The 57,671-nt window shown below is 70.7% G+C and carries 48 protein-coding genes, 2 pseudogenes and 1 riboswitch (1 of these 51 cut by a window edge); of the genes and pseudogenes, 30 read left to right on the top strand and 20 right to left on the bottom strand.

Annotated features, from left to right (window positions below; all coding sequences use genetic code 11):
- The first annotated feature begins 212 nt into the window (after positions 1-212).
- From OG948_RS54680 to secD, 3 genes are all read left to right on the top strand, one after another.
- Complete coding sequence (locus tag OG948_RS54680) at positions 213-2,528, top strand: Orn/Lys/Arg decarboxylase N-terminal domain-containing protein (RefSeq protein ID WP_331772550.1); 2,316 nt, start codon at positions 213-215, stop codon at positions 2,526-2,528.
- Between the two features lie 173 nt (positions 2,529-2,701).
- Positions 2,702-3,202, top strand: coding sequence for a hypothetical protein (locus OG948_RS54675; RefSeq protein WP_331772549.1), 501 nt, complete (start codon positions 2,702-2,704; stop codon positions 3,200-3,202).
- Positions 3,203-3,255: 53 nt separating this feature from the next.
- The gene (gene secD / locus OG948_RS54670) at positions 3,256-5,589 is read left to right on the top strand and encodes a protein translocase subunit SecD (RefSeq protein WP_331772548.1); all 2,334 of its coding nucleotides are present in this window, start codon (positions 3,256-3,258) and stop codon (positions 5,587-5,589) included.
- A 395-nt stretch (positions 5,590-5,984) separates the two neighbouring features.
- On the opposite strand, the gene OG948_RS54665 is transcribed toward secD, so the two are convergent.
- Positions 5,985-6,161 (bottom strand): hypothetical protein, encoded by a 177-nt coding sequence (locus OG948_RS54665; RefSeq protein ID WP_331772547.1) that lies wholly within the window; start codon positions 6,159-6,161, stop codon positions 5,985-5,987.
- Positions 6,162-7,221: 1,060 nt separating this feature from the next.
- Between OG948_RS54665 and OG948_RS54660 the strand changes: the two genes are divergently transcribed.
- Together OG948_RS54660 and OG948_RS54655 are read left to right on the top strand one after the other, a co-directional pair.
- Entirely contained in the window at positions 7,222-9,420 is a 2,199-nt protein-coding gene (locus OG948_RS54660; RefSeq protein ID WP_406300765.1) for a hypothetical protein, read from the top strand.
- 324 nt (positions 9,421-9,744) lie between these two features.
- Positions 9,745-11,124 (top strand): hypothetical protein, encoded by a 1,380-nt coding sequence (locus OG948_RS54655; RefSeq protein WP_331772545.1) that lies wholly within the window; start codon positions 9,745-9,747, stop codon positions 11,122-11,124.
- A 307-nt stretch (positions 11,125-11,431) separates the two neighbouring features.
- Here OG948_RS54655 and OG948_RS54650 read toward each other — a convergent pair whose 3' ends face one another.
- The 3 genes from OG948_RS54650 to OG948_RS54640 form a co-directional block, all read right to left on the bottom strand.
- Positions 11,432-12,043, bottom strand: a complete 612-nt coding sequence (locus tag OG948_RS54650) for a hypothetical protein (protein WP_406300764.1) — start codon at positions 12,041-12,043, stop codon at positions 11,432-11,434.
- A gap of 394 nt (positions 12,044-12,437) precedes the next feature.
- Positions 12,438-13,193 (bottom strand): DUF4389 domain-containing protein, encoded by a 756-nt coding sequence (locus OG948_RS54645; RefSeq protein ID WP_331772543.1) that lies wholly within the window; start codon positions 13,191-13,193, stop codon positions 12,438-12,440.
- Positions 13,194-13,562: 369 nt separating this feature from the next.
- On the bottom strand, positions 13,563-14,294 hold the full coding sequence (locus tag OG948_RS54640; RefSeq protein ID WP_331772542.1) for a hypothetical protein: 732 nt from the start codon (positions 14,292-14,294) through the stop codon (positions 13,563-13,565).
- Between the two features lie 306 nt (positions 14,295-14,600).
- Here OG948_RS54640 and OG948_RS54635 point away from each other — a divergent pair, with 306 nt between their 5' ends.
- The 3 genes from OG948_RS54635 to rox all read left to right on the top strand — a co-directional run bounded on the left by OG948_RS54635 (position 14,601) and on the right by rox (position 17,150).
- On the top strand, positions 14,601-14,762 hold the full coding sequence (locus OG948_RS54635) for a hypothetical protein (protein ID WP_331772541.1): 162 nt from the start codon (positions 14,601-14,603) through the stop codon (positions 14,760-14,762).
- Between the two features lie 84 nt (positions 14,763-14,846).
- Positions 14,847-15,149, top strand: a complete 303-nt coding sequence (locus OG948_RS54630; RefSeq protein ID WP_331772540.1) for a hypothetical protein — start codon at positions 14,847-14,849, stop codon at positions 15,147-15,149.
- A gap of 456 nt (positions 15,150-15,605) precedes the next feature.
- On the top strand, positions 15,606-17,150 hold the full coding sequence (gene rox / locus OG948_RS54625; RefSeq protein WP_331772539.1) for a rifampin monooxygenase: 1,545 nt from the start codon (positions 15,606-15,608) through the stop codon (positions 17,148-17,150).
- 554 nt (positions 17,151-17,704) lie between these two features.
- Here the strand turns inward: rox and OG948_RS54620 are convergent.
- Together OG948_RS54620 and OG948_RS54615 are read right to left on the bottom strand one after the other, a co-directional pair.
- The gene (locus OG948_RS54620; protein ID WP_331772538.1) at positions 17,705-18,955 is read right to left on the bottom strand and encodes a glycosyltransferase; all 1,251 of its coding nucleotides are present in this window, start codon (positions 18,953-18,955) and stop codon (positions 17,705-17,707) included.
- A 217-nt stretch (positions 18,956-19,172) separates the two neighbouring features.
- Positions 19,173-20,723 carry a penicillin-binding transpeptidase domain-containing protein gene (locus OG948_RS54615; RefSeq protein ID WP_331772537.1) on the bottom strand — a complete coding sequence of 517 codons (1,551 nt, stop codon included), beginning with the start codon at positions 20,721-20,723 and terminating at the stop codon, positions 19,173-19,175.
- Positions 20,724-21,209: 486 nt separating this feature from the next.
- On the opposite strand from OG948_RS54615, the gene OG948_RS54610 reads away from it, so the two are divergent.
- From OG948_RS54610 to OG948_RS54600, 3 genes are read left to right on the top strand one after another with little or no spacing between them, the layout of a single operon-like run.
- Entirely contained in the window at positions 21,210-21,851 is a 642-nt protein-coding gene (locus OG948_RS54610; protein ID WP_331772536.1) for a PAS domain-containing protein, read from the top strand.
- Positions 21,852-21,856: 5 nt separating this feature from the next.
- On the top strand, positions 21,857-22,990 hold the full coding sequence (locus OG948_RS54605) for an aminotransferase class I/II-fold pyridoxal phosphate-dependent enzyme (protein ID WP_331772535.1): 1,134 nt from the start codon (positions 21,857-21,859) through the stop codon (positions 22,988-22,990).
- The gene (locus tag OG948_RS54600; RefSeq protein WP_331772534.1) at positions 22,987-23,934 is read left to right on the top strand and encodes an ornithine cyclodeaminase family protein; all 948 of its coding nucleotides are present in this window, start codon (positions 22,987-22,989) and stop codon (positions 23,932-23,934) included. Before OG948_RS54605 ends, OG948_RS54600 begins: the two co-directional genes overlap by 4 nt.
- Positions 23,935-24,278: 344 nt before the next feature.
- Here the strand turns inward: OG948_RS54600 and OG948_RS54595 are convergent, their stop codons facing one another.
- A complete protein-coding gene (locus tag OG948_RS54595; RefSeq protein ID WP_331772533.1) occupies positions 24,279-24,941 on the bottom strand; it encodes a helix-turn-helix domain-containing protein in 663 nt (220 codons plus the stop codon).
- Between the two features lie 77 nt (positions 24,942-25,018).
- Here OG948_RS54595 and OG948_RS54590 point away from each other — a divergent pair, with 77 nt between their 5' ends.
- Entirely contained in the window at positions 25,019-25,645 is a 627-nt protein-coding gene (locus tag OG948_RS54590) for a methyltransferase domain-containing protein (protein ID WP_331772532.1), read from the top strand.
- Positions 25,646-25,968: 323 nt separating this feature from the next.
- Here OG948_RS54590 and OG948_RS54585 read toward each other — a convergent pair whose 3' ends face one another.
- Both OG948_RS54585 and OG948_RS54580 read right to left on the bottom strand, forming a co-directional pair.
- Positions 25,969-26,133, bottom strand: coding sequence for a hypothetical protein (locus tag OG948_RS54585; RefSeq protein ID WP_331772531.1), 165 nt, complete (start codon positions 26,131-26,133; stop codon positions 25,969-25,971).
- A gap of 75 nt (positions 26,134-26,208) precedes the next feature.
- The gene (locus tag OG948_RS54580; RefSeq protein WP_331773612.1) at positions 26,209-26,637 is read right to left on the bottom strand and encodes a pyridoxamine 5'-phosphate oxidase family protein; all 429 of its coding nucleotides are present in this window, start codon (positions 26,635-26,637) and stop codon (positions 26,209-26,211) included.
- Between the two features lie 1,245 nt (positions 26,638-27,882).
- Here OG948_RS54580 and OG948_RS54575 point away from each other — a divergent pair.
- Positions 27,883-28,530: a hypothetical protein gene (locus tag OG948_RS54575; RefSeq protein WP_331772530.1), complete on the top strand. Its 648-nt coding sequence runs from the start codon at positions 27,883-27,885 to the stop codon at positions 28,528-28,530.
- Positions 28,531-28,855: 325 nt separating this feature from the next.
- A complete protein-coding gene (locus OG948_RS54570; RefSeq protein WP_331772529.1) occupies positions 28,856-29,074 on the top strand; it encodes a hypothetical protein in 219 nt (72 codons plus the stop codon).
- 55 nt (positions 29,075-29,129) lie between these two features.
- Here OG948_RS54570 and OG948_RS54565 read toward each other — a convergent pair whose 3' ends face one another.
- Together OG948_RS54565 and OG948_RS54560 are read right to left on the bottom strand one after the other, a co-directional pair.
- On the bottom strand, positions 29,130-29,750 hold the full coding sequence (locus OG948_RS54565; protein ID WP_406300763.1) for a hypothetical protein: 621 nt from the start codon (positions 29,748-29,750) through the stop codon (positions 29,130-29,132).
- Between the two features lie 169 nt (positions 29,751-29,919).
- On the bottom strand, positions 29,920-30,666 hold the full coding sequence (locus OG948_RS54560; protein ID WP_331772527.1) for a carbon-nitrogen hydrolase family protein: 747 nt from the start codon (positions 30,664-30,666) through the stop codon (positions 29,920-29,922).
- 361 nt (positions 30,667-31,027) lie between these two features.
- Here OG948_RS54560 and OG948_RS54555 point away from each other — a divergent pair, with 361 nt between their 5' ends.
- From OG948_RS54555 to OG948_RS54545, 3 genes and pseudogenes are all read left to right on the top strand, one after another.
- The gene (locus tag OG948_RS54555; RefSeq protein WP_331772526.1) at positions 31,028-31,588 is read left to right on the top strand and encodes an EF-hand domain-containing protein; all 561 of its coding nucleotides are present in this window, start codon (positions 31,028-31,030) and stop codon (positions 31,586-31,588) included.
- A gap of 354 nt (positions 31,589-31,942) precedes the next feature.
- Positions 31,943-32,632: a class I SAM-dependent methyltransferase gene (locus OG948_RS54550; RefSeq protein ID WP_331772525.1), complete on the top strand. Its 690-nt coding sequence runs from the start codon at positions 31,943-31,945 to the stop codon at positions 32,630-32,632.
- Positions 32,633-33,097: 465 nt separating this feature from the next.
- Positions 33,098-33,263, bottom strand: a riboswitch (TPP riboswitch).
- Positions 33,264-33,869: 606 nt separating this feature from the next.
- A pseudogene (locus tag OG948_RS54545) lies at positions 33,870-34,061 on the top strand (chaplin family protein); the annotation flags it as partial.
- A gap of 145 nt (positions 34,062-34,206) precedes the next feature.
- Here the strand turns inward: OG948_RS54545 and OG948_RS54540 are convergent.
- Positions 34,207-34,542, bottom strand: a complete 336-nt coding sequence (locus OG948_RS54540) for a hypothetical protein (RefSeq protein ID WP_406300954.1) — start codon at positions 34,540-34,542, stop codon at positions 34,207-34,209.
- Between the two features lie 85 nt (positions 34,543-34,627).
- Between OG948_RS54540 and OG948_RS54535 the strand changes: the two genes are divergently transcribed.
- Both OG948_RS54535 and OG948_RS54530 read left to right on the top strand, forming a co-directional pair.
- On the top strand, positions 34,628-36,523 hold the full coding sequence (locus OG948_RS54535) for a hypothetical protein (protein WP_331772524.1): 1,896 nt from the start codon (positions 34,628-34,630) through the stop codon (positions 36,521-36,523).
- Positions 36,524-36,560: 37 nt separating this feature from the next.
- Positions 36,561-37,091: an RICIN domain-containing protein gene (locus OG948_RS54530; protein ID WP_331772523.1), complete on the top strand. Its 531-nt coding sequence runs from the start codon at positions 36,561-36,563 to the stop codon at positions 37,089-37,091.
- A 43-nt stretch (positions 37,092-37,134) separates the two neighbouring features.
- On the opposite strand, the gene speB is transcribed toward OG948_RS54530, so the two are convergent.
- The 3 genes from speB to OG948_RS54515 form a co-directional block, all read right to left on the bottom strand.
- Positions 37,135-38,388: an agmatinase gene (speB, locus tag OG948_RS54525; RefSeq protein WP_331772522.1), complete on the bottom strand. Its 1,254-nt coding sequence runs from the start codon at positions 38,386-38,388 to the stop codon at positions 37,135-37,137.
- Between the two features lie 383 nt (positions 38,389-38,771).
- Entirely contained in the window at positions 38,772-39,380 is a 609-nt protein-coding gene (locus OG948_RS54520) for a hypothetical protein (RefSeq protein ID WP_331772521.1), read from the bottom strand.
- Between the two features lie 707 nt (positions 39,381-40,087).
- Positions 40,088-40,804 carry a FadR/GntR family transcriptional regulator gene (locus OG948_RS54515; RefSeq protein ID WP_331772520.1) on the bottom strand — a complete coding sequence of 239 codons (717 nt, stop codon included), beginning with the start codon at positions 40,802-40,804 and terminating at the stop codon, positions 40,088-40,090.
- 250 nt (positions 40,805-41,054) lie between these two features.
- Here OG948_RS54515 and OG948_RS54510 point away from each other — a divergent pair, with 250 nt between their 5' ends.
- From OG948_RS54510 to OG948_RS54480, 7 genes are all read left to right on the top strand, one after another.
- Complete coding sequence (locus OG948_RS54510; RefSeq protein ID WP_331772519.1) at positions 41,055-42,668, top strand: ABC transporter substrate-binding protein; 1,614 nt, start codon at positions 41,055-41,057, stop codon at positions 42,666-42,668.
- 100 nt (positions 42,669-42,768) lie between these two features.
- Positions 42,769-43,722, top strand: a complete 954-nt coding sequence (locus tag OG948_RS54505; RefSeq protein WP_331772518.1) for an ABC transporter permease — start codon at positions 42,769-42,771, stop codon at positions 43,720-43,722.
- Entirely contained in the window at positions 43,722-45,677 is a 1,956-nt protein-coding gene (locus OG948_RS54500) for a dipeptide/oligopeptide/nickel ABC transporter permease/ATP-binding protein (RefSeq protein WP_331772517.1), read from the top strand. The genes OG948_RS54505 and OG948_RS54500 overlap by 1 nt, the downstream gene beginning before the upstream one ends.
- Positions 45,674-46,684, top strand: a complete 1,011-nt coding sequence (locus OG948_RS54495; RefSeq protein ID WP_406300762.1) for an oligopeptide/dipeptide ABC transporter ATP-binding protein — start codon at positions 45,674-45,676, stop codon at positions 46,682-46,684. Before OG948_RS54500 ends, OG948_RS54495 begins: the two co-directional genes overlap by 4 nt.
- Positions 46,685-46,903: 219 nt before the next feature.
- Complete coding sequence (locus tag OG948_RS54490) at positions 46,904-47,839, top strand: dihydrodipicolinate synthase family protein (RefSeq protein WP_331772516.1); 936 nt, start codon at positions 46,904-46,906, stop codon at positions 47,837-47,839.
- Positions 47,836-48,783 (top strand): ROK family protein, encoded by a 948-nt coding sequence (locus OG948_RS54485; RefSeq protein WP_331772515.1) that lies wholly within the window; start codon positions 47,836-47,838, stop codon positions 48,781-48,783. Before OG948_RS54490 ends, OG948_RS54485 begins: the two co-directional genes overlap by 4 nt.
- A gap of 2 nt (positions 48,784-48,785) precedes the next feature.
- Complete coding sequence (locus tag OG948_RS54480) at positions 48,786-49,472, top strand: putative N-acetylmannosamine-6-phosphate 2-epimerase (protein ID WP_331773610.1); 687 nt, start codon at positions 48,786-48,788, stop codon at positions 49,470-49,472.
- A 226-nt stretch (positions 49,473-49,698) separates the two neighbouring features.
- Here the strand turns inward: OG948_RS54480 and OG948_RS54475 are convergent.
- Positions 49,699-49,878: pseudogene (locus OG948_RS54475) on the bottom strand (deaminase); the annotation flags it as partial.
- A gap of 185 nt (positions 49,879-50,063) precedes the next feature.
- On the opposite strand from OG948_RS54475, the gene OG948_RS54470 reads away from it, so the two are divergent.
- Positions 50,064-50,846 (top strand): hypothetical protein, encoded by a 783-nt coding sequence (locus tag OG948_RS54470; RefSeq protein WP_406300761.1) that lies wholly within the window; start codon positions 50,064-50,066, stop codon positions 50,844-50,846.
- A 233-nt stretch (positions 50,847-51,079) separates the two neighbouring features.
- Here the strand turns inward: OG948_RS54470 and mihF are convergent, their stop codons facing one another.
- Positions 51,080-51,394, bottom strand: coding sequence for an integration host factor, actinobacterial type (gene mihF / locus OG948_RS54465; protein WP_331772513.1), 315 nt, complete (start codon positions 51,392-51,394; stop codon positions 51,080-51,082).
- A 690-nt stretch (positions 51,395-52,084) separates the two neighbouring features.
- Between mihF and OG948_RS54460 the strand changes: the two genes are divergently transcribed.
- Positions 52,085-52,936 (top strand): DUF4344 domain-containing metallopeptidase, encoded by an 852-nt coding sequence (locus OG948_RS54460; RefSeq protein ID WP_331772512.1) that lies wholly within the window; start codon positions 52,085-52,087, stop codon positions 52,934-52,936.
- A 205-nt stretch (positions 52,937-53,141) separates the two neighbouring features.
- Positions 53,142-53,351, top strand: coding sequence for a hypothetical protein (locus OG948_RS54455; RefSeq protein ID WP_331772511.1), 210 nt, complete (start codon positions 53,142-53,144; stop codon positions 53,349-53,351).
- Here OG948_RS54455 and OG948_RS54450 read toward each other — a convergent pair.
- Both OG948_RS54450 and OG948_RS54445 read right to left on the bottom strand, forming a co-directional pair.
- Entirely contained in the window at positions 53,320-54,069 is a 750-nt protein-coding gene (locus tag OG948_RS54450) for a methyltransferase domain-containing protein (RefSeq protein WP_331772510.1), read from the bottom strand. The genes OG948_RS54455 and OG948_RS54450 overlap by 32 nt on opposite strands.
- A 603-nt stretch (positions 54,070-54,672) precedes the next feature.
- Positions 54,673-55,266, bottom strand: coding sequence for a TetR/AcrR family transcriptional regulator (locus OG948_RS54445; protein WP_331772509.1), 594 nt, complete (start codon positions 55,264-55,266; stop codon positions 54,673-54,675).
- A 110-nt stretch (positions 55,267-55,376) separates the two neighbouring features.
- Here OG948_RS54445 and OG948_RS54440 point away from each other — a divergent pair, with 110 nt between their 5' ends.
- Positions 55,377-56,387, top strand: coding sequence for an NADP-dependent oxidoreductase (locus tag OG948_RS54440; RefSeq protein ID WP_331772508.1), 1,011 nt, complete (start codon positions 55,377-55,379; stop codon positions 56,385-56,387).
- 233 nt (positions 56,388-56,620) lie between these two features.
- Here OG948_RS54440 and OG948_RS54435 read toward each other — a convergent pair whose 3' ends face one another.
- Positions 56,621-57,671, bottom strand: partial view of a phospholipid carrier-dependent glycosyltransferase gene (locus OG948_RS54435; protein ID WP_331772507.1) — the 3' portion only. It continues 674 nt past the right edge of the window; only the last 1,051 of its 1,725 coding nucleotides appear in the window; its start codon lies beyond the right edge, outside the window — the gene reads right to left on this strand; its stop codon occupies positions 56,621-56,623.

Raw genomic sequence — 57,671 nt, 5'->3', positions numbered from 1 at the left:
TTCCCACTGTGCACGCCAGGGGGTCGTTCCTGGACCGGGGTCCGTGTCGCAGACACACCGACTCGGCCCGAAATCCGCGCCGGATCCTCCGCGCACCCACCCGTTTAGGCCATCCGGGTTGTCATCGGCAAACAACCACTTCTTCGGCAATCGGGCGTCCGATCGTGGAGGAGGACGGCCGACGGGTCGTCCGGGGGCGGGAAGGAGTACGAATGTCTCCTGGAACGGTTGTGTTCGCGATATCCGAGGCGGTCGACGGCGACGGTGTCCAAGCCGAGCAACTACGCCGCATCCGAGCCGTACTTCAGGCCGATGGCTTCGATGTGCGGTGGACGACCCGGGCGCGGGACGCGGCGGGCGTCCTGCGGTCCGACCCCCGTGTGGTGGCGGCCGTGATCGATTGGGAACTCGAAGCGGCGGACGCCCATTCGGACGCGGCCGCCGTATTGCGCGCGGTCGCCGAGCGTTTTCGGAACCTGCCGACGTTTCTGGTTCTCGACCACCACGATCCGGCGGAACTGCCGTTGTTCGTCGCGGAGACCGTGGTCGGCTACGTGTGGTTGTCGGAGGACACGCCCGGCTTCGTCGCGGGCCGGATCGCCCACGCCGCCCGCACGTATCGGGACGCGCTGCTCCCGCCGTTCTTCGCGGCGTTGCGTCGGTTCGACGACTCGTTCGAGTACTCGTGGCACACCCCGGCCCACGCGGGCGGGGTGGCGTTTCTGAAGTCCCCGATCGGCAGCGTGTTCCACGAATACTTCGGCGAGCAGCTCTTTCGCAGTGATCTGTCCGTGTCGGTCGCCGAGTTGGGATCGCTGTTCGAGCACACCGGGCCGATCGGCGCGGCGGAGCGCAACGCGGCGCGGGTGTTCGGCGCGGATCGCACCTACTTCGTGCTCGGTGGCGACTCGGCCGCCGACCGCCTCGTGGGTCATGCCTCGATCGGGCTCGACGAGATCGCGTTGATCGATCGCAACTGCCACAAGTCGGTCCTGCACGGCCTGGTGATGTCCGGGGCGCGGCCGGTGTATCTGGTCCCGCCCCGCAACGGCTACGGACTCGCCGGCCCGGTCCCACCGAGCGCGCTGACCCCACAGGCGCTGCGGGCCCGGATCGCGGATCACCCGTTGACGACGGACGCCGTCTCGCCCGTGCCGGTGTACTCCGTGTTGACCAACTCGACCTACGACGGCCTGTGTTACGACGCGGTACGAGCGGCCGGCGCACTCGGGCAGAGCGTCGCGCGGGTGCACTTCGACGAGGCGTGGTTCGCGTACGCGCGCTTTCACCCGCTGTACGCGCATCGCTTCGGGATGGCGGTGGGCCCGGAGACATTGCCCGGGCCGGAGCGGCCGACGGTCTTCTCGACCCAGTCCACGCACAAACTGCTGGCCGCGCTGTCGCTGAGCGCGATGGTGCATGTGCGGGACACCCCTCGGGCGCCGGTGGCCCACGACCGGTTCAACGAGGCGTACATGATGCACGGTTCGACCTCGCCGCTCTACCCGATGATCGCCTCGCTCGACGTGGCCACCGCGATGATGGACGGCCCACAGGGTCGCTGCCTGATCGACGAGGCGGTGACCGAGGCGGTGCGCTTTCGCCGGGCGATGGTGCACCTGGGCCGCAGAATCGCCACTGCCGGGGACCGCCCCGCCTGGTTCTTCGGAGTGTGGCAGCCCGAGGAGGTGGTCGACCCGGCCACCGGCGAGGCCGTGCCGTTCGCGGACGCCCCACCGGACCTGCTGCGCACCGATCCCTCCTGCTGGCAACTCGCCCCCGGTGCCGCGTGGCACGGCTTCCCGGACCTGGACGAGGGCTGGTGCCTGCTGGATCCGGTGAAGGTGACCATCACCTGCCCGGGCACCACGGCCGGCGGCACGATGACCGACTGGGGCATCCCCGCTCGAGTCCTGACCGCCTACCTGGAGACCCGGCGCGTCATGGTCGAGAAGACCGACACCTACAGCACGCTGATCCTGTTCTCCCTGGGCATCACCAAGGGCAAGTGGGGCACGCTGCTCGACGCGCTCACCGACTTCAAGGCCCGATACGACGAAGGCGCGTCCCTGGCGGAGGTGCTGCCCGAGATCGTGGCCGCACATCCGCACCGCTACCGGGACCTGACGCTGCGCGACCTGTGCACGTCGATGCACGAACACCTGCGTGACGCGGGCCTGGTCGGGCTTCTCGACGACGCCTTCCGCATCCTGCCCCGGGCCGCCGCTCCGCCACAGGCGTCCTTCCGCCGGCTCATGCGGGGCGACACCGAACGCGTCCCGCTCACCGCCGCTGCCGAGCGCGTCGCCGCGGCGATGGTGTGCGTCACCCCGCCCGGCATCCCGGTTCTGCTGCCGGGCGAGGAAATCGGCGCGGCCGACGGCCCGTTGTTGCGCTACCTGCGCGCCCTGGAAGCCTTCGACCGAAGCTTCCCCGCCTTCGGCAGCGAAACCCACGGCGTGACCATCGACCACGACGGCGGCTACCTGATCGAGGTCGCGGGCCGCACCCAACCCTCGAAGCAATGAACACCCGCCCGGTTGCCGGCCTGGGCGTCGCCCAGGCCACGGTCTCACCGTAGGCGTCCCTCCGGCGGTGGGAATCGCATGCCGGGAACCCCGGACGGCCGGCCGGGCGTTGCGTCTGTGAACCGGATCGTGCCCACATCGGCGTGGGAACGGCGCAGACCCAGGAGGGCGCGATGACCCGGCGACACGTCGCCGTCAGTCGTCGCCTCGTCGGCTCCGGGGCCACGCGCCGCCGCCGCGCGGCTCCCCGCACTCGCCGGGGTTTCCGGCGCGGCGGATGGATCCGGGTGCTGGTCGCGGTCGTCCTCGCGTTGCTCGGCGCGGTGGCCTCCCCCGCGTCCGCGCGCGCGGTCGCACCACCCGATCTCGACCACGTCTCGGTCTCCGCGCACACCACCGCCGATCCCGGGCACGTGCGCGACATCGCCGACGAGGCGACCCGCGACGTGCGACGCGGCCCGCCGGCACCGTTCGCCGCCCGCGAGTTGCCCAACGAGCGGCACCACCTCCACCACTCCCACGACGCGGCGCTCGTGGGAGACGTTCTCGCGCTCCTGTCCCCCGCAGGGCGTCGAACCGGCGCGCCGGCCGCCGACGCCGACCCTTCGCCGCGCCGTTTCGCGCTCCCGACGGGTCGCGCTCCACCGTCTCCCCGGGCTCCAGACCGTCCCTGAGTCCGATCGCCGCGCGCCGACCACCGGCCGCGGTGTGTCCGTGGAGACCATCCTTGTCACGTGCCACCAAGGTGCGGGCGTTCTTCGCCCTCGCCATCCTCGTCGTGTCCACCTACATCGCCGCGACCGTGCCGCCGCGCCTCGGCCTCGACCTGCGCGGCGGCACCCAGATCGTCCTGGAGACCCGGGACTCGCCCACCGCGAAGGCCGACCGCGACGCCACCGATCGAGCCCTGGAGGTGCTGCGTCGTCGAGTCGACGCGCTCGGCGTCTCCGAACCAAACCTGGTCCGCTCGGGCGACCGACGGATCATCGTCGAACTACCCGGTGTGCAGGAGCCGCGCCGGGCCGCCGAGGTGCTCGGCCGAACCGCGCAACTCACCTTTCATCCCGTTCTCGAGGTCGCCGACGCGACGGAAGCCACGACCTCACCCGACGCCGGCGGGCGACGGATACTGCCGGACGAGTCCGGCCGGATGCTGAGGCTGGACGCCGCACGGATGACCGGAGCCGACGTCGACAGGGCCGAGGCCGTCCTGGAGCCGGCCGGCGGCGGCTGGCACGTCACGCTCGACCTGCGCGGCCGGGGCGAACGGGCCTGGGCCGAGCTGACCGGGGACGCCGCGTGCGCGCCTGCGGGCACACCCGCGCGGCGCGTGGCGATCGCCCTGGACGGCAAGGTCGTCTCGTCGCCCCAGGTCGACCCGTCGGTGGACTGCGACACCGGAATCCTCGGCGGATCCACCCGCATCACCGGCGACTTCGACAAACGCGAGGCCCGCGAGTTGGCGCTGCTGATCAACGGCGGCGCGCTGCCGGTGCCGGTCGAGACGGTCGAACACCGCACCGTGGGACCCACGCTGGGCGAACAGGCCATCGAGGCCGGCATGTGGGCCGCGATCATCGGCGCCGCGCTGACCGCGCTGTTCATCGCGTGCGTGTACCGCCTGCTGGGCATACTCGCCGCAGTGGCCCTGGCCGGCTACGGGCTGATCGCGTACGCCGCCCTGGTCGGCCTGGGCGCCACCCTCACATTGCCCGGACTCGCCGGATTCGTCCTGGCCGTCGGCATGGCGGTCGACGCCAACGTGCTGGTGTTCGAACGGGCCCGCGAGGAGTACCTCGCGCGAACCGCACCGGCCCTGCGTCCATCACTCACCCGAGGCTTTCGCAACGCGTTCGGTGCCGTCGCCGACTCGAACGTCACCACCCTGATCGCGGCCGGTCTGCTGTTCTTCCTGGCCACCGGGCCGGTGCGCGGATTCGGGGTGACGCTGGGCATCGGCGTGCTCGCGTCGATGGTCAGCGCGCTGGTGGTCACCCGGGTCCTGGCCGAGTTCGCCGTGAGCCGGGCGGCGGTACGACGCCGGCCGCGGATCAGCGGCATCGCGCACGCGGGCCCGGTGCGCGCGTGGCCGGCCCGACGCGATCCGCACCTCATGCGGCACCGCCGGCGCATGCTCGCCGTCTCCGGCGTGCTGGCGCTGGGCCTGGCGGTGTCCGGCGTGGCGGTACGCGGCGTCGACTTCGGCGTGGAGTTCACCGGCGGCCGGCTCGTGGAGTACTCGACCACCGAGTCGGTCGATCCGGACCGGGCCCGGTCCGCACTCGCCGACGCCGGGTTCCCCAAGGCCGTCGTGCAGGCCTCGGGCGATCGCGAACTCACCGTACGCACGGGAAAGCCGACCGATGCCGAGGAGGCGCGGATCACCGCGACGGTCGGCGAACTCGGCCGCGGAGCGGAGAAGGTGCGCGACGAGTTCATCGGTCCGAGCCTGGGCAAGGAATTGCGGCTCAAGGCCGTGATCGCCCTCGGAGTCGCGCTCGCCGCCCAACTGGCATACCTCGCGGTGCGGTTCCGCTGGACCTTCGGGGTGGCCGCGGTCGTCTCCATGGCGCACGACGTGCTGATCCTGGTGGGCGCCTTCGCGTGGCTGGGGCGCACCGTCGACGCGGTGTTCCTGGCCGCGCTGCTCACCGTGATCGGCTACTCGGTCAACGACTCCGTCGTCGTCTTCGACCGAATCCGCGAACTGCGCCGCACCCCCGCGCACGGCAAGCACTCGCTCGCCCGGATCACCGACACGGCGGTGTTCCAGACCCTGCCACGCACCGTCAACACCGGTTCCGGCGCGTTGTTCGTCCTGGTCGCGCTGGCGGTGTTGGGCGGCGACGCACTGGCCGACTTCGCGCTGGCGTTGCTGATCGGCGTATTGGCCGGCACCGGCTCCACGGTGAGCGTCGCCGCGCCTCTGGCCGTCGTGTTGGAGTCGCGCGCGACCCCTTCGCCGCCACGCGCGGCCCGATCCCGAATCACGCCCGACCACCACGGCCACGGCGCCCGCCGTCCCGGCCGCGCGCCCCGCGACAACGGCGCACGCGTCTGATCCCACCCACCGACGCACCGACGGATCCCGTGAACAGGCCCGGACCTTCCCGCCGGACCGGTTCGTTCGCCGACGAGAACCTCGGCCGCTTCACCCCCGACAACAGTCCGCCCGCCCCGCTCCACCACGGGCACCGCCATCGTGCACGGGCCGAGAGCAACGGTAGAGCTCTCGGCCGACGCGCGGAGCACAGCCGCGAGACCGGCGCGGCACCACGGCACCGACCCATCGACACCGCTCAGCCGTCGACGACTACCCGGATGTGAAGAGGCTTCGAGACTGCCCTCTACTGCACCGGACCTTCCCACAACCCGACCGCCCCGACGTCGCGACAAGGCCACTTCAACGAGTACGCCCGGCCCGAGCGTGCCGTCGAACATCGAGTGGGCCGCCACTCACCGGGGCAGCCCCAGGCGGCGCGCGCAATCCGGACAGCGTCTCTTCGCGCTCAGCGCGGTGTTGCCCGCCGTGGCTTGCGCCGACTGCTGTTCGCCCAGACGGTCCCACTGCCCCGGGGCCGGGTCGGGGATCCATCCCCACCCCGCGTCCTCGGGGGATGCCACGTAGTGCACGCAGGCACCGGGAACATGGGCGTACCCCCGGGGCGAGATCAGGATCCTTTCCGGGGTGGAGTTCCCCGACGCGCGTGGAACGGGAAGCGTCTCCTCGGCCCTTGGTGCGTCGCCTCCTCCTGGAGGGCAGTCACACCCTTGTACGACGATCGGTTCGCATCTGTCGCAATGCCTCGCAGCCATGGCGCCCATGATGGTCCTCGCCCGATGGCACGTGTTCGGCTTCCGACGCGAGTTCACCCGGTCGTGTCGCGGCCTGCCCTGCCCTCGGGGCGGATGGGCGCCGCCCGCGGCAGGGCCGGGGGGAGGCGACTTGCGAGGGCGCCGGTTTCGTCGCCGCCGGCATCGCGTCGGCCGGCCCGGCGCACGCCCCGGGCGGGCGACGTCGTTTAACCGCGGGTGTCCTCCGGTACTGGTACTTCCGCCACCGCCGCCGACTCCGGACCGGATTGCGGCGTATTCCATTTCCCGATCCGAGCGGAGATGCGCCGCGTGGAGGCGGACATGCCTACCTGTGCCATTTCCTCCGAATTCGGGATTCGGAATTCGAGATTCCGGTTGACTCGAACCTCAGATGTTGCTCAAGTGCGATTCACAGGCCGCATTCGTCGCCGGTAGCTTCGCTGCTGAGCCGCAGGGCTGATCATCGGGATGTCCTGTGGGTGTCTACCCGCGATCCCCACTGATCGTTTCCCTGCACAAATGGCGCACCGGCGGTCGAAGTACAGGAATTCCGACAGCAGCCGAGTCCATGGGCAAACGACCGGGTGGTCCCGACCTCGTTGTCGAAAGGACACCAATTATGGCAGCCGGCATATCTGGCAAAAATCCGAAGCGCCGATCCGTCAAAGGGACCCGGATCGCAGCCGGCCTCGTCCTGGCCGTGGCCGGGGTCCAGGTGTTGGAGGCGGCCACCGCAGTGCGGGCCCACGCCGACGAACCGAACCTGCCGGAACCCGGTAACAACCGAGGGCCCAGTTTGTCCTGGCGTGTCATGGACGCGCTTCAGCGAAATGTTCCCATTACGCCGGACATGGTGCCACGCGACACCAAGTTCTTCATGTCGAAGCTCTTTGTGGCTTCGATCATCCAGACGACCATCACCGAAGCCCGGCTCGGCGGTCCCTTCGTCAACCCGCATCTGCACAGTTGGCTTGTTACGGCCAAGGACATCGCCGCCGGCGTCAACTTGTTCATGGCAGAGCGCGCAAAGACGATTCAGGGGGCCGAGAATGAGGCCCGAACGATTCTCCAGGAGCGGAGCGCGGCGGTAGCGGACTACGTCACCGAGCTGCGAAACGGACCGGTCAAGAACCCCGATGTTCTGCGGAATCTCGCCCTGACGGAGGCCGCCTACCAGGGGCTCGACGACAAGTACAAGCATGTGGAGATCAACGAATTCGCCAAAAACATCGTCGACGAGCGGGAGCGGGTGAAACTCAGCCCGATCCGCGACGTACGAAGCGACCCGGTGCTCCGCAGCCTCGCCGAGGAGACTTTCGCGAGGTCCAGGGTGGCCCCTGCGTTGACCGACGCGTTGGAGTACGAAGCCATCAAGGCCGTCGAAGCCACGGACCCGAACAAGTCGGTGAAGGAGTTGCGGGGCCGGAGCTTCCTGGACTACCAGCTCTCGAAGTACAGCGAGCAGCTTCCCAAGCCCGGCACCACCTCCGGCTACCCGGACGGACCCGAGAAGCCCGGCGGCGACCCGGCGGGCAAGGGAACGAACAACCCCAAACCGGTGACGAACGGGCCCTCGGGCGGAGCGGCCGAACTGCCGCGCGGGGAGGCGCCGGAAACGGGCAAGCCCTCGACCGGCCATGGCAATGGCACACCTGAAACGGGTCGTGGAGGCGCGACCGAATCATCCGGGCGCGGCGGCACCACGGAGGGTACGACGACCCGCCCCGGGGCGGGGAAGCCGGCGGCAGGCGAAGGCAAGTCGGCCGCGGGCGAGCCGGCGCGCGGGCCGGGCGGCAGGCAGACCGAACCCCTCCGCGCCCCCGGAGGAACCACCGCCGGCGAGCCCGAGGGCAGGCCCGCACCCGCGAACGAGCCCGAGGCCAAACCCGCACCCGCGGCGGAGCCCGAGGCCAAGCCCGGGACCTGGGACGAGACGAAGCCGACCGTGCCGCGGGAGGCCCCCGTCGAACCCGCGGCGAAGCCCCGCACTGCCACGGCCGAGAAGCCGACGGCACCGGAGTACACGCCGAAGACCGCCAGATCGGCCACCGAGGACGCCTTCACCCGCAACGTCAACATCGCCGTGAAGCAGAACGCCGCGTTCGAGGTGGCGGCGTTCGCGCTCGAGCAGGTTCAGAGCCGGCTGACGTCGGACTACCTCAACTGGATGGTGCGCCGGGCACAGCAGGACCCGCAGTTCGTGGACCGGTACCTGACCCAATACGGGAACTGGCAAAGCATGAGCTGGACCGAACGGCGCCGGTACGAGGTCGACCACTTCTTCGGCGACGGCCTCGACTTCGTCAACTCGGTGGCCTTCTTTCCGGAGATGGCGAAGTACATGCAGGCGATGCAGAACTTCTACCGACCGGCTTCGCCGGGTGACCCGGGCATGACCTCGACCGAGGTGACCGTCGAGCCGTACACCGGCGGCAGGCAGACCACGGACGCGGCCAACCGCATAACCCTGGGCCCGGACGGCCAATGGCACGACCGGTCGCGCATCTACATGCTCACCGACCGCGACAAGGCCGCGCCGCCGCCGGCCCGGACACCCGCCGAAAAGCAGGCCCCACCGCAGACGCAGAGCCGGCCTCCGGCCAAGGCGCCTGCCAAGTCGGGTTCGCAAGCCCCCAAGTCGGGTTCGCAAGCCCCCAAGTCGGGCGCCCAGCAGAGCGTCGACGCGAAGATGCGCGAGAAGAGCAACGGCGCACCGAGCAAGTCGGGCTCCAGTAGCAACAGCGTCAACCCCGACCACTCCAACGGCAGTTCGTCCGACTCCCACAACAACCGGCTCGGCGAGGGCGGTGGCCACAAGCCCTCCGGCGGCGGCGCGCCCGGACCGTCCGGCGGCGGCTCCTCCGGGCCCTCCAACGGCGGGTCGGGCACGAGTCCCGGAACCGGTGGCAGCAGCGGCGGCAGCGGTGGCTACGGCGACACCGGCGGTGCCGGCAGCGGTAACGGCGGCGGTGGCGGACAGTCCAGCGACCCCGGCCCCGACTCCGGGAACAAGGGCCCCGGCTTCGGCGGCAATTCCTCGGGAGGCGGCGGCGCGGACGCGTCCAAGCGCGCGTGACCGGCGGTCCGCCGTCCGGCTCCGGCAGGCCGGACCGGACGGCGGACCGTGACCGCCGAACGTACGAGAACGGGCGCCTCACCGGCACCTGCGACGGCCGGCGACGCCCCACCGCCACCGACCGGCCGCCCGGGCGAACCACCCCCTGCCTGCGGTGCGTTCGCGGACGTGGAGACCCGGACCCGGCTGCCTCTCCAAACCTTGGGGAGCCGGGGTCGGGCGTTTCCGCCATCGGCAGGCGCGGACCGGATGCCGCGGTCCTCCGGTGGTCTTCCGGCGACCTTCCGGTTCGTCCGACCTTCGAGGCTTTACGGGGAGCGCGGTATGTGGGCACCAGGGACGGTCTTCGGCGACCGATACACCTTGGCCGAACAATTGATCGACGGCAGCGCTGCGGAGGTGTGGTCGGCGGACGACGCCGTGCTCGGGCAGCGAGTCGTGATGAAGATCCTGCATCCGGAACTCGGCGCGCACGCCGTGGCCGTGGAACGGTTCCGCGGCGAGGCACGACTCGCGGCAACGCTGAGTCCTCCCGGGATCGTCGGCGTCCACCGCAGGGACGGGACCGAAGGCATCCCGGAAATCCCTTACGTCGTAGTGCAGTTCGTGGACCGCAGTGCGCTGAGCGGGAGAGCCGCCGCGAACGGCTCGATTGCGTACGACCAAATCCCCGACGTCGTGGCGCAGACGCTGGAGGCGTTGCACGCGCGGCACCGCCACGCGATCGTGCGCCGCGACGTCGAGCAACCCGCTCCCACGCCCCGAACGCTCGACCCGGCCACCCGCCGACCCGCCCGCAGGCGTAGCCGAAAACACCGCACGGCAGTCGCCGCGCTGCCGGCCGCCGCCGTCATTGCCGCGGTCGCCACCGCTCTGTTCGTGCTGCACTCGCCCGCGGACACCACCCCCGAGGCACGAAACGGCGGGCCGACGAACACGCAGACGCCGGTTGCCCCGGGCACCGCATCACCGGAGGCGACACCACAGGCCGACACCGGAGCACCGACGGCACCCGGCACTGCACCGGCCGGCGCGTCCGAGGATCCGACGACCGCGCCGGCGACGGGCCCGCTCTCCGCCCCGGACGGGCCTGCTGTGACCGGGAGTTCGGCCCCGGTCCCGCCGCCCGCGGCGGATCCCGTCAGGCCGACGCCGACCGGAGCGACGAAGCGCACCGCGGCCGGGAGTACCGGCTCCACGCAGGCCGGCGGCACATCCGCGAACAGCGGCGCGCGGCAGCCGAACCGCCCTGTCGCCAAGCCCGCCGCCGCGGCTCCGGCAGCCGCGCCCGCGGTGCCCGCCGGATGCGGCGGCTCGGGTTGGGCAGCCATCACCAATGTCGGCGACGGCACGAGAATCGGCATCGACACCGCGAGCCCCGGCGTCGGCAGCAGGCTGGTCATGGGGGGACACACCGAATACGGCTGGGTCACCGCGCAGGTCGGCCCCTGGAAGAACATCCGGGCCTGCAACACGAGCGGCCTGACGATCGTCCCGACGTCCGGCGGCGGCGGGTCCCCGTCACTCGGCACCGCCGTCTTCACCGACGGACTGCTGAACATCAGCGCTGCGCCCACGTCGGGCGCTTCCCTGATCACCGGTTTCACGGGCACGCAGTGCCTGACCGACAACGGCCCGGGCCGCCAACTGACCTTCGCCTACTGCGTTCCGGGAAACAAGGCCCAGCAGTGGTACATCCGGTAGTCGGCGTGCCGACGTGGATTCGAACCCGGTGCCTCCGCGACCTGGTTGCGCGTCCAGGGCTCGGCCGAACACGACGTGGACGACGCGTTCTCGACCGGCGCGGCGTTGCCGTTCGTCCTCCCGCCGCGTCGGATCGCCGGCCGGCCTTCCCGGGACGGCGGCCTCGGTATCGACGTGCCGTTGCGCCCATGACTTGCGCGACGCGCTGAACGAAGTGGACCCGGCACTCGCCGATGCGCGAAATCCCCGCGACCCGACGGACGTCGAAGCCGACGACCCGCGCACGCGGTGGCCGGCCGCCTCGGCGCTACATCCCCTGGTCGCGGGAGGCGGCGGATCGCCTCGCGTTTTGTGTTCCGAGGTTGTGCACCGGAGTCCCGGCTGTCGGCACCATGTAGTCGGCGCCGGCCGCGGGCCCGAACGCGGTGAACGAAAGGCTCGCCGGCGACTTTGCCACGGTCATCTTCCCCCCGATGATCCCGGGGTGGCGGGTGGGGGCGGCCTTGGCGGTACGGGACCTCTGGGGGGCGGGAGCCGCGCGGATGATCTTGGCTGCCGCCTCTTGCTTCGCCTTGTCGAAGGCCGCCCAGGTGTCCGCTTCATTGTGCGGGACGGGCCTCATGTCCTCGGCGAGCGATTGAAGAAAATTACCCTTGCTTTCCGCTTGCTCCAGTCGCTCTCTCCTTGCCATCAGCTCGTCGCGCGAAGGGACATCTCTCATGTCGTCCAATTTGCGCGCCAACCGCGAAGCCTGGTCATGTTCCCGCTCCCGGGCCTGCTCTCGCTCGGCCTCCACGGATCGGGCACCCCAGCGTTGCGCGGCGCGTTCCGGGGCGTTGCGAATCGCCTCGACTCCCCGCCTGACCGCGGCCCGCACCCCGGGAGCGCGCGGCCCGACGCTCGGCGCGACCGTGGGCACCGGAGGTATGACCATGGGCGCGTGTGTCGGTTTCGGCGGCAACTCCTTCGCGCTCTCCCTCGTCGATCCGGACGGTCGCGCAGGCGGTTCGAGGGGCTGGGACATGTCGGACCTCCAAGGGGATCGTCGGTCGAAGGACGCGACCCACAGGCGCTCGATCAACACCCTGGCGCGACGCGGACCTGATCATTTAAGCACTTTGCCTCGATCGGGGATCCGGTCAAGACCCGTGCTGCGGAATCCGGATGATCCACGAGGCGAACACAAGGCCCTCGTCTCCGCTGCCGCACGAGTGCGATGGCGTCGCGCAGTTCCTCACCGCTCGCGCTGTGTTGGGGCGCGCCGGGGCCACGTCACCGAAGCCCCGTTCCCAGCTGCGAGGGCACGCGGCCGCCTACTGATTCCCGATGGCGGGGATGATCGACGCGGTCGAGGCGCTCGCCAGTCCGATCACCAGGAACAGGGCGATCAGGCCCCGCCCGAGCCCGCTGGTCAGCAGCGGGCGCGTCGCGGAGCGATCCGTGCCCGCCTCCCACGTGTCGGCGTCGCCGAACAGACCCTTCGGGTAGGCCGACGTCACGAGCAGGCCGTACGCCATGAAGCGCATCCGATAGCGCACGATCGCCGCAGTGGCCTCGAACAGCGGATCCGGCATCCGGCCGGCGATCAACACGATCAACCACAGCACGAAGGACACCGCGAACCACCCCGCCCACGCCAGGGCTTGGACGACGAGGGCGGGGATGATCAGGATGATGCGAAACAGCACGGCGAGCCGATTCAGCCGCCCCGGCCGCAGCCCCACCCGAACCGGATAGTCGGTCGGGGTCTTCAGGGCGAAGGGCGGATACCGGTCGACCAGCAGCATCTGACTCGCCGTCACGCGCGTTTCGTAGCCGATGAACCCGCACAGGAACGACGCGATCGGCCCGGGCAGCCGACCCATGACGAGCGCGGCGAACCAGCCCACGAACACCAGGACGGTCGCCACCAGGCCCAACACCCACACGGCGATGAACTGCGGGATCAGCAGGAGGTAGCGGAACAGCACGGTGAGCCGCCGCTGCCGCCCGGGAGCGGGCATGTCGAGAACGGGCAACCACTCCCCCCGCTCGGCCACCGATGTGCTGCCCCAGGTCCCGGTCGTCATGGTGTGCTCCAGACTCGGCCGACGGTCACCGTCCCCACGCTGACAGCGGGTGGTCGGGGCGGCATCCGGGCCGACCCGGACGAGTGAACCCCTCACCCATCCGCCGGCATTCACGCCGAGGCCAGGCGCAACACCGGCACCGCGGCGGCGATCGGGCCGAGGACCACTGCCGGTGCCACGGCGTGGTCCGGCGGATCGCTGGGCCTCGCGGTGGCGATCGAGGGGCGGCAGAGCGGGCATCGGTAGGGGCCGCCCGCAGATGTCGTGGCGCCATCGTCCTCGGCAGTCGCCGGGGGTGCGGTCGCCTTCGCGTTCTCCGCGCCGGTTCCGTGGGTCGCCGGATGTGTGACCCGGGTGCCGGGCGCCCGGTCACCGCTTCGGCCGCCGCCTGCGTGTCGTGGTTTCGGGCTCGGACTTGCGGGGCCAGTCGGCGCCGAGGTCTTCGGTGGTCCAGTCCCAGAGGCGGAGCATCTTGTCCAGGTCGGAAAGCGGGCGGGGCCACGTCCGCGGCACGTCCGGATCGTAGCCTTCCAGCCGGGCGGGAACAGGGGGCGGCGCCGGTTTCGGACCACGCGACCACTTCCACTTCTCCTCGTGGACCATGCGCCAGGCCACGTAGAGCGCGCTCATGTCGCCGCCGATCAGATCGGCGTGCAGGGGCTCGAGCATGGCCGGCCACTTCTCCGGCCGCTCCAGCCAGTACGTCATTTCGCTGTCCTCGCCGAAGCGGCGGATGGTGACCACCACGGTTTCGCCCTCGACACGCGACGCGACCGCGCTCCCGTACCGCTTTTCGTCCTTGCCCTCGGTGACGTACGGCTTCACCCGCTCGGCGAGACTGGCGGGGAGTCGAAACGACACGGACATCTGCCCGTCGCCGCGAAAATAGAACATACGATCGAACATGGGCGACAGTTCGTCGAACTCGATATGGGGGTTCGATTCGGCATCGAAGACGTAGTCGGCGAAGAACCACGTCGGGCCGACCTCGACGACCGGGCCCAAGGCCCGTAAGTCGGCTATCTGTTCCTCGGTCAGCTCACGGCCGACAGTGTGCCCCGCGTGGTGGATCCGAATCGGAATCTCGTTGTGCAGGCCCATCGTGCACCCCCAGCGTCGACCGCTTCACCTTGTCGGGGCCTTCCTACCAGGCTCGTCCGTTCCGGAACCGGCACTTTGCCCTGACGACACGGCGCTGCATGCCGCCTGGGTCTCACCGGACCCACACACTCGCGGGGAACGTCCTCCGCACCGGATCCCGGGACGAGGAATCGTGTTTGTGGGGGCTCTCGGTGCCGAACTTCGGGCTGTGGAGACCGCCGCAGCAACGCCATCGGTCGTGTCTCCGGTCGCATATTTCTCCGGGGCCTCTCCACACATCCACCGTAGGCGTGCAAATATGAGGCCATGAGTAGTGCGCATCCCGAATCCGGCCCGGCTGCCGAAGTCGACTGGACGGACGGCATTCCCGTTCCGCCTCTCGACTACGTGCCCGCGGACGAGTTCGAGCAGGCTCTCCACAGGGCCCTGGACGAACTCCTTCCCCTGTTCGAGGATGCGGGCCTGTAACCCGTGTACGCACTTTCGGATGACGATCTGCGCCGGATCAACGCTCGCGTCGGGGGTACCGGCCGGGAAAGAGACCCTCGTCTCTTGGGTTCCCTCCAAGCAGCCGTCTACGGCCGCGGGTTCAAAAGGGCGCTCAACCCGACACTGCCGCAGAAGGCCGCCGCGTTGATGAGCTACATCACGCAGGTCGCGGTCTTCGAGAACGCCAACGAACGCACCGCGCTGACGGCCGGGACCGTCCTGTGTGTGGTCAACGGCCACCGCATTGTGTGGGCGGACCCGAAGGAAGCTGATGCCTTCATCCGGGCCGTGGGCTATGCGCACCCCACGGTCTCGTGGATAGCCGACCGTATCGAAGCGCGGCTGCAACCGATTCCGTCGCCGTAGCGCCCGCCCCCGGACCGCCCCGTGTGGTGCCCGACGCCGAATGACAGGTCGAGTCGGTAAAGCCCTGGGCCATGGACCGTGTCGTGTCGGGGTGACGTGGCATCGTGGCGGCAAACCGCGCGCTCGACAGGGGTTTTCCTTCGTATGCCCCGGGCGGTGCGCGTGTTGTTGCCTGTTCGTGGAGAAGGCGGACCGACCGGGCCGCCACGCCGGATTCGCCCCCGCAACCACCACCGCACGGAGCCGTTCGGAGTCGTGCGCACGTGGTTGGAAAATGATTGGACGGGGTGATGTTCGGGCTTGTAGCTTGCGGTTGCCCGTGACACCGCCCGAGGAGGTGAGACCCATGAACGCTGTATCGATGTGGGTGCTCCCTCCTGCCGTCACGGTCGGGCGATTGATGTAGGTATCGCCGGGAGCGCCTCGCCAACAAGGCACTCCCGAAAGGCAATACCCGTGCATTCTCCGCATTTCAGCGTCGAGCCGTCGTCGAACGATACGGGCGAGCGCGAGTTCACCGCGGGCAAAGCCCCCGGGCTCCGGTCGCAGACCTCCGACGCCGATCGCGCGCCCCTCGTGTTCGATGTGATCATTGCCGGGTGCGGGCCGACCGGCGCGATGCTGGCCGCCGAACTGCGGCTGCACGACGTGCGGGTACTCGTCCTGGAGAAGGAAACCGAGCCCGTGTCGTTCGTCCGCATCGTCGGTCTGCACATTCGCAGTATCGAACTGATGGCAATGCGCGGACTCCTGGAGCGCATCCTCGAACACGGAAGACGGCGTCCGGCCGCCGGATTCTTCGCCGCCATCGCCAAACCCGCACCCCAGGGCCTGGATTCCGCGCACGCGTATCTGCTGGGCATCCCGCAACCGGTCGTCGTCCACCTGCTCGAGGAACACGCGATCCAACTGGGTGCGCAGGTCCGCCGCGGTTGCGCGGTCGCCGACTTCGAGCAGGACGACGAGGGTGTGACCGTCGAGCCGGCCGACGGCCAACAGCTGCGTTCGCGCTATCTCGTCGGTTGTGACGGCGCGCGCAGCACGGTGCGCAAACTCCTCGGCGTCGGCTTCCCCGGCGAGCCCTCGCGGACCGAGACGCTGATGGGCGAGATGGAAGTGGGCGTCCCGCAGGAGGAGATCGCCGCCAAGGTGAGCGGAATCCACGCAACCGACAAGCGATTCAGCATCGGACCCTTCGGCCAAGGGGTGTATCGCGTCGTGGTTCCCGCCGCGGGAGTCGCCGATCGCGCGGAACCGCCCACCCTCGAGGATTTCAAACACCGGCTGCGCGCCGTCGCCGGAACCGATTTCGGCGTGCACTCCCCGCGCTGGTTGTCCCGCTTCGGGGATGCCACCCGGCTAGCCGAACGCTATCGGGTCGGGCGGGTCCTGCTGGCCGGCGATGCGGCACACATCCACCCGCCCACCGGCGGACAGGGCCTCAACCTGGGCGTTCAGGACGCATTCAACCTCGGCTGGAAACTGGCCGCACAGATCCGCGGCTGGGCGCCGGAAACCCTCCTGGACACCTACCAGACCGAACGCCACCCGGTCGCCGAGGACGTGTTGGACAACACCCGCGCCCAGACGGAACTGCACTCCACCGAGCCGGGCCCGCAAGCCCTGCGCAGGTTGCTCACCGAACTGATGGACTTCGACGAGGTGAACCGCCATCTCATCGAGAAGATCACCGCGATCGACATCCGCTACGACTGCGGCGAAGGCCCCGACCTGCTCGGCCGCCGCCTGCGCGACGTCGACACGAAACACGGCCGCCTCTACGACCTGCTGCATCGCGGCCGCGGCCTGCTGCTGGACCGCACCGAACGCCTGTCCGTCGGCGGCTGGTCGGACCGGGTCGACCACCTCGCGGATCCCACCGCGGCAGTCGATGTCCCGTGCGTCCTGCTCCGCCCCGACGGCCATATCGCGTGGATCGGCGACGATCAACAAGACCTGGACAAGCACCTCTCCCGCTGGTTCGGCAAGCCCACCCACTGATTTCGCCCGAGCAACCGACAGGGCCCGCGAGAACGACCGGAACGGCCGCAACGGCCGGTAACGACTGACCATCGCAAGACAGGAGCCGGCATCAGCCGTGGTGCTCCGACGCCAGGGCCGGCCGCGAGGAGGATTGGCCTCCTGGCGACGACCGGAGGACGCCGGAGGAGCACCACGGGGTGGATCGGCGCAGACGTCCGCGATGCACATACGAGGTGGACGACCGAGATACGTCGGAGGGCGGCCATGGCGATTCGCGGTGTCGGATCGTGGGTTCGATCGGCCCGCAGGGGAAAACCCGGCGAGGCGTCGGGTGTTGACGACCGTTGCGTCCGGCCCGGACTACCGGCCGAGCGGTCGGCGGGTGTTCGTCGATCGCGGACAGTCGTACCGGATCGATGGTGAACCCCGGCGACCCGAGCGTGGACCGCGGCGACGGCGGGGAGACGCGGTATGCGGGTCCGGGTGGATGTGTCGGTGGAGACGCCGAGACCGCCGCACGGGAACGGCTTGTCGGCCGACGCGCACCGAGCCGAACACGCGCGGGATCGCCGTCAATCGCGGCGCTTCCCCGGGGCGGTGTCGCCGAGCCGGCTCACCAGGGCGTCGACGGGTCCGATGGCGTCCTCCGCGGCAAGGCGCGCCGCGATCGCGCCGGCTCGGTCGCGATATCGCGGCCGGCCGGTGGCTTCGACGAGCGCGGCGTGCAGAGTGTCCGCGGTGAGCCGACGCAGCGGCACCGCGCGCGGCGCGACGCCGAGTCGAACGAGGCGATCGCTCCAGAAGGCGCCGTCGAGTTGGATCGGGACGGGTACGCTCGGCACGCCCGCGCGCAGCCCGGCGGCGGCGGTGCCGGCCCCGGCGTGGTGCACGACCGCGGCCATGCGGGGGAACAGCAGGTGGTGCGGGACGTCGTCGACGGTGAGCATGTCGTCGCCCGTGGCGGAGAGGTCGGCCCACCCCCGTTGGATGATCCCGCGTAGGCCCGCCGCGCGCAGTGCCCGTACCACCTGGTCGCTGACGCGCCCGGGGTCGGGGACGGTGGCGCTGCCCAGGCCGACGAATACCGGCGGCGGGCCGGACTGGATGAACTCCTCTACGGTTGAGGGGAGTTCGCGTGGGTCGTGCGGCCACCAGTAGCCGACCGGGTCCAGGCCCGCACGCCAGTCCTCGGGGCGTGGCACGACCGTGGGACTGAACCCGTACAACACCGGCCAGCCGCGGCGCTCCCGCGCCCTGCGAGCCGTGGTGGGACCGGCCGCCGGCAGGCCCAGGCGCTTGCGCAGGTCGCGGGACACGTCGGTGTAGACCCGGTCGACGGCGAAGTCGACGGCGTGCGCGGCCAGTCGGTTTCCCACGCTTCCCAGAGAACGCTCCGACACCATCGACGGCGCGAACTCCCGTGTGGGGTGCAGCGGTTGCAGGTAGGCACCGACACACGGCACGCCCAGCCCCACGGCGATCGTGCAGGCCGCCGGCGCCAGCGACGCCGACGCCACGATCACGTCGTGGCCCGGCGCGGCCTCGACCAGGCCGTCGGCCATCTCGCACGCGAGCGAGCGGGCCAGCGCCAGCACACGGACCAACTTCCCCGCACCGGTGGCGCTGCGATGCAGCGCCCGGCCCTGCTCCGTATGCATTTGCTCATGCGGATCGATCGGTAACGCGTGGAATCGCATCCCCGTATCGGCCACCAGCGACTCGAACCGCTCATGGGTCACGAGGGTCACCTTGTGCCCGGCGCCGACGAGGCCGGCACCCAATCCGGTAAACGGAGCAACGTCACCCTGAGAACCCGATGTCATGAGAGCAACACGCATCGCAACAGTATCCCCCGCACCACCCGCCCGCACAACGACGGAATCAGGCACAGACCCGCCGCCGGCACACCGTCCCGCCCGGGGCAAATCCGTTGTGCGCAGCGTCATTTCGCGCCCACGGGTTCTCCGCGGCCTCCACGTGGCCATGCGGCGCCGGCCCGGCCGACAGCCACGGGACCAGGAGGTCGAGCCGGGGCGATGGTCACTTCTGTACGACGGCCTCCATGATCGCTTTGGCGATGGGACCGGCGAGTTTGCCGCCGCCGATGTCGTCGCGTTCGATGTCGCCGGTGCTGTCGGGCTCGATGACGACGGCGACGGCGACCTTCTTGCCGTCGGCCTCGGCGAAGGAGACGAACCACGCGTAGGGGGGCTTGCTGTTGGCGACGCCCTGCTGCGCCGTCCCGGTCTTGGCGCCCACGGTGACGCCCTGGATCGCGCCGGGCGCGCCGGTGGCGCCGGGGTTGGCGACGACGCCCACCATCATGTCCTTGAGCTGCTGCGCGACCTCGGGCGAGACGGCCGTGCCGGCCACTTCGGGCTGGGTCTTCTCGATCACCGAGAGGTTCTGCGCCCGCAACTCGTCCACCACGTAGGGCTTCATGATCCTGCCCTGGTTGACGATGCCCGCGACGACCATGGCCATCTCCATCGGTGTCGCGGTGACACTGTCCTGACCGATGGCCGAGCGCATCGTCTGACCGCCGGCGTCGAGCCCGGCCGGGAACTTGCTGTCCACCACGCGGGAGGGGATGTACAGCGCGTTCTTCTGGGCCTCGCCCTTGCCGAAGTTGTTGAAGCCGAACCTCTCCGCCTGCTCCCTGAGCTTGGCCGGGCCGACGTCGGTGCCGAGTTGGGCGAAGACCGTGTTGCACGACAATTCGAGCGCTCGTTGCAGGGTCGCGCCGACACACCCCGGGTGGGTCTTCTCGCTCAGGCCCTCGTTCGAGGACGGGTAGAACAGAGTGTGGTCGGCACCCTTGAGGTCGACCCTGGGCGCATCGCCCGGCTTGGCCCTGTTCTCGGACAGCGCGGCGGCGGCGGTGATGAGCTTGAAGGTCGAACCGGGCGGATAGGTTTTTCGAATGGGCCGATTCTCCATCGGCATCCTGGGGTCGAAGTTGGTGTCCGGCTTCTTGCGGTTCTTGTCCGTGTCCAAGGTGAGCTGGTCGTACGCCTTGGCCACCGCATTGCGGTCGTTCTGGGCCAGGACGTTCGGGTCGTAGGACGGGGTGCTGACCATCGCGAGCACCTTGCCGGTTTCCGGGTCGATCGCGACCGCGGCGCCGGTCTTGTCCTTGAGGCCGTTGTACGCGGCCTCCTGCGCCTTGGCGTTGATCGTCAGCGCGACGTTGCCGCCCCGGGTGCCCTTGTTCGTCACCGTGTCCAGCACCTTGCGGACGAACAGCCTGCTGTCCTTGCCGCTGAGGATGTCGTCGTCGATGCTCTCCAGGAAGTTCTTGTCGACGAACGGCGAGATGTAGCCGGTGACCGGCGCGTACATCGGGCCGAACTCGTACTTGCGCAGGAACTCGTACTGCTTGTCGTCGGTCTTGACCGAGCTGGTGATCGGCTTGCCCTCGACCAGGAAGTCCCCGCGCGGGTGCGAGTACTTCTCGTAGATCGCCCGTTTGTTGTGGCTGTCGGTCGCGTAGTCGTCGGCCTTGACGACCTGGACCCAGTTGGCCCGAAGCATCAGCGCCGCGACCAGGATCAGGCAGAAGACGGAGACCCGCCGCAAAGGCTTGTTCACGGTGTATTCCCCTTCACTGGGTGTGCGCTGTGGTAGTCATCGATACGGCCCGCCGAGGTCTCGGCCCCTCGAACCGCTGCATCGGTACCTCGGCTCAAGGGGAACGCGCGCCGAGAGGCCTTTCACGACCGCGCGACCCCGGCCGACGAGATCCCATCTGCGTCCGGCCGCCGTCGCCCCTGCGTCCAACGCTCGGACGCCTTCTGGGGGCCACGTGCGCCACGTGCGCCGCCTTCCGTAGTCGAACAGGCGTCGGCTCATCGGTCGTATCCACGCGGGACGTACGGGGCGTGGTTCCCCGGCGCGGAATTCGGACAGTCGAGTGGTGCGTCCCGTCCCGTCCTGCTGGCCAGGTCGGTCACACCGTGTGGTCGGCAGATCTCGGCGCGCCCGCTCGCCCGGCCCGGACGAGAGCACCGACTCCGTGCCGTGCCGCTCGTCATCGGACCTGGACTTGTTGTCCAGATTGGACGTAGAGTCCACATCATGAATGTGGAAGAGAGCCGGGACCCTCGTGTGCGGACATGGGCGCCGGTGTGTCGGGCGGTCGCGCTGTTGCTCGGCCCGTACGCCGAGGTCGTCCTGCACGACCCGGAGACCGACCGGGTCCTGGAGATCTGGAATCCGATGACCTCCCGCCGCGCCGGCGATCCTTCACTGCTCGGCGAGTTGGACGAGCTCGACCCGTCGACGCAGGAGGTGTACGGCCCATACGAGAAACTGCTCGCGGACGGCCGCCGTCTGTCCTCGGTCAGCGCGATCCTCCGGGACGACCGGGACCGGCCGTCGGCGGTGCTGTGCATAAACCTCGACCGCACGCCGCTGGAACGGGCCGCGGCGGTCCTGTCCGCCTTCGGTGCCCCGACTGTGGGGCGCCCCGAGCCATTGTTCGAGCAGGACTGGTCCGAGCGCATCCAGCACATCGTCGGCGGCCACGTCCGCGAAACGGGTCGCCCCATCGACCGCATGACCCGCCAGGACCGCCTGGTCGTCCTCGGCCGACTGGACGAGGCCCGGGTGTTCGCGGTGCGCCGCGCCGCCCCGGTCGTCGCCGAGGCCCTGCGGGTGTCCCGCTCCACCGTCTACGGCCTGCTGGCCGAGCTCCGAGCCCAGAGCGCGAAGGACTGACGCACATGACCCGGCTGCCCGACTTCCGCTTGGAAACGTACTTCTCCCGCTGGGAGTTCACCGCCCGCCACCATCTGACCGCCTCCGATGCCCAGACGATGACACTCCGCGAGTTGCTCGCGCTGGCCGACGACAAGGACCGCGACGCCTTCGACAATCTGTCCCTGGGCTACACGGAGACCTTCGGCGACCCGGCCCTGCGCGCGGTGATCGCCTCGACGTACGAGCACGCCGACGCGGACGACGTCATCTGTTTCGCCGGCGCCGAGGAAGCCCTCTACCTGGCGATGAACGTCCTGCTCGACACCGGTGACCACGCCGTCGTGGTGACGCCGAACTACCAGGCCGCCGAGACCGTGCCGCTGGCGCTGTGCGAGGTCACCGGCGTGGCTCTCGACGCGGACCGCAACTGGGCCCTGGACCTCGACGCGATTGCGGCGGCCATCCGGCCGAACACCCGGGTCGTCTCGGTGAACTTCCCCAACAACCCCACCGGCAAGGTGATCGACGGCGCCGACTTCGTCGCCCTGGCCCGGCTGTGCGACGAGCGCGGCATCCACCTGTTCAGCGACGAGGTCTACCGCGGCCTCGAACGCGACCCCGCCCGCACCCTGCCGCAGGCCGCCGATCTGACCCGAAGCGCGCTGTCGTTGAACGTGACCTCGAAGGCCCTGGGGCTGCCCGGACTGCGCATCGGCTGGATCACCTGCCGCGACCGCGCGCTGCGCTCACGCCTGGAACGCGCCAAGCACTACACCACCATCTGCAACTCCGCGCCCGGCGAGGTTCTGGCCCGCATCGCGCTGAAAGCCCGCGAGACGATCCTGGAGCGCAATCGCGCGCTGATCACCGCCAATCTGCCCGCTTTCGACGCGTTCTTCGCCGAGTTCGCGGACGACTTCCAGTGGCGGGCGCCGGACGGCGGATGCGTCGCCTACCCCCGCTACCTCGGCGCCGACGGGGTGGAGGAATTCTGCACCCGCCTGGTGGAGGAGACCGGCGTCCTGCTGCTGCCCGCGAGCATCTACCGCTCCGAACTCACCGCCACCCCCGCCGACCGGTTCCGCATCGGCATCGGCCGCCGCGACCCGGCGGAAGGACTGGCCGCCCTGGCCGAGTGGATGCGAGCGCGCCGATGACCCTCCCCCTCTTCGACAGGGCCGCCATCGCGAAAGCCGCCGGCAGGCGGCTGGTCCTGGACACCGTCCGGGACGCGCTGATCGCGCACGCCGAGGGCCGCACCAGCGTGCCGCCGCCACTGCACATGGACTTCCCGGAAGCCGACGGGGACTGCCACGTCAAAGCCGGTCGGATCATCGGCGCCACCGACTTCACCGTCAAGATCGCGACCGGCTTCTACGGCAACCCCGATCTCGGCCTCCCCTCGAACCACGGTCTGGTCTGCGTGTTCAACGCCCGCACCGGACAGGCGCGCGCGCTCCTGGACGACGGCGGTGCGCTGACGGCCTGGCGCACCGCCGCCGCGGGCGCGCTGATCACCCACGCCATGGCCCGGCCCGACGCCGTCACACTGGCCGTCTTCGGCACCGGGGAACAGGCCCGCCTCCAGGCCTCCTGGCTGGCCGAACTCCGCCCGGTCGGCCTGGTGTTGGTACACGGCCGCAACCCGCGCAAGGCCACCGCCCTGTGCGACGAGCTCAACGCGAACGGCCTGCCCGCCCGGCCCGCTTCGGCACGAGAGGCGACCGCCGCCGACATCATCATCACCACGACCCCGGCAACCGCACCCGTCCTGGATGCCGCCCACGTGCGCGAGGGCGCGCACGTGACCGGCATCGGCACGGACATGCCGCACAAGAACGAGCTGCCGCCCGCGCTCTTTCACCGCGCGGGGCTCATCGCCACCGACGACCACGACCAGTGTCTCGACCACGGCGACTTCGGCCACGCCGTCCGTGCCGGGGCCACCGCCCGGGACGGCGACATCGCGGCCGGCCTGTTGCTCAAGCAACCCGTCGACCGCTCCGACAGCGCGATCACGGTCGCCGACCTCACCGGCGTCGGAGCACTGGACGCGGCAGTCGCCTCGGCCGTCCTCGGCCGACTCCCACTCCCACTCTGAACACCGAAGCCGCCCGAGCGAAGCCGGTCGCCGATACCGAAGCCGACAATGGCTCTCGGCAGCGGAAAACGTCCCCAAGACAGTGGATGGCGCCTGGGACGTCCAGGAGGCGGCGGCAGAATGGATACGGACTCGGGGAGGGGCGCGCCCGGGGCTCCGTCGGTCGGGGGGGGTGGCTGCGGCGCAGATGACCGCCCAGCGCGGACAGGGCGAGGGATTCGCCGATGCGGGCGCGGGGACGGATGGCGCCGACGACTGGGGGCGGCGTCGTACACGGGGATCGTCTCACCCGAGGCGGCCTCGAAGGGCGCGACGCCCGGGCCGAACGTCGCGGTGGTGTACCCCTACGTCCGTTCGACGCAGAGCTGGGTGGTCAGGGTCGCGCGGGCCCACTCCTCCCAGGCGTCGGGGGACCAGCCCCGGTCGCGAACGAAGATCAGGTACAGCTCGGGACTGAGTAGTCCGTACAACAGGTCGGCGGCGCGGGCGGTGTCGATGTCGGGGCGGGCGTCGGGCTTGGCGGTCAATGCCGTTGCCGCGGCGTGCTGGACGGTGTAGCGCGGGTCCGGGCCGGCGGGCCACTGGGCGGCGATCTCCGGGTCGGTGGCCGCCGCGGCCGCGATCAGCGGCACGATCGGGGCGACTCGGCCGAGGATGTCGCGTACGCCCCGTACGTGGGCGCGCAGTTGCCCGGCCGCGGTGGGCTCGGCGCACGCGGCGCGGAACCAGTCGCGGTCCATCGTGGCGACCGGTTCGTCGTCGCCGGCGATGGACGTGTCGACGACGTCCTTGAACAGTGCGCGCTTGTTGTGGAACACGAAGTACACGGTCTGGACGGCCACACCCGCGCGGTCGGCGACCTCCTGAAGGCTTGTCGCGCCGTATCCCCGCGCGACGAACAGTTCGCGCGCCGCGGCGACGATCTTCTCGCGGGTGAGCCGCGAGCGCTCGGCCCGCTTGTCCGGGCGTTTGGCGTTCTGCTTGTCGGATCCCTTGACCGCGTCCATATCCGAAGTCTATATCTAGAGTCGATCACTAGAGTCGACCACTAGAGTTCGACTACAACTTCTTGGAGGAACCGGCGATGAGCGAGACTCGGACGGCCGCGGAGCTCGACCAGGAGGCGGCCGTGCGCCGCGCGTTGGAGGACTACTACCGGGACGGCCGGCCGCCGTGGGACAGCGGCGTCACGCCGCCCGAGTTGGTGGCGCTCGTGGAAGGGCCCGGTGCGCTCACCCCCGGCCGGGTCCTCGAACTCGGCTGCGGCACCGGGACCAACGCGGTGTACCTGGCCCGACACGGTTGGCGGGTGGAGGCCGTCGATCTGGTGGACCGCGCGGTTCTACAGGCTCGGGAGAAGGCCCACGCGGCGCAATTGGACGTCACGGTGCTGTGTGGAGACGCCACCCGGCTCGACGAGGTGGGCGTGCGCGGCCCGTACGACCTGTTCTTCGACTTGAGCTGTTACTGCGGGATACCGCCGCACCGCCGCGACGCCTACGCCGCAGGCCTCACCGACCGCGCCGCCCCCGGCGCACGGCTGTTGATGTTCGGGTACGGGCCCGAGGCGTTCGAGGACCCGATCTCCGGCGTCACCGCGGACGAACTCCGCGCCAGGTTCACCGGGTGGCAACTGGTCGACGTGACACCCGGCACCAACCCGGTCCCGACCTTCTGGTTCACACTGCACCACACCGCCACCGCGGCATGAGGCCGGCCTGTCCCGTTCGAGGGAACTGCCCGCACCGGCCCCCGGGTTGAGGTAGCGGCGGGCGGCCCTTCCCGGGCCCCGCCCGGCGCGCTTGCCGGCCTCCCCGTAGGGGCGACGCGCCGCCGGATCGGCGCACGTCGGTGTGCCCCGCCCGAGGCGGTCCAGGCAGTTCCACCCGGTCCACGGGCCTGCCGTCGCTCGTGTCGCGCCCGCCCCGCCCGAACGGGTCGTGCACGCGGGCGAACAACTCGGCACGCCGGTCGTCCCGGCCCCGGGCCTCCTGCTCGCGGGGCCCGGGCCGGCGCGAACAGGGCGAGATCCCACTACTGCTCTCCGGGGAAGGGCGGATCCATGGCGGCGAGCAGGGCGTCGAGGTCCGTGACCCTCTTCTCCCGGAGTGACATCGCCTGCGCGGAGGAGCGGCCGGCCTCGGCCGGCCGCTCGGCGTCGCGCAGGTTGAACGGCGCCCAGTCGTGGCTCCCACCCACCAGGCGGTCGCGCCTCCACCGCGAAAGTCCGCGGTCGAGGAAGGCTCGGGCGTCGTCCGCGGTGTCGAGCGGGGATCAGTTCGCGTAGCGGCTCACGGTCTCCGGGTGGATGACCAGACGAACCTGGTCTGCGGCCAGCATCTCGGCGAGTTGGTCGGCGCGGGCCGGGTCGTCGACGCCCCAGTAGCGAGCGGCCAGGCGGGTGCACAAGTCGTGTGCTCCGTCGGGTTCCACCGTGACGCGGCCGGCGACCGACACCCAGCGCTCGCTTTCACCCACCGGGGCGGCGACCACGATCGAGGCGCGGGGGTCGCGGCGTAGGCGCCGCACCTTGGGCGAATCCGGGCCCGTGAAGAGTTGGATCGTGCCCTCGGCAGTGGCCTCGAACCACACCGGCCGGGGCTGTGCCGGGATCGGCCCCCCGGCCACGGACAGGAATCCGTGCAGGGGGCGTTGGAGGAATTCGAGATCCTGGGGAGTCAGCGAACCGGCGTCGATGCTCATCACAGTCCTTCCGGTAGGCGAGGAAGACCGTCCGAGCCTATGTGACCCAGACGTCGCCGCGCGCGCCCGGTCGGTGGCCTCTTCCGTGGCCTCTTCCGTGACCTCGATCTCCCGGCACGCTGCCACGATCACGACGTCGTGGGCCCGCACCGCGATGGCCTCCTCGACATCTCGGCGGGTTCCGGGGCGGATCGTCACGACGCCGAGTGTGTAGGGCCCGACGTGTTCGCCGCCGACGAACCAGGTCTGGAACGGCCGTCCGCGGTATCCGCCCAGTCGGCGGATCTTCCACTTCAGTCGCACGTGCGTGGCGCCTCGTACCCACCACCACCAGAACCGCTGCCATCCCGGCGGGGGCGCGATGTCGATGCCCAACGTCGCCATGTGCGCCTCGGTCGCCGTGTTCGGCCTGGGCAGGGAACGGCCGCCTTCGACCGTGGTGAGGCCGCGTTCGAGATGGAAGACGACCCCGGCCGATCCGGCGGGCACGCGGAGTCCCTCGACGACGGCGCCGGGCTCGAAGACCTTGAAGGTCAACGCCGGAAGCGCCTGGGAGCGTTCGTAGTGGACCCAGGCCGGGTCCTCCCCCACCGACACGACGTGGCGGGCGTAGAGGACGTAACCCAACCCGGCTGCCCGCTCCCGGATCCTGCGGGCCAGCACGTCGGGCGCCCCGGTCCGGATGACCTTGACACTCACCTGGAACGGGCCGGTGATGCCACCTCCGTGAATGCGATCGACCAGCACCGCGCCGTCCCGAGTGCCGAGCGCGCCGGCCACGGCGGACAGCATCGATTGGGCGGCCAGGAGTCTCGGACCCGGCGGCCACACGGGCCGAAGAGTACGACCGAGAAGCACCGGCTGACGCCGACGACGTAATCGCGAGAAGCGCCTGTCACCCGCCATCGAAACAACCCAACCCAGCAACCTGACCCAGCGGGGAGAAAACCGGCTGAGCCCTCGCACTCGGGTCGCCTGAGCGCTGTCCCGTCAATCCCGGGCTGCGTGGGTCGGATGCCGAGAGGATGACGGTCATGACCGCATACCGATCGGCTGATGCCGCGTAGACGGCCCGGCGCACTGCGCGCCTCGCACCATGGTCCTCGCGCGGAGAGCGGAATCCGCGCCGTGGCTTTTCGGCGTGACAAGGACGAATCGAATGGCCCAAACGAACATCCGGTCCTGTTTGAGGGATTCTCCAACGGACGACTCTCCCCCGTACCGCATTGGTCTCAAGGGGTTGTCATGTCGCGTCGGGTCATGTGTGTGTGCATCGTGGTCACCGCTCTTCTTTCGTTGGCCGGTTGCGGCGACGACAACGATGGGAAGAGTGGTTCGGGTACCACGTCGGCGTCCCCGTCGGTGAGCTGTGATCCTCCCGGTCTGCCGCAGGACGAGTGGTTGCGGTTGTGCGGGCCCGGATCCGGTCGCGACACCGGGGCGGCGAACACCGCGCCGGTGGGGGGCTGGGTGGCGATGCCCAACGGCGTCGTCGTGTCGGTGGCGCGCGTGGAACCCGCGCCCGCGGCGGCGAGCGCCGCGCCGGGTTCCTTCCCGGCGCTGGTCACGATCACCGTGACCAACCGGTCGCAAACCCCTTACGACGTCTCCGGAGTGCATGTCAGCGAGATGAGCCGGGTCGGCGGAGAGCGTGCCGAACGCATCACGCACGGGAGTCTGCCGCAGCAGGACTTCACCGGCACGGTGGCACCGGGACAGTCGGTCTTCGCCCAGCAGCTCTTCGACGTTCCCGACGCCCTCCGTCCCGGATTCCGCATCATCGTCGCCATGACCCCGCTCCCCTCGGCGCTGCCGGACGCCACGTTCACCGGCACCCTGCCGCAGAGCGCCGGCACCACGCCCACACGCTCCCCGTCCGGGTCGACCCCGTAACGCACGGCGTAGGCGACGGCGACGGGCGCGACGGCGGGACACCGTCCGTCCGCCACAGCGGGACCTGCGTGGCGTCCGGACGGGTGCAGCGGGTCGCGGTCATCGGCCCCCGTGCCAGAGCGTGGCCTCCGAGCACATGAACCCCGAAGCCGCCGGCGCCCGAGACCACGGTGCCGCATCGAGGGCCCCGCCGTACTCGGCCACCGGCGGCCGTCATCGCGTTGTTGTTCGGGATCAGACGAACCAATCCGGGGAGCAGTACCAAGTGCCGCCCTGGCGGCTGACGCACGCGCGGAAGCATGCCGACTTCGCAGACTCGCTTCCGTTGCGACAGTTCCCCTTCGTGCCGGACGAGATGCGGACGCTGCCTCGACCCGCAGGTGCCGTCTGCGAGTTCTACCGATTCAACGGCAACCTCCTGGAACGGGTGGATGTGTACCGGCCCTGCTTCTCGGGATCCCGACTGATCAGCAAGGACGTATTGCCGGCGAACGGCCCGCCCCACCCGGACACGCCGGCGCCCCGCACGCCCGAACCCCGGTGAGGTGCCGGGCGATTCCCGGCGCGGTCGATCCGCGCCGGGCGGGCAGTGTGGGGGCTCATTTCGTACCGGTGGCGCCCGAGTGGGTCATCACGTAGTTCAGCGCCGAGGCCAGAGTGGTGTGGGCGAGCACCGCCGCGAGCCGGTCCCAGCCCGCAAGGGTGAAGTGACCCAGCAGCCACCACACCTGGATGCGGTCGTCGCACTCCCAAAGCGGCCGAGGGCCCTTAACCGTCGCGAACAGCCGTGCACGCGGAGCCTTGCCGGCGGCCAGGAGCGCGGCGTCCTCGGCGCAGCACAGAACCGGTCGCGGCAGCAGTTCCGGTGACGGCTGCCACAACGCGCCGACCTTCGCCGGCCCGTGGTGTGGGTCGAACAGGCACGGCGCCGTGTACCGGCCCGAGGCGTCGGGGCCGAAGCCTTCCCCCGGTCCTGTGGGCAGGCACGCGCGGGCCTGGGCGAGCTGAGCGGTGAACCAGCCGACCGGCGACGCGTCCAGGAAGAAGAGGACGGTCGGGTCGGGTGCGGCACGCCACCCGTCCCGAATGCGCGCGGCGTCCGCGGTACGGGCCACAGCCTCGGAAGGCGAACCGCAATCGGCCACTCGCGCTTCGACCGCGGCCAATTCGGTGTCGAACTCGTCGAACATGCGCAGCAACACCGCACGGGTCTGCGCCATTTCTCGGTCATACGCGGACAAGAGTGCTCCTCGGGCATTCAGCGGACCGGCGTGGGCGTGCCGGAAACCCGAACCGATCATGCCCTGCCTGCGTCACACCCGCCGAGACTTCGTCCTACCCGTCGAAGATCGCGCGTTCCCCACACCCGCATTCAGGCAATTCTCCAGGTCAGCCGGAGATCCCGTCGGCGTCGGCCGGTGATCGGAGCCGGCCGACCTCGGCGACGACCACCGTGACCGCGCGGTCGTCGGCCTCCGCGAGGAGCGCGCCGCCCGGGGCCCACAGGGCTGCGCCGCCACAGCCGGTCCACGGTCCCGACGGGCCCACGTGGTTGGCCATCACGACATACAGGCCGGTGTCCTCGGCGATTCCCGGGTAGACGGCCGCCCGCTCCTCGATCCCCTTGCCCGTGCCGTACAGCGAGCTCGCCAGGTGCACTTGGCAGCCGTCGGCGGCGCCGCGGGCGGTCAGTTCGGGGAAGTGGTTGTCGTAACACGTGGCCAGCGCGAAACGCAGGCCACCCAGCTCGAAGCGCCCGTCCCGATCGCCGGCCGCGAAGACGCCCCGCTCCTCCTCGTAGAGGTACTGCTTCCGGTACGTGGTCACCGGTTCACCGTCGGCGTCGTAGACCAGTGTCCCGATGGCGGGCAGCGATCCGCCCGTGACCACGGCGCAGTTGACGACGGTGGCGATCCCCACCGCCCGAATCGGATCCAGTCGCGGATCGTCCGCGCTCACCCACAGGCCGGGATCCTCGACCAGGGATCCGAGTTCGTACCCCGTCAGCGCGAGTTCGGGAAACACGACGAGTTCGGCGCCCTGGGCGCGCGCCTGCTCGGCGAGAGCGACAAGCCGGCGAACGTTGGCGGGGATGTCCGCGGGAACACACGTGAGCTGCGCGGCAGCGATCTTCATACCGCCGAGCATGCCAGGTCGATGCCGCGACGGTGAGAGCCGTGTCCGGGAACCCTGGCGCCACGACTCGGCCGCGCCTGCCCGACACGACACCAACGGCATGGATCCGGCGGAGTCGGCGAGCGCACGCGGCGAGGAGGTCGGTGCGTGGATGGCGCGGCGTGCGATGGTCTCCCGAGCCTCACGATTCACTCATAGGAGTGATCTTTCTTCAGGGGCGTCGCAGCGTCGGAGAGATTCCCGCTAGACAGGCAATCCACTCACCATGGCCGAAGGTCGCATATGCCGCCTATGGTTGCCGACTGCTTGCCTCGGGTCGTGGAGATGCACTCATCGGTCCGTCGTCCAGAGGGAACCGTCCATGGCCAGCGTGTTCCAGCAGCGCAAGATCCAGGAAATGTTCGTCGCGTTCGATGTCGACGGTGACGGCCACCTGCAACGGGAGGACTTCGAGGCCCTGGTGGATCGCTGGGGCCGACTGCCGGGCGTGGAGCCCGGGACGGAACTGCGCGCCCGCGTCGAGGCGCTCCTCATGGGCTGGTGGGACGAGCTGTCGGCGGCCGACACCGACCACGACGGCAGGGTCGACGTCCACGAGGTCCACGCCCTCATGGACCGGCTGCACTCCATGCCGGAGGCCGTCACGGCCACCGCCCGGACCATCTTCGACGCCATCGACGAGAACCGGGACGGCCGAATTTCTCGCACCGAACACCGCCGACTCGTCGAGACCTGGCACGGCCGCAGCGTCGACACGGACACGGTCTTCGACCTGCTCGACCTTGACGGCGACGGCTACCTGAGCCGGCCGGAGTTCGCCCGCCTGTGGTCCCAGTTCTGGATGAGCGACGACCCCGCCGAGCCCGGAAACCTGCTTTGCGGACGCATCCCCGAACCGGGTCCGGCGAGCCGAAAGGCCTGATCCGGCAGCCGGCCCGGCCGAGGGCTCCCGGTACTCCGAGGCCCGGATCACCCGCTCCCCCCGCCGTCCGGGGATCACGCGCCGTGTCGCCGTTCGGGGCTGCGCAGGTCCGGCGCGGGAACGTCGGTTGAGCACCCGGTCCTGCCCGCGATGCAGCGCCGCGCGGGGTCGGAGCCGATCATCACCACCCGGGTCGGGCACGCGGTACGGCACGAACGCACCTCGGTCGGCATCCCGGCAATCGGCCGGCACCGTGTCGAAACCGTTGACAGCTCCGGGCCGTTGCGGTTTGGGTGGGCGCGTTGCTGTCCGTTTCGTGAGCGACCGTGGGTCGCTCGGGGGAAGGGATCGGTCATGGCGCGTATTCGTGAGGGGTATCGCGGCGAGGGGCCCGGGGCGTTCACGCCGGATGGGTGCGCCGTGGACATGTACGACCGCCTGCCGGCGCGTGAGGAGCCGGAGATGATCGCGCTCGGCGCCCGAGAAGGAGCACGCACTCTGCTCGAACTCGGTTGTGGGGCCGGGCGGGTGACCCATGCGTTGGTCGAGCGCGGGTGGGAGGTCACGGCGGTGGACGAGTCGCCGGAGATGCTCGATCGGGTGCGCGGGGCGAGGACCGTACTGTCCACGATCGAGAACCTGCGGCTCGAGGAGCGCTTCGACGTGGTGTTGTTGGCGTCCTATCTGGTGCACACGGTGGAGCCCGAATTCCGCCGGGCGATGCTCGACGCCTGTCGGGCACACGTCGCCGACGACGGGGTGGTGCTGATCCAGCGCGAAGGCATCGGCTGGCACGACCAGTTGCCCCGAATCAGCCAACACCCCGACGGTGCCGTGAAGATCCTCAGCTCCGAGCCGATCGGAGACGGGGTGCGCGCGGTGCGCATCGAATACGAATTCCCGGACGCTCACTGGGTGCACGAGTTCCGCTGCCGCCCGCTGACAGACGCGGAGTTCGAGGCGATATTGGCGGATTCGAACCTGGTGGTGGACGGCCACTTGGACGAACTCCGCACCTGGGCACGCGTGTTGCCCATCAACTGAGCATGCGCCCGCCGAGCCGGGCCACGAACCGCTCGGCGGATACCCCGTCGTCGACGCGAAGCCGGTGGGCGAGGTGGCTGCCGGTTCTCGGCCACCCGCCCCCGGCTTCCCGCGGCGGCGGTGGCGGCGGCGGTGGCGGTGGCGGCGGTGGCCACCCTCAACGCCAAGCGGCCGTTCCCCCACTTCGCCCGGGACACGGCCGGCACGGCCGAGGCCGGGACCACGACCAGCGCACCGAACCTCCCCGCGCACACGGCGCGACCGGCACGACCAACCCGGGGTGTGGGACGGAACTGCGATGGACCACTGCGGCGGCGCCTCGGCGGTGGGGCTCTGCCGGCGGCGCCGGCGCCGGGGCTGCCATCGCCTCCGGCTCACGACCGGAACGGGTCGACGACAAAACGCCCGCCCCGGCCGAAGCCAGGCACGAGCGCCGATCGGGATCACGATGGGGTGCGAGGATGAAAACCTACGAGGTGGGCTCCCTGCGCCGGCATTGTCCGGGTCAGGTGCTAGGGGTCGCCTTCCGGTCCTTTCGACCTTCCGGCCTCTCAGCCTGGCCTTTCGACCTTGGCCCGAGCAGTGCTCCTTGCTCCAAAGCCGCTTCGGTCAAGCTCCCTCGCTCGCCCCGTAGGCTCATTCCAGGATATTCACCCATCAATCGGACAGCAAGGGGTTTGCCCCATTAATCTCGGATAACCCGAAGGCGGGCCACGGGTTGGGCGGCAGGAACGGGCGACCGTACCCCTGGTCGCCGCCGCGCCGTCCGTCGAATTCGGGTTCCACACAACGCAGTTCACCGCCCCCCGCCCCATCCCGGCATTCCGCCGCCACCGCTGCGCACACCTGGAGCCGACCGCCTGCCCGGGTGAGATTCTTCCGATCGGCCATCTCAACCGCACACCGTGGACCCCGCCCACCCCCGAAGGACGGGGTTCGCACGCGGGGCCTTCTCCCACCTCCGCGGCGCGTCCGGGCCGTCGGGCACACCCGCGGTGTCGCGCGGCGCACTCGTTCGGGCGAACCCCGTGTCTTCCGGCACCCCAACTCGTTGGATTGATCGCGGTGCGGTACGGATCCTCCGGTGTGCCGCCCGGATTCCCGTCCCCGACAGGGGGTCGGCCGAGTGACGAGGGTGGTGGATGCGGTGAGTGTGGATGAGCGGCGGTCGGCGGGGCGTGCGGTGCGCAGTACGGCGAAGTGGGCGGCCGTGGCCGGTGCGGCGGCAGGTGCGGCGATGGCGCCGGCCGGGGTGGCGCAGGCCGGTATCGTCAGCGTGGGGAACGGGACGTTCGGCAACACCCGCGCCAACACCGACACGGCCGCGCAGGCGCAGGGCGCCACCTTCGCAAGCGAGGGCACGGCAAGCGGCAACCACACCGCGCTGCCGTTGACGCTGCCGAGGAACAACTGCGGGAACAGCGGCATCGTGTGCACTGCCGTGTTCCGGGCCGCCTATCAGGGGCCGGCGTCGTTCGGACGGAGTCGGGATGTCGGCGCGGGCCGCTTCCACGAGTGTCTCGCTGGAGGACGCGCCGGTGCGGGAGCTGGCCGCGTTGAGCGGCAAGGCCCGGTCACTGCTCCAAGCGTGGGTCGTCGAGCAGCCGCGTCTGGGGGTGGCGCGAGCGTTGCTGGTCCTGGCGACCGCGGACGACCTCACCGATCAGGCGTTGAAGTCGGAACTCTCGCCGGCCCATGAGGACGCGCGGAGCAGCGACGCGCGTTCGGCGAGTCTGGTCCATGCGGTGTTCCTGCACACCCATCGCCAGTACGCGATGACCGCAGACCACCTGATCACCCACTTTGCCCGATGGCCGGGCGACGAGGTCGCCGCGCTGATGATCGACGCGTTCGCCGCGAGCGAGAACCGCCGTCACCGCGCGCTCGGTGACGCCCTGATCGACCGGCATCACGAACTGGCGGGCGGCGAGAACTGGTTCTGGACGAGTCTCGCGGCATGGAGCGCAGTGGAACGGGGCCGCGTGGGCGAGGCCCATGCATTGGCCCGACACGCTCTGGTCCTGTACCCCCGCTCCGGGGTCGCCGTGCACGCCCGGGCCCACGCGGAAACAGGAACCGGGTGCGGGCCCGAACGCGATCGCCTTCCTCGACCGATGGCTGGCCGAGGATCCGTCGGCGCCGCAGACCCGACACCTGAATTGGCACGCTGCCCTGCAAGCCCTGGCCTGCGGCGACTTCGCCCAGGCGCGCCGACGCGCCGACGAGGCGCTGGATCGCGCGGATGTGGGGATGAGGTCCGCCACGAACTGGCGCCTGCTGCGCGCCGGGCAGGCCCCGGCCGGACGATGCGATCTCGAGCATGTGCGTGCGCTGCCGGCGGCGCCCGGTGGCACGGCGGAGGTCTTCCACACCTTCAACCTGGCGCTGGCCCTGGCCGTCGAGGCCGCCGGCGACGACCTGTACGCCCTGGCCGCCCGCGCCGCCGACGACCAACGCCCGGACTTCCGCGAGGTGTTGGCCCCCGTGGTGCGCGCGTTGGCCGAGGTCGTCGCCGGCCACCCGCAGGCTGCGGTGGACCTGCTGACCGGCCTGGGCGAACACGTGGAACGGATCGGCGGGGTCCGCGTCGAACGCGAGATCGTCCAGGACACCCTCGCCCGAGCCCTGGTCGACACCGGTGAACACACCCGCGCCGCACAACTGCTGGACCGTCGCCGGACCGCCCGCCGCCACCACGCGTACGAGGACCACCTCCTCGCCCCCGCGACCCGGCCGCCGACCGAGCGCTCGAGCATCGCGGCCGCCCCGAGCCCCGTCCCGGCGGCCCGCCCCACCTCGCCCGAGCGCCCCGACCACGCCGCCGACGGCGCCGTCCGACCGTACCCGGCCCCGCCCGTCGGTGCCCTCGCCTTCTCGCTCCCCGGGAGACGTCTCATGACCCTGCCGCCGCACATCATCGTCGTCTCGCCACTCGGAAGCGGAACGACACTGCCACTGCGGATCACCAACGCCCTCGGCTATACCCCGCACGGCACGATGAGCGACGCCGGTGACACCCCCGCTACCGGGCCCGGCCCCGGCGAAGTCGAACCCCTCCTCCGCGCCGCCTACGGCCGCGAAGCGAGCGTGCGACTCCTGCGGGGCGAACACGCCGAGCTACAAGGTGCGTTCCGAACCGCGATCACCGCCCTGTGGCGGGTGTGGTGGACACGCCTCGGTCAACCGGTCACCCACGCCTCGCCCGTGCACCCGACGCTCGAACACCGCCTCGCCCACCACCTCGAAACCCCCCTGCACCACCTGTTGCCCGGCCGCAACGCCTGGTACGTCACCGGCCTGGACCTGAGCAGGGCCGACGCCGACCTGCTGCGCACCTGGCACGGCGGCGGCGGGCCGCCGATCGTCTTGCACCAGCGCGACATCCGCGACCGCGTCATCAGCCAGATCCGACTGCTCACCGGCCCTGCGGACCGCGTCGGCACCCTGCCCGAACACCTCGTCTACCGCGACATCCTCACCTCGCTGCCCACCATGGACGCCCGGATCACCCTCGCCCTGACCGATCCCTGCTTCCCCGGCATGGCCGAGGGCCGCCACGGCCAGTGGCTCCGGCGCCACCCGCGGGTCTGCGTGATCGCCCACGAACAACTCGCCGGCCCCGCCAACGGCGGTACCGCCGGGGCCCGCGACCAAGTTCTGACCGTTCTGCTGAACGCCCTCGGCCGACCCGACGCCACCGACCTCCCCGACCTGTCCACCCCACCGGCCCGGGACCCCGACCTCATGGTGGGCGCCTGGCGGGAACACTTCACGGCCGAACACGAACGCCTCCTGGAACGCCACCACGCCGGCCTCCTCGCCCCCTACCTCGACCGGCCGGCGCTCCCCGCACACGTACCCGCTCCCCGACCCGGCCTGCCCACGACCTGAGTGCCGTTCAGGCCACCTCACGACCTACGGAGTCACCATGCCCACCGCCATCCACGTCCGTACACTCCGCATCCCCGTCCGTTCCAGGGCTCGCACCACCGGAACCGCACTGGCCGCCCTCGCCCTCACCCTCGTCCCTCTCACCCACGGTGCCTCGGCCGGAACCACCGGAACCACCGACAAGAACGGCACCATCAAGCTCGGCTACGCACAGGCGTATTGCCTGATCAACGACACCGGCACCGACAAGGTCCACACCGCCCCCTGCCCCGGTACCACGAACCAGAACTGGCTCGTCTCGAAGGCAGGCGACCGCAACGCCACGATCAGGCTCGGCTACGCGCAGGGGTATTGCCTCGCCAACGTCACCGGCACGAGCACGGTCCGCACCGAGCCCTGCAACGATGCGGTCAACCAGGCCTGGCTCGTGTCGAAGCTCGGGGATCGCAACGCCACGATCAAGCTCGGCTACGCGCAGACCTACTGCCTCGCCAACGACCCCGGCAGCGACAGGATCCACACCGCGCCGTGCAACGGCAAGACCAACCAGGCCTGGCTCGTCACCTGATCCCCACCCACAACCTCATCACGGGTCCCGGACGCCCACGTCGTTACGGCGTCTCCAGGCCGGCGTCGCGGTCTCGGTCGGCTTCGGCCCCGGCGCGTTGCTCGGCGGTGAGTCGGGTGCCCAGGTGTCCGTTCTCGACGAGTGTGGCGAGAGTGTCCATGACGACGCGGGCACCGAGCTGCGACGTGGTGTCGGCAACGTCGTACGGCGGGGCGATCTCCACGAGGTCCATGCCGACCAGGCCCTCCTGCGCCACCATCCGCACCGCCTTGAGCGCTTCGCGCGGCGACATGCCGCCGGGTTCGGGTGTGCCGGTGCCGGGGGCGCAGCCGGGGTCGACCACGTCGATGTCGAAGGAGAGATAGACCGCGTCCGCGTCCTTCCACGCGATCTCCAGGGCGATCTCCATGACACGGTCGACGCCGAGTTCCTCGACATCGAACATGGTGATGACCGTCGTGTCGCGTTCCTCGGCGACCTGGACGCCGGAGTGGTTGCCGATCCACCCGCCGATGCCTATCTGGACCAGGTTCGACGCCGGTACGTTCGGCAGGTCGGTGGCGTGCGACCAGTGGGTGGTGTGCATCCGCTCGTCCATGGTGGTGATGGCGGTGTCGATGTGCCGATCGAAGTGGATGATGCCGAGCCTGCCGTCGACGTGCTTGGCGATGGCCTTCGCGTCGGGGTAGCCGATGCTGTGGTCGCCGCCGATGATCACCGGGAACGCGCCCGCGTCGAGGATGTGGGACACGCCCAGGTCGACCTGGTCGAAGGTCTTCTCGATGTTGGCGGGGATGACGAAGATGTCGCCGGCGTCGCCGATGGTGATCTCCTCCAACAGGTCCATGCCCAGGTCGGGGCTGTACGAGTCGTACAGCGCCGAGATGCGGCGCACGGCCTGCGGCCCGAAGCGGGCACCGGAGCGGTAGGTGGTGCCCATGTCGAACGGTGCGCCCACCACGGCCACGTCGTAGCGGCCGATGTCGCGAATGTCCTCGACGTACGGGGACTTCAGGAACGTCGGGATACCGGCGAACATCGGGTCGAGCCCCCGTGAGAACAGCGAGATGTTCCGGTCCTTGACGGACCGCGCGGCCTCCAGCCCCAGGTCCAGGGAGCGCTCGACCAGTTCGCGCCGCTTCACCTCGGGCACGTCCTTCAACCGCCGCCGGGCGCGCATCCCCGACAGGGCCGCACGCTCCGTGGACGCTCCGGTGCCCTCAGTGGCGGTTTTCGGCGGGTTGGGCCGCAGTGGATTGCGGTGATGGCGCTCGTTGTACGCGCGTTGACGGTCCATGACGGCGTCCTTCCCGGGCACGCCCGGCTGCCGGCCGTCTCGATGTAACGGGGCCAGGTGGGGACTGCGCCCACCCGTCCCATGCTGCCCCCGAGTCCCTGGCCCTGCCATTCAAGGAGACCGAGGCCCGGGGCGGCGCGGGCAGGCACACGCCCCGCCGGCCCCGAGCCGGGTCCCCGCCGCGGCCCGCCGAACACGGGCTCACGACGCCGGAGTTCGCACCCGGCGTATGCGAGGCGCGGAACCACGGCGCGGTGCCGCGCGCCTCCCGGTGTCCGACCGTGGGTCCGGGTGGTCGGCCCGCGGCGGTCGCGCCGTGGGAATCCACAGGCGGCTGCCGGCCGACGGGAGCCGCGCGGCACCCCGGCGTTACGCGGCGACCGTCAGGCGCGCACGGTCAACCAGGCGCCGAGTCCGTTGCATCCGCTCGCGCTGTACGTGGTGCTGCGGTAGCCGGCCGGGATGGGCGAGCCGGGGCAGGTCCAGATGCCGTTGCGGACGAGTTGGTGGTACCAGGCGCCGATGCCGTTGCAGCCGTTGCGGTCGTACCCGGTCACGACGTAGCCGGACACGATGGGTGAGCCCGAACAGGTCCAGATGCCGTCCCGCGCGAGTCGGTGGTACCAGGCACCGATGCCGCTGCAGCCGTTGCGGTCGTACCCGGCGATGACATACCCCGACACGATGGGTGAGCCCGAACAGGTCCAGATGCCGTCGCGAACGGGCTGCTGCAACCAAGCTCCCCGTCCGCCGCAGCCGTTGCGGTCGAACGCGGTGATGACATACCCGGCAGGCACCGGCTCACCCGGGCAGGTCCACCCGCCCACGCGCGCGGCGGGCGCCGCCTCGGTTGCGGCGGCGGCCGTACCCGTGACCGCGCCGGTGAGCACCACGGCCGCCAACAGAGCGACCGCTCCCACGATCGCGGCGGCCCTGTCCCGGATGGCCGCCATCGTCGCGCGACTCCACAGTCGACGCAATTCGCTGTTCAATTCACACCAGTCCTCTCGGCGTGTTCGCTTGATATCCCTGAGTGACCAAGGAGCACCCGACAATAGGACAGGACGCACCTTGATCGGTCACGATGGAAAAATCCGCGAAAAAGAGAAAAGCCACCCGTGCGGGCCGGAATACGACGACCCCCGGTTTCCGGCCATAAGGTGCGCACGAGCCTTCCGGGCGGGTCGTGTCGGCAGGGACTGCCTCTGATCAGCGGTGTTCCGACCGGTGGTGCGCAGAAATCGAGAATTCCGGGAGGTATTCGGAGCGGGATCCCCGCCCCGGGCCCGGCATGGAGTCGCAAAACGCCTCTCGCCGAAGGGAGAGCGACCCGCGATGATGCCGTGATCAAGAAAGACGGGCGCAACACTCCCGAAAGTTTCCAGGGCGACGGTGTCCGAGACGAGGCGTCTCCTCCATGGGGACGTCCACAGCGATATCGGCACCACGTCTCGGCGACCACCCACCCGATCCCCGTCCGGGCCCGCGGTTCCGAAAGCCCCACAGGGGCGCATCTCGGCCGTGGGCGCGCGTCTGCGGTGAGGCCGCGGGCGGAGGCGACGTCCGCGACAGGCCGCCTCGGCAACAAGGCGGTCCGGGTCGATCTCGGAGCGGGCCGGGGCCCGCGGGCGCGGCGATCCGGTCGCGGCGATTCCGTCGCGGCCCTCGTCGGACGCGATGGGGTCCGCCGGGCCAGGCGTCACGGGATCGTGGGGCCTCCACCGGGTGCGCGGTTGCGGATGCCGGTGAAGTGCACCGTGACCGCTCGGCGCGCTCGCTCGGCGTCGCGGGACGCTACCGCCTCGTACACCTCGCGGTGCTGGGCCGCGACGTCGGGCGCCGACTCGCCGATCGGCGGCAGGTCGGCGGCGAGCCGGTCGTAGGCGTCCCAGAACGCGGCGAGCAGGCGCAGCATCAGGTCGTTGCCGAGCGGTCGGTACAGCGTCTCGTGGAACTGCCGATCCGTCAGAGGCGAGACCTCGCCCGCCTCCGCCTCCCGGGCCATGCGCTCGGCGACCGCGCGCAGGTCCGCGAGGTCCCCGGCGTCGGCGATCTCGACGACCTGTCCGATCAGACCGGATTCGAGGGCCTGGCGCACCTCGATCAGTTCGGTGATGCTGCGGCTGTCTCCCGTCGGCGCCAGGCGGCCGTGGAAGGACAACTCGTCGACGAGCGCGCCGAGCGACATGCGTCCGACGTAGGTGCCGAAGCCGTGCCGGATCTCCACGATGCCGACCGCTTGGAGGGCCTTGAGCGCCTCGCGCACGGAGTTTCGGCTGATCCCCAGGAGTTCCATCAGCTCGGTCTCGGTGGGCATGGAGTCCCCCGCGCTCAGCCCGCGCTCCAGGATCAGTTCCTTGATCTGCTCCTGTACGCCGTTCTTGCGCTTGCCGCGCACCGTCATCGTGTCCCCCATCGCCGGGTGTCCGCCGTTGCGGAAGTCACCGTATCCACCGCCACACGGCCGCGTGCCGCCCGGCGCCGTCACCGCGCGTGATCGGGACGAACCCTTGACCGCGTCGCGGATGACCTCCTACTGTCACCCCCAGCTTAGACGTAGGACGTCCCTCATCCCACGTCGGCTGTCCCATTGTCCTACGGTTGTTCCCGCGTTTCTCGCGCACCGACAGAGAAACCCGGCACATCAGACACGAACAGGAGGCGTCGTGGCCGAGTCCCGCTCACCCGCCCGGGCCCTGGACCGCCGGCAGTTCCTCAGGCTCTCCGGAGCCCTGGGAGCCGCGACCGCCCTGGCCGGCACCCTCGCCGCGTGCGGCCCCGCGTCGACCAATACCGGCAACGCCGACAAGGGCGGCGGCAAGGGAAGCGGCAAGGGGACCATCGACGCCGGGCTCTCGTACACCCTGAGCACCGGCTTCGACCCGATGACCGCCTCCGGCGCGCTGCCGGTCGCCGCCAACCTGCACGTCTTCGAGGGCCTGGTCGACCTCGACCCGGTCACCCGCAGCCCCTACGCGGCACTGGCCGCCGCGATGCCGCGCCAGATCGACGCGACCACCTGGCAGGTCACGCTGCGTCAGGGCGCGACCTTCCACGACGGCTCCCCGGTGACCGCCGACGACGTCGTGTTCAGCTTCACCCGGATCCTGGACCCGGCGAACAACTCGCTGATCAGTCAGTTCCTGCCGTTCCTTCGGGAGGTGCGGGCGGTCGACACGAAGACCGTCGAGTTCCGGCTCTCCTTCGCGTTCGCCCTGTTCGGCGAGCGCATATCGGTCGTCAAGATCGTGCCCAAGGCCGCCGTGCTCGCCGACCGGCAGCGCTTCGACGCGCTGCCGGTGGGATCGGGCCCGTACCGCATGGTCTCGGCCACCAAGGACGACCGGATCGTCTTCGCCGAGCACACCGCGTACAACGGCCCCAAACCCGCGCGAGCCGCCGGGATGAACTGGCTGCTGCTCGCCGACGCCTCGGCCCGGGTGACCGCCCTCGACTCCAACCGGGTGCGGGTGATCGAGGACGTCCCGTACATCAACTACGCCCAGGTCAAGAAGGCCCACCGGGCCGACTCGGTGCAGAGCTTCGGGCTGCTGTTCCTGATGTTCAACCTGCGCCGCAAGCCGTTCGACGACGTGCGGGTGCGCCAGGCACTGCACTGGGGGCTGGACAAGGACAAGATGATCGCCACCGGGCTGCTCGGCAACGCCACCCCCGCGAGCAGCTTCCTCCAGGAGAGCCATCCCGACTACCGGCGCGCGGCCGGCGTCTACGGATACGACCCGGAGCGGGCCAAGCGGTTGCTCGCCGAGGCGGGCGTGAGCGGACTCGACGTCACGCTCGTGCTCACCGACACCGCGTGGGTCAAGGACGTCGCGCCGCTGATCAAGGAGAGCTGGGACGGGATCGGCGTGCGCACCACCCTCGACATCGGCCAGTCCGGCGGTCAGTACAAGAACAAGATCGACAACGGCGAGTACCAGGTCATGGCCGCGCCCGGCGACCCCTCGGTATTCGGCAACGACGTCGACCTGCTGATGCGCTGGTGGTACGTGGGCCTGTGGGCCGACAAGCGCCACATGTGGTCCCAGACGCCCGAGGGCAAGCAGGCCAAAACACTCCTGGACGCCGCCGCTGCGGAGTCCGACACGGTCAAGCGCAAGGAACTGTGGGGGCAGGCGATCGACCTGGCATCCGTGCAGGTCCCGCTCTACCCGGTCTTCCACCGCAAACTCGCCACCGCCTGGAACGACAAGGCCCTGACCGGATTCCGGCCGCTGCCCACGACCGGCCTGTCCTTCCTGGACAGCGCCCCCGCGTAGCGCCGGTCCGCGTCGCGGCCCACGCGATGCCGTGCCGCCTCCCCGAGCCGACCGTGGCCGCCCGAACGGGCGGCCACCCTCCCAGCCCATCGAGAGCCCCATGACCACGATCCTGCGCCTGGCCGGCAGACGGCTGCTCACCCTTCCACCCCTGCTCCTGGGGATCACGCTGTTCGTCTTCGTGGTCCTGCGGTTCTCGCCCACCGACCCCGCGTACAACGCGCTGGGCGAGGGCTCCTCCGACGCGGCACGCGCCGCGTACGCCGCCGAGCACGGGCTCGACGACCCACTCGTGGTCCGCTACTTCGCCTTCCTCGGCGATCTGCTGCACGGCGACCTGGGCGTCACCTCGCCGCCGAGCAAGCCGGTCGCCGACGCGATCTTCACCGCGCTGCCGCTGACCCTGCAATTGACGTTCCTGGGCATGTTGTTCGCGTCGATGGGCGCGCTGCTCCTGGGTGTGGTCGCGGCGCTGTACCGCGACCGTTGGCCGGACCAGGTGATCCGGGTGTTGTCCATGGCCGGCGTGGCCACGCCCTCGTTCTGGCTCGGCATCCTGCTCGTCCAACAGTTCGCGCTGCGGCTCGGCTGGTTTCCCACCGGCGGCTACGTCAATCCCGTCGACGGCGTCGGGGCCTGGTTCCAGAGCCTGTTCCTGCCCGCCGTCGCGATCGCGATCCCGGTCGGCGCGTCGCTGACCCGGATCGTGCGCACCTCGATGGTCGAGGAACTCGATCGCGACTACGTACGCACCGCCGCCGGCAACGGCCTTCCCCCGCTGGTGATCGTCGGTCGCAACGTACTGCGCAACGCCCTGGTCACACCGCTGACCGTGCTCGGACTGCGCGCCGGCTACGCGTTGGGCGGCGCCGTCGTGATCGAGACCATCTTCGGCCTCCCCGGCCTGGGCACGCTCATCCTCAACGGCGTCACCTCCGGCGACGTGGCCGTGGTCCAGGGCACCGTGCTCGTGATCGCCGTCGTCTTCGTCCTGGTCAACCTGACCGTCGACCTCGCCTGTCTGTTCGCCAACCCTCGTACCAGGGAGGCCTGATGATGCGTCAGGAGCTGGTCGCCCGACTCACCGGCCCCGGCATCCGCCTACGCCGGCTGCGCCGCCTGCCGCTGCCCGCGCGCATCTGCTCGATCGCGCTCGTCCTGCTGTGCGTGGTGGCGCTGCTCGCACCGTGGATCGCCCCGCACGACCCGCTCGCCACCGGCACCCCGGCGCAGGGCCCGTCGGGCGAGCACTGGTTCGGAACCGACCGAGCCGGCCGCGACGTCTTCTCCCGACTGCTGGTCGGCGCCCGCTGGTCACTGGCCATCGGACTGGGCGCCACCGCCCTGGCCCTGGTCCTCGGCGGCCTGATCGGCGCACTCGCCGCGACCTCGCGACGGTTCGTCGACGAAGGCGCCATGCGCGTGCTCGACGTGGTGATGGCCTTCCCCAACGTGGCCCTGGCCGCCGTGTTCGTCGCGGTCTTCGGCAGCTCGCTGACCGTGCTCGTGTGCTCGATCGCCTTCCTCTACACACCCTCACTGGCCCGGGTGGTGCGCGCCAACGTGCTCGCCCAGTACGGCGAGGACTACGTCGCGGCCGAGCGGGTGATCGGCGCCCGTCGCCCGCACATCCTGATCCGCCACGTCGCCGTCAACTGCGCGGCACCGATCCTGGTCTTCGCCACCGTCCTGGTCGCCGACGCCATCGTCTTCGAGGCCAGCCTCTCGTTCATCGGCGCGGGCGTGCCCGACCCGGACCCCTCGTGGGGTTCGGTGATCGCCTACGGCCGCACACTGGTACTCACCGGCGGCTGGTGGGCCACGTTCTTCCCCGGCCTGCTGATCCTGCTGACCGTGCTGGCGCTCAACGTGCTCGCCGAGGGCATCTCCGACGCGTGGGCCGCGCCCTCCGGCCCGGCGGGCTCCGACCCCGTCGACGCCGAGCGCCGGACCGCCCGGATCGAACCCCTCGACCCGCACGCCCGCGCCGATCTCGACGCGCGCCTGGCCGAGGCCGCCGCACACCGGCCGGCCCGCACCATCCCCGACGCGGAACCCCTGCTGTCGGTACGCGGACTGTCGGTGCGCTTCCCCGACCGACACGGCGGCGTACGCATCGTCGACGGCGTCGACTTCGACGTACGCCCCGGCGAGACCGTGGGCCTGGTCGGCGAGAGCGGCTGCGGCAAGAGCCTGACCAGCCTGGCCGTGATAGGACTGCTGCCCAAGGGCGCCGAATCCGGCGGCGAGATCCGCTTCGCCGGTCACGACCTGTCCACGATGTCACCGCGCCGACGCCGCCCGCTCCTGGGCCACGAGATCGCGATGGTCTACCAGGACGCCCTCAGCTCGCTCAACCCCGCCCTGACCATCCGCACCCAACTCACCCAGCTCACCCGCCGGGGCGGCACCCGTACGCCCGCCCAACTGCTGGAATTGGTCGGCCTCGACGCCGCACGCGTCCTACGCAGCCACCCCCACCAGCTCTCCGGAGGCCAACGCCAACGTGTGCTGATCGCGATGGCCCTGTCCCGCGACCCACGCCTGATCCTCGCGGACGAGCCCACCACCGCGCTCGACGTCACCGTGCAGGCCCAAATCGTGGACCTGCTCGTGCGCCTGCGCGACGAGCTCGGCTTCGCCCTGGTGCTGGTCTCGCACGACCTGGCCCTGGTGTCCTCCCTCGCGGACCGCATCGTCGTCATGTACGGCGGACACGTCGTGGAGACCGGCCGCACCGGGGAACTGCTGCGCGCACCCGAACACCACTACGCGCGCGGCCTGCTCGGCTCGGTGTTGTCGCTGGAAGCCGGCGAGGAACGCCTGCACCAGATCCCGGGCGTGGTCCCGCCCCCGGCCGAGTTCGGCCCGGGCTGCCGCTTCGCCGACCGCTGCCCGGCGGCGAGCGACCTGTGCCACGACACCCGCCCGGCGCTCACCGGCGCCGTCCACGAACACGCCGCGGCCTGCCACCACCCCGCCACGCCGCTGACCGGAGCCGCCCGATGAGCGACACGACACTCGTCCCCACCCCCGCGAGTGGATCCGCCCCACCCGCGCCGATCGTGCTCTCCGCCCACGACGTGGCCGTGATCCACCGCGTGAACAGCGGCAGACTGTTCACCCCGGCACACCTGCACGCCCTCGCCGGCGCCGACATCCAGGTCCGCCGCGGCGAAGTCCTCGGCATCGTCGGCGAGTCCGGCTGCGGCAAGTCCACTCTCGCCCGAGTCCTGGTCGGCCTCCAGAAGCCGACCACCGGCAGCGTGCGCTTCCACGACCGGGACCTGTGGGCGCTGCCCGCCCGACGCCGCGCATCCGAATTCGGCAGCGCCATCGGCATGGTCTTCCAGGACGCCTCCACCGCCCTGAACCGACGCCTGAGCGTACGCCGAGTGCTCCGCGACCCGCTGGACGTGCACGGGCGCGGCACCAAGGCACAACGCGAGGCCCGGGTCGCCGAGGTGATGGACCTGGTGGGCCTGCCGCCCAGTGCCGCCGACGTGCTGCCGGGGCAACTCTCCGGCGGCCAACGTCAGCGCGTGGCCATCGCCCGTGCTCTCGTCCTGGAACCGGAGGTGATCGTCGCCGACGAACCCACCTCCGCGCTGGACGTGTCGGTACGGGCACAGATCCTCAACCTGCTGCGCGACCTCAAGGACCGCCTCGGCCTGGGCCTGGTCTTCATCTCGCACGACATCCAGACCGTGCGCTACCTCGCCGACCGGATCGCCGTCATGTACCTGGGCCACGTGGTCGAGGAGGGCCCCGCCGAGCACGTCGCCGGCGCACCGCGCCATCCCTACACCGTCGCCCTGTTCTCCGCGACGCCCAGCCTGCTCACCGACACGCGACGCGTCCCGCTGACCGGGCCGCTGCCCTCGGCGGTCGACCCGCCGAGCGGATGCCCGTTCCGGACCAGGTGTTGGAAGGCCTCCGACACGTGCGCGCGCTCGTTGCCCGAGCCGCGCGAGGACCGGACCGGACACCTCTTCCGCTGCCACCACCCCATGTGACCCCGCCCGTTCCCCCGATCCCGCACGCGTCGCGGACCTCGCGTCGGACCCCCGTCCCCGGGGCATGACTTCACCCCCCGGCGAGCCCCACGACGCCCGGCACCGCATCCGCCCTTCGGGCTCCTCGCCGCGCTCACGCCGCGGAGCCCGACGGCCCGGCAGTCCCGTCATGCCCGAAATACCTCCCTCCCGCCTCGCACCACCAGGAGCTGTGACCGCATGACCCCGTCGCCGACCGCACTTCGCGGCGTCGTACCCCCCGTCTGCACGCCCCTCACCGCGGAACTCGAAGTCGACACGCCCTCGTTGGAGCGACTGATCGCCCATCTGCTCGACGCCGGCGTGGACGGTCTGTTCGTCCTCGGCTCCACCAGCGAGGTCGCCTTCCTGCCCGACGCCCACCGCGCCCGCGTCCTGGAGGTCGCCGTGGGTACCGTCGCCGGCCGTGTCCCCGTGGTGACCGGCGTGATCGACACCGCCACACTCCGAGTGGCCGACCATGTGCGGGTCGCCGAAAAGCTCGGTGCGGACGGCGTCGTCGCCACCGCACCCTTCTACACCCGCACCCACCCGGCCGAGATCGACGCGCACTTTCGGATGTTGCGCGCCGTCACCGACCTTCCGGTGATCGCCTACGACCTGCCGGTGTCGGTCCACAGCAAGCTCGGCACCACGCATCTGGCGACGCTGGCCCGCGACGGCGTCATCCAGGCGGTCAAGGACTCGAGCGGCGACGAGGGCGGCTTCCGCAGGCTGCTCCTGGAGACCGCCGACGTCCCGGGCTTCACCCTGCTCACCGGCTCCGAATTGACCGTCGACACCGCGTTCCGCATGGGCGCGCACGGCGTGGTCCCGGGCCTGGGCAACGTCGACCCGCACGGATACACCCGACTGCGAGACCTCGCCGCGGCCGGCGACTGGGATGCCGCGCAGACCGAACAGGAGCGCCTGATCGCCCTGTTCGGCCTGGTCGACGCCGGCTCACCGGACCGCATGGGCCGAGGTTCGTCGGCGCTGGGCGCGTTCAAGGCGGCCCTGCACGCGCTCGGGGTCATCGACTGCCCCGTGACCGCGGCCCCGCAGATCCCGCTGAACACGGCGGAGATCGCCGTCGTACGCGGGTATCTGGTCCGGGCCGGTCTGCTCGCGGCATGACCGTGCCCGGATGGCCCCGGATCGGGGTCGACATCGGCGGCACCAAGATCGCCGCCGCCCGGGTCGAGCGCGACGGCACCGTCACCGACCGACGTGTACGCGCGACGCCGGCCACCTCGGGAGCCGCCCGCGTGCTCGCGTCGGTACTCGACCTCGTGCGCGAACTCGCCCCGGGGACAACCTTCGTGGGCATCGGCGCACCGGGCACCGTGGACGTGCGAACCGGGATCGTCCGCTCCGCGACCGACCTGCTCCCCGGCTGGGCGGGCACCGCGATCGCGACCGGGGTCCGGGCCGCGACGGGCCTTCCGGCACTGGTCGACAACGACGTCAACGTGGCCGCCCTCGGCGAGCTCCGCCGCGGCGCGGCGGCCGGCCACGCCGCCATCCTGTACGTGTCGGTCGGCACCGGCGTCGGCGGCGCGCTCGCCCTCGACGGCCGCGTCGTACGCGGCGCGCGCGGAACCGCGGGTGAGGTGGGCCACCTGAGCGTGGCCGGCCCGACGAGCACTCGGCGCTGCGCCTGTGGGCGGATCGGACACGTGGAGGCGGTCGCCTCGGGGCCGGCCATCGAGGCCGCCTATCGCGGCGACAGCGGCGTGCCCGGGCCGGATCTGCGCGAGATCGCGCGCCGCGCGGCCGCCGGCGAGGCAAGGGCGCGGGAGGTGATCGGGCACGCCGCCGCCGTACTGGGCCGCACTCTCGCCGGACTCGTCTGCGCCCTGGATCCGGACCTGCTGGTCATGGGCGGCGGCGTGACCGGCATCGGCGAGGCCTTCATCGGGCCGCTCACCGAAGCACTGCGCGGCGAGGTGCTGCCACCACTGCGCGAACTTCCCGTCCGGACCGCGTCGTTGGGTCTGGACGCACCGCTGATCGGTGCCGCCCTGTTGCCCGAAGACCTGGCATTTTCCCTGCACAGCAACGAATCGGAACGGACTTGACGGTGCATCACATCCTCGAGCGGCTGAGCGGCGGCCTGATCGTCTCGGTCCAGGTCCACCGGCCGGACGACCCGCTGCGCGATCCGGCGATCATGGCGGCCATCGCCCGCGCCGCGGTGGAAGGCGGCGCGGCGGCGATCCGCTGCGGCGGCATCGGTGGCGTCCCGGACGTCGCGGCGGTGTCCGCGACCGTCGACGTGCCCGTGATCGGGCTGTGGAAGGACGGCACCGAGGGCGTGTACATCACGCCGACCGTGAACCACGCGAGAGCGGTCGTCGCGGCGGGCGCGCACATCGTCGCGATCGACGGCACCGACCGGGCCCGACCGGACGGCAGCACGTTCGCCGACGCGGTGCGCGCCGTCCACGAGGTCGGCGCGCTCGTCCTGGCGGACGTGGCCACCGAGGCCGAGGCCCGAGCCGCGGAGCACGCCGGCGCGGACGCGGTGGCGACCACGCTGGCGGGCTACACCCCCCACCGTGCGCGCACCGAGGGCCCGGACCTGGCCCTGGTGGAGGCCGTGGCCGCCCTGGTGTCCGTCCCGGTGATCGCCGAGGGCCGCTACCACCGGCCCGTCGACGCGTCCGCCGCGATCACGGCGGGCGCGCACGCGGTCGTCGTCGGCACCGCGATCACGGTGCCGGCCTGGCTCACCGGGACCTTCCGACGGGCGCTGCCCGCACGCTGACCGGCAGCACGCCGACCGGCCGCACGACGCAGGCGGCCGGCGCGCGGCCCGGGCACACGCCGGTGCCTGGGCCGCGCGCCGCTCCGGGATTCGGCCGACACCGTCGTCCGCGCGCTGTCGCCGGCGGTCGAAGGTGTCGGTGTCGGTGTCGGCCCCATCCGGGCAGGCCGCGGCGACGTTCGGGGTGCCTCTTCGTCCCGGCTCGCCCGCCGCGGCACTTCGGTCGACGGACGGCGTCGGAGACGCTCTTCCGCAGGCCGTCGGCGTACGCCCGATGTTCGACGAGCCTCGGCTTCCGGGCGTCCTTGTCCGTGGCGCTGAACAGGCGCTTGCCCGCGCCCAGCAGCAGCGGGAGGACCGTCGGGTGGTGGCGGTCGACCAGGCTCGCGTCCGAGGGGGCCCGGTTCGACACCGGGTCGGTCGCCCTCGGTGAGCGTGATGGAGACGGCATGCTTCCACCTCACCTTGCGGTCGGCGAAGTCCTCCGTGTCCGGGGGCCGGAGGCCGGGGGCGAAGTCCAGCCCGTCGAGGCGCTGTTAGGGTTCCTGAGTTCCGATTGCTTGGGCCGGGTTCGATCGATCCGGTCGTCCATTGGCTCCGGGAGGCGGATTCGCGGTGCCCGCGTGGTCGTTGGAGTTCGGGTGGGGACTCGCCCAGGTCGTGTTCGCCTGGGTGTTCGCGTTCGTGGGCATGTCCTTGGCGGTGAAGGCGCGTTGGTCGCGGTGGACCTGGTACGGCGTGGTCCGCTCGGTGGTCACCACCGCGACGACCCTGTTCCTGGCCTGGCGCTATGGCTTCGAGCCGCACGGGGCGCGCGAGTTCCTGATGCTCGTCGCGAACAAGTACGCGGCGATGGCACTGGTCGCCGCATCGCTCGTGCCGCTGCTCGGCGTCGTGATCGTGTCCCTGGCCAGGCCGGGCGAACGGTGGAACCGTGCGCGTCGGCTGGTGTGGAGCAACGAGGGGATCGGCCCGGTGGCCACGGTGCCCGCTCTGGTCCTGGCCGCCGCCGGTGTGCTGCTCGCCTGGACGCAGGTGGTGGCGGACCTGGGCGGAAACAGCCCGCTCCGGGTCCCGGTGATCATGATCCTCGTGCCGCCGACGGTCGGATTCGCCTTGACGGTGCCGGTATTCGCGGTCGGCTCGGTGTTCAACGCGGGCAACGCGCATCCGATCCTGCCCCCGCTGGCAGCCCCGTTCATGATGATCGCGGCGGTCGTGGCGGGGCGTGTCTCGGACGGCGTCATCGCGACCCCCGAAGCGGTCCAGGACGTCGTCTCGATCGCGGCCGTCGGCGGCGTGAGTGCTTTGAGCCTGTTGGAGATTCAACGTCTTCGCGGCGCCGGCCGCGGCTTCCGCAGCAGCCTGGTCTAGGCTCTGTCCGGCGGATCCCGGTGGGTCCACGCCGCCTGGCACCGCGCCTTCGCCGCACCGGAGAAGCAGCCGAATAGAACCAACTATGCGGCTGCTTCTCCGGCACGCCGATGCACGGCACCGGACGACGCGGCCTGATCCACCAAGATCCGCCGGACAGGGCCTCGGCCGGAGCCCAACGAAGTCCACATCGTCGACGTCTGCGGTGAGACCACGCGGCCGGGCTGCGTCGGTCAGCCCTGGGGCGCGAGGCGTTCCAGGAGTCGGTCGCGCTGCTGCGGCCCGAGGCCGCGGACCCGGCGGCTCTCGGAGATCTGCAGTTCGGCGAGGAGTCGGTCGGCGCGTACCTTCCCGATGTCGGGGAGGGATTCGAGCAGGGCGCGGACCGGCATCTTGCGAACGGCCGGTGAGTCGGTGGCCAACACCTCGCGCAGCGACACGCGGCCGCGCTTGAGTGCCTCCTTCACCTCGGCCCGTTCCCTGCGGGCGGCGGTGGCCGCCTCCAGCGCGGCCCGGCGCTGATCGGTACTGAGTTCGGGCACGGCCATCGCAATCTCCTCGCGTCGTGTACCGGAATGAGCCCATCATGGCGGCACATCCACCGCATTGACCAGCGGCTTTCCGAACGACAACGCAGTCTTGGCCCTCGGCGACCGATGCCGTCGAAGGACACCGGGTCGCGTGGGCCACCGGTGGCCAAGCGGGGCCAAAGCCATCCCGACCTCATCCTGCTTCCTCGGCCTGCCGATCATCGCAACCAGACCGCGTCGACGCGGCCGGCCCGCTCACCGGGACGGTGCGAAGACTGCTCTCCGGCCGCTCGCGGGGAATCCGGCCGGCTTCGTGACGGCATGTTCGAACATGATCGTTCACGCGCGCCGTTGCGACGGGCCGCGTGCGGTGGGTCGGTCGCAGTCGAAGCAGGACGGAAAACCTTGGCGGTCCGGTGACCCCCATTCGCCCGAGCTTCCGACCGGAGCCCTCGGCCACCTCGCAACCCTCTGCCCGGCCCGGAATACCGACCCTCCGGCCCCGGGAGCGCGAACCCACACGATGACGGATCCTCGGGTCGTCCGCCACCGTCCTCATCGCCGGCGCCGCCGGCGCCGCCGACGCGGCCGACGCGGCCGACGTGATACCCCCTGGGTGTCGTCCTCTTCTTCCTGCGCCGTGCTCGCGCCCGACAGTTCGGTCGGGGGACAACGATTGCCGTTGACGACCGATGGAGGATGCTGGGTATGCGGGCATTGGAGCGACACAGTCCCTGGCGCGTCCCGAGCCGGGCGTGGGTGGGCATCCTGGCGATCGTGCTGCTCGGTGGATGCAGTTCGTCGGGCGACGTCACGCAGGTCCGGCCGACGAGCGATCCCACCTCCTCGAACCCGGCCCCGGCCCCGGCCCATCGAGGCTTCATGGTCCGCTACGAGGAGCCGGCGCCCGACGATCGAAACGATGCCGCCTTCCTGCGTTCCCGGCGGCCGATGGAGACCGTCGCCGAAGCACTCGACACCTTCGTCGACCCCGGCCGCGAGATATCCGTCGTCGGCCGATCCTGCAACGGGGAGGGCTCCGCCTACGATCCCGAAACCCGCCGCATCGAGGTCTGCTACGACGATGTCGCCGACGAGCGTGCGCTCTTCGAGCGCGCGGGGCACCGCCCGGCCGACGACGAGGTCGTCGCCGTGATGGTCGAAACCCTGTACCACGAGGCCGGCCACGCCCTCGTCGACGTGCTGAACCTGCCCTTCGACGACCGGGCCGAGGAGGACGCCGCGGACCGGTTCGCCGCCTTCATGCTGCTTCGCCAAGGCGTCGACGGCGAGCGCCGGTTGCGAGCGGCCGTCGAGGAGTATCGACTCTCCGCAGCCGAGGACGACGAGACCGACGGCCGCAAGGACGAACACTCTCCGGATCCCGTTCGCGCCGCCAACCACCTGTGCTACCTCTACGGCGCCGCTCCCGACCGAAACCCCGACCTGCGGAACACCGGCCTGCTGCCCCCGGAGCGCGCCGCCGGCTGCGGGACCGAGTGGGCCGATGTCCGTGACACGTGGATGAAAGCCCTCACACCCATACTCCGAACACGCTGACCAGCGACGGGACACCAGATGCCGGCGGCCTCGGTGGAGGCAACCAGCTCACCCGGCGGGGGCACGGCCGAGGCCGTGCCCCACGCGTCGGGGCTCACCCGGACGGAGTGTCCGACGACTCCGGCGTACTCGCACCGCTCGGACACGGCGGAGGCGGCGACCAGCCGAGGACGCGGCCGGCGGCGTCGAGCGCGACGAGGAAGCGGTGGCCGGTGAGCTCGGATCCGTCGGCGGCGTACCGGTCGGGGGCGCCCCGGTCGGCGGCGGCGGTCTCGGACGTGGCGTCGCCGGGGCGATGGCCGCCCGGTGGCTCGCCAGGGTCCTGGTCGGCGGCTTGGACGGCATCGCCGTGACGGCGAACGTGGTGGCCCTGGCGTGTTCGGTCACCGCTCCGGACGCCGGGCGCGGACGATGACGGCGGTGAGGCCGGGCCCGGCCTGGTGGGTGGGCGTGATGGTGATGTCGACGAGTCCGGCGGCCGCGAGTTGGCCTTTGTACTCGTCGGCGGTAACGGCGGTCGCCCCGCAGCCGGTGGGGTCGACGTCGAGCGTACGGGTGGTGTCGGTGTCGGTGTCGGCGATCAGGTCGCTGATGCCGAGCCGGCCGCCGGGCCGCAGGACGCGGGCGATCTCGCAGAAGACGCGGGGCTTGTCGGTGGACAGGGTGATGACGCAGTTGGAGATGACGACGTCCACCGTGGCGTCGGACAGGGGGATGTCCTCGATGCGACCCTTCACGAACTCGGCGTTCGCCGCGCCCGCTTCGGCCGCGTGCCGGCGGGCCAGGTGCAGCATCTCGTCGGTCATGTCCAGACCGATCGCCTGCCCGCCGGGGCCGACGCGCTTGGCGGACAGCAGGACGTCGATGCCGCCCCCGGAGCCGAGGTCCAGTACGGTCTCACCCTCGGCGAGGTCGGCGACGGCGAGTGGATTGCCGCAGCCCAGGCTCGCCGCCGCGGCCCCGAGCGGAATCTCCTCGACGAGCCCGGTGCCGTCGTACAGCCCGGCGCCGAACACCGGTGTGGCGCACGGGTCGATCAGTGTCTCGCCGGACGCGGCGCGGGTCGCGGCACCGGCGTAGCGATCGCGGACACGCTCCACGATCTCGGCTTCGACGGTGTTGTCGTCGCTCACGTCAGGCCCGCCGTCATGGAGGTGCGCACATACAAGGTCTTCTTCACCTTGGACACAAGGATCCTCTTTTCCGAAACGATATGACCGAAGGGATCGATTGCTCTCTCCCGGATTCACCACCCGGCACGCCCCGGGAACAAGGTCCGGACTGTCCGGGACATGTCCCGAACAGCGGCGCTCCAGGGTCGAGGAAGGTCGCAGCAGCCGCCCAGGACGGCGTGCGGAACTCTGCGCGGTGACGGGCGCGTCGTGTCCTCCCGGGCAGGGCGCGTCGCGTCCTCCCGGGCACGTGGGTCGGTCGGCACGTGCGGCGCGACCGTGGCGCCCGACCGGCGAAGGGCGTACGGATGGACGAGGGGCCGCGTCCCCGGAGCACGCTGTCGGTGCGAACACGTCCTGCGGTCGAGGCCTTGACCGGCCGATCCACGCGGTCACGCCGATGGAGGGAGCAGCACAGCGCGCTCGCCGTGGCCCCGGACACTGCCCGCGGGACGATCACGCGTGGCTCGATGCCGGGCCCATCACCGCCTTGGCGAACCCGGCGTCGATGCGCTCCTTGCCGAGCGCGCACGGCCGAGTTCGCCGGCCCCCGTGCGCGACGATTCAGCTACGGGAGCGAGGGCGGCCTTCCCCCTCGGCATCGCCGCTCCCCGCGCTCGTCAGAATCGCGCTCGCGACAACGTCGAAGAGGTGGTCGGCGCGCGGCGCGAGCGGGGGTTGATCGCCGAGCCACGCGAGCGCCGCGACCAGCGCAAACAAATCGGCGCCATCGATATCGCTCCGTGCCATGCCCGCGGCCTGGGCACGGGTGAGGAGCCGCGCACCGCCTGCGCGCAGGGTGACGCACGAAGCGTGGAGCGCGGATTCGGTGTCCCCGATGGCGGCTGCCATCAGCACGGTCACGCCCCGATACTCGGTTGCCCACGCGACACAGTCGCGCAGCCACGAAACGAGAGCGTCTTCGGGTGAGCTCGATGTCTCGAGTTCGGCCGCCTTTGCCGTCAGTTCGTCGAATCTCGTGCGGAGCAGGACCTCGAGCAGCGCCTCGCGCGTCGGGAAGTGCCGCAGCAGTGTCGCGAGCCCGACATCGGCCCTGCGCGCGATGTCGCGCAGGGAGACGTCGACGCCCTGCTCGGCGATGGCGGTGCCCGCTACTGCGAGCAGGTGGTCGCGATTCTTCCTGGCGTCGGCCCGCATCTACCCCTCTTGACTATCCGGATCAGTGGTCCATATATTCGGATCAGTGGTCCACTTATGTGGATCGCTGATCCGAATGAGCCTATACCGCAGCGCTGGCAGGAGAAACGATGCCGACACACACGATGAGGGCGATCCGGCTCCACGAGCACGGCGGACCTGAAGTTCTGCGCTACGACGAGGTGCCGATTCCCGAGCCGGGACCGGGCGAGGTGCTCGTTCGCGTGCACGCGGTCGGCATCAATCCCCCCGACTGGTACCTGCGCGACGGGATGTCCAACCTGCCTCCGGAGACGAGGCCGAAGATCAGCTTGCCCGTGATTCCCGGAACGGACCTGTCCGGCGTCGTCGAGGCCGTCGCCGCGGATGTGGACCGCCTCTCCGTCGGCGATGAGGTCTTCGGCCTCCTGCGCTTCCCCAGCTTCGATGGCAGCACATATGCCGAGTACGCGGTCGCACCTGCGTCGGACCTCGCGCTCAAGCCGGCCGGCATCGATCACACGCAAGCCGCCGCGGTGCCCATGGCCGGGCTGACGGCGTGGCAGTTCCTGATCGAACTCGGACACGATCACCCGTCGCCCTTCCAGGCGGCGAGACATCGCCCGGTGCCACTCGACGCCGACGTGAGGGTGCTCATCAACGGCGCCGCGGGCGGAGTGGGGCACTTCGCGCTACAGCTGGCGAAATGGAAAGGGGCCCATGTCATCGCGGTGGCATCGGGCGCGCACGAGTCGTTCCTGAGCGACCTCGGCGCAGACGAGTTCATCGACTACACCAAGAGTCGTCCCGAGGAACTCGTACGTGACGTCGACCTCGTTCTCGACACCGTCGGTGGCCCCGACAGCAAGCGCTTCCTGCGCACACTCAAGCGCGGCGGCTCCCAGTTCCCCGTGTTCTTCGGCGAATTCGACGAAGCAGAGACCGCAAAGCTGGGCGTCACAGTCAGCGGCACCCAGGTCCGCTCGAACGGCGCGCAGCTCGCCGAACTGGGACGCCTGCTCGACACGGGCACGGTCCGCGCCGCGATCGACAGCACGTTCGCGCTCGCGGACGCCCGAGCAGCGCACGAACGCGCCGCCCGTGGGCACATCCAGGGCAAGATCGTGCTCACGGTCGCTTAGGAACACGCCAATCCAACGGCACATCCGACGCTTGCCATCGGGGCAACCTGAGCCATCGAGACGCCGACGCGGAAACGTTGGGCGCGTTGGGCGACCAGGCCGCGACGATGCTCGCTGTGGCGAACCGAGCGGACCGAGCGGTCGGCTCGGTTCGCCACAAGAGGCGGAGCCGCGTACATCACCGGCCGCACACAGCGGGCCGGCAGCCGTGTGAGCACAAGCGACCCTCCGGCTCAGGTCCAGGTGCTGAACCACATGCGGTCCAGCCACGCACTTCGACCGATCGTCTCGCCGGCGAGGATCGGATAGAAGTACAGAAAGTTCCACGCGATCAGCGCGATGATCGCGACCACGCCCGCCGTGCCCCAGGCCCGCCGCCGTTCGCCGGCCCCGGGTGGGCCGAGCAGCGCGCCGAGCATCATGGTCACCGCCAGGCACAGGAACGGGACGAACGCGACGGCGTAGAACAGGAAGATGGTCCGCTGCTGGTAGGCCATCCACGGCAGGTACGCGGCGGCGAGTCCGCACAGGATCGCGCCCGCGCGCCAGTCCCGGCGCCCGGCCCAGCGGAACAGCAGGTAGCCGACCGCGATCACGCCGGTCCACCACAGCAGCGGCGTCCCGATGCCGAGCACCGTCTGGTAGCAGTCCTGCTCGGTGCAGCCGGCCGTGCCCCGGTGCACGGTCTCGTTGTAGTAGAGCACCGGCCGGCCGAGCACCGGCCAGCTCCACGGGTTCGACTGGTACATGTGCGGGGCGTCCAGATGAGTATGGAACGACCACATTTCGGCGTGGTAGTGCCACAGGCTGCGCAGCGGCGCGGGCACCCACGTCATGCCGAATTGCGGCAGCGGGATCCCGAAGACCTGGTCCGGGGATAGCCCGGCCCGGTGGTCGGCCCAGTCCCGGAAGTAGCCGTCGTCGGTCATCAGCCAGCCGGTCCAGGACCAGATGTAGATCATCAGCGCGACCAGCACGGTGGACAGGAACGCGAACAGCACGTCGTGGCGCAGTGTGGCGCGGTAGGGGCGGCGGGCGCCGCAGGCGCGGCGGGTGCCGGCGTCCCACAGCACGGTCATCACGCCGAAGGCGGCGAGGACGTAGATGCCGCTCCATTTGGTGCCGCAGGCCAGGCCGAGGCAGATGCCGGCCATGATCCGCCAGGGGCGCAGGCCGAATTTCATCGAGGCCGCGCGTGCGGCGTCCGGGCCGGACTCGAACAATCGGGCGGCGATCGCCCTGGTGTCGTCGCGGTCGATCAGCAGGCATCCGAACGCGGCCAGG

Source organism: Embleya sp. NBC_00888 (assembly GCF_045207655.1).
In the GTDB taxonomy this organism is placed as follows: domain Bacteria; phylum Actinomycetota; class Actinomycetes; order Streptomycetales; family Streptomycetaceae; genus Embleya.
Note: the sequence above shows the minus strand (reverse complement) of the source record. Positions and strands in the feature narration are given on the sequence as shown.

What these genes read in the sequence shown, in the direction of transcription:
- OG948_RS54680 (WP_331772550.1), top strand. Translation starts at nt 213, where the DNA reads ATGTCTCCTGGAACGGTTGTGTTCGCGATATCCGAGGCGGTCGACGGC.
- OG948_RS54675 (WP_331772549.1), top strand. Translation starts at nt 2,702, where the DNA reads ATGACCCGGCGACACGTCGCCGTCAGTCGTCGCCTCGTCGGCTCCGGG.
- OG948_RS54660 (WP_406300765.1), top strand. Translation starts at nt 7,222, where the DNA reads ATGTCGAAGCTCTTTGTGGCTTCGATCATCCAGACGACCATCACCGAA.
- OG948_RS54655 (WP_331772545.1), top strand. Translation starts at nt 9,745, where the DNA reads ATGTGGGCACCAGGGACGGTCTTCGGCGACCGATACACCTTGGCCGAA.
- OG948_RS54645 (WP_331772543.1), bottom strand. Translation starts at nt 13,193, where the DNA reads ATGACGACCGGGACCTGGGGCAGCACATCGGTGGCCGAGCGGGGGGAG.
- OG948_RS54640 (WP_331772542.1), bottom strand. Translation starts at nt 14,294, where the DNA reads ATGGGCCTGCACAACGAGATTCCGATTCGGATCCACCACGCGGGGCAC.
- OG948_RS54635 (WP_331772541.1), top strand. Translation starts at nt 14,601, where the DNA reads ATGAGTAGTGCGCATCCCGAATCCGGCCCGGCTGCCGAAGTCGACTGG.
- OG948_RS54620 (WP_331772538.1), bottom strand. Translation starts at nt 18,955, where the DNA reads ATGACATCGGGTTCTCAGGGTGACGTTGCTCCGTTTACCGGATTGGGT.
- OG948_RS54610 (WP_331772536.1), top strand. Translation starts at nt 21,210, where the DNA reads ATGAATGTGGAAGAGAGCCGGGACCCTCGTGTGCGGACATGGGCGCCG.
- OG948_RS54605 (WP_331772535.1), top strand. Translation starts at nt 21,857, where the DNA reads ATGACCCGGCTGCCCGACTTCCGCTTGGAAACGTACTTCTCCCGCTGG.
- OG948_RS54600 (WP_331772534.1), top strand. Translation starts at nt 22,987, where the DNA reads ATGACCCTCCCCCTCTTCGACAGGGCCGCCATCGCGAAAGCCGCCGGC.
- OG948_RS54595 (WP_331772533.1), bottom strand. Translation starts at nt 24,941, where the DNA reads ATGGACGCGGTCAAGGGATCCGACAAGCAGAACGCCAAACGCCCGGAC.
- OG948_RS54590 (WP_331772532.1), top strand. Translation starts at nt 25,019, where the DNA reads ATGAGCGAGACTCGGACGGCCGCGGAGCTCGACCAGGAGGCGGCCGTG.
- OG948_RS54580 (WP_331773612.1), bottom strand. Translation starts at nt 26,637, where the DNA reads ATGAGCATCGACGCCGGTTCGCTGACTCCCCAGGATCTCGAATTCCTC.
- OG948_RS54575 (WP_331772530.1), top strand. Translation starts at nt 27,883, where the DNA reads ATGTCGCGTCGGGTCATGTGTGTGTGCATCGTGGTCACCGCTCTTCTT.
- OG948_RS54565 (WP_406300763.1), bottom strand. Translation starts at nt 29,750, where the DNA reads ATGGCGCAGACCCGTGCGGTGTTGCTGCGCATGTTCGACGAGTTCGAC.
- OG948_RS54560 (WP_331772527.1), bottom strand. Translation starts at nt 30,666, where the DNA reads ATGAAGATCGCTGCCGCGCAGCTCACGTGTGTTCCCGCGGACATCCCC.
- OG948_RS54555 (WP_331772526.1), top strand. Translation starts at nt 31,028, where the DNA reads ATGGCCAGCGTGTTCCAGCAGCGCAAGATCCAGGAAATGTTCGTCGCG.
- OG948_RS54550 (WP_331772525.1), top strand. Translation starts at nt 31,943, where the DNA reads ATGGCGCGTATTCGTGAGGGGTATCGCGGCGAGGGGCCCGGGGCGTTC.
- OG948_RS54540 (WP_406300954.1), bottom strand. Translation starts at nt 34,542, where the DNA reads ATGCCGGTCGATCAGGGCGTCACCGAGCGCGCGGTGACGGCGGTTCTC.
- OG948_RS54535 (WP_331772524.1), top strand. Translation starts at nt 34,628, where the DNA reads ATGCATTGGCCCGACACGCTCTGGTCCTGTACCCCCGCTCCGGGGTCG.
- OG948_RS54530 (WP_331772523.1), top strand. Translation starts at nt 36,561, where the DNA reads ATGCCCACCGCCATCCACGTCCGTACACTCCGCATCCCCGTCCGTTCC.
- speB (WP_331772522.1), bottom strand. Translation starts at nt 38,388, where the DNA reads ATGGACCGTCAACGCGCGTACAACGAGCGCCATCACCGCAATCCACTG.
- OG948_RS54515 (WP_331772520.1), bottom strand. Translation starts at nt 40,804, where the DNA reads ATGGGGGACACGATGACGGTGCGCGGCAAGCGCAAGAACGGCGTACAG.
- OG948_RS54505 (WP_331772518.1), top strand. Translation starts at nt 42,769, where the DNA reads ATGACCACGATCCTGCGCCTGGCCGGCAGACGGCTGCTCACCCTTCCA.
- OG948_RS54500 (WP_331772517.1), top strand. Translation starts at nt 43,722, where the DNA reads ATGATGCGTCAGGAGCTGGTCGCCCGACTCACCGGCCCCGGCATCCGC.
- OG948_RS54495 (WP_406300762.1), top strand. Translation starts at nt 45,674, where the DNA reads ATGAGCGACACGACACTCGTCCCCACCCCCGCGAGTGGATCCGCCCCA.
- OG948_RS54490 (WP_331772516.1), top strand. Translation starts at nt 46,904, where the DNA reads ATGACCCCGTCGCCGACCGCACTTCGCGGCGTCGTACCCCCCGTCTGC.
- OG948_RS54485 (WP_331772515.1), top strand. Translation starts at nt 47,836, where the DNA reads ATGACCGTGCCCGGATGGCCCCGGATCGGGGTCGACATCGGCGGCACC.
- mihF (WP_331772513.1), bottom strand. Translation starts at nt 51,394, where the DNA reads ATGGCCGTGCCCGAACTCAGTACCGATCAGCGCCGGGCCGCGCTGGAG.
- OG948_RS54460 (WP_331772512.1), top strand. Translation starts at nt 52,085, where the DNA reads ATGCGGGCATTGGAGCGACACAGTCCCTGGCGCGTCCCGAGCCGGGCG.
- OG948_RS54445 (WP_331772509.1), bottom strand. Translation starts at nt 55,266, where the DNA reads ATGCGGGCCGACGCCAGGAAGAATCGCGACCACCTGCTCGCAGTAGCG.
- OG948_RS54440 (WP_331772508.1), top strand. Translation starts at nt 55,377, where the DNA reads ATGCCGACACACACGATGAGGGCGATCCGGCTCCACGAGCACGGCGGA.